At 68.0% G+C, this 57671-nt stretch carries 51 protein-coding genes and 1 tRNA gene (2 of these 52 cut by a window edge); 28 read left to right on the top strand and 24 right to left on the bottom strand.

What is annotated here, in order from left to right; translation table 11 throughout:
- The 3 genes from K9U15_RS13335 to K9U15_RS13325 form a co-directional block, all read right to left on the bottom strand.
- Positions 1-332 carry the 5' portion of a molybdopterin-dependent oxidoreductase gene (locus tag K9U15_RS13335; RefSeq protein ID WP_227154139.1) on the bottom strand. The gene continues 2239 nt to the left of window position 1, outside the view, so only the first 332 of its 2571 coding nucleotides appear in the window; it begins with the start codon at positions 330-332; its stop codon lies off the left edge, out of view.
- A 91-nt stretch (positions 333-423) separates the two neighbouring features.
- Positions 424-1032: a 4Fe-4S dicluster domain-containing protein gene (locus K9U15_RS13330; protein ID WP_154270469.1), complete on the bottom strand. Its 609-nt coding sequence runs from the start codon at positions 1030-1032 to the stop codon at positions 424-426.
- 327 nt (positions 1033-1359) lie between these two features.
- On the bottom strand, positions 1360-2136 hold the full coding sequence (locus K9U15_RS13325) for a teichoic acid transporter (RefSeq protein WP_096228492.1): 777 nt from the start codon (positions 2134-2136) through the stop codon (positions 1360-1362).
- 275 nt (positions 2137-2411) lie between these two features.
- Between K9U15_RS13325 and K9U15_RS13320 the strand changes: the two genes are divergently transcribed.
- Positions 2412-3515: a TerC family protein gene (locus K9U15_RS13320; RefSeq protein WP_087192145.1), complete on the top strand. Its 1104-nt coding sequence runs from the start codon at positions 2412-2414 to the stop codon at positions 3513-3515.
- An 88-nt stretch (positions 3516-3603) separates the two neighbouring features.
- On the opposite strand, the gene K9U15_RS13315 is transcribed toward K9U15_RS13320, so the two are convergent.
- Complete coding sequence (locus tag K9U15_RS13315; RefSeq protein ID WP_123674522.1) at positions 3604-4515, bottom strand: diacylglycerol kinase family protein; 912 nt, start codon at positions 4513-4515, stop codon at positions 3604-3606.
- A 73-nt stretch (positions 4516-4588) separates the two neighbouring features.
- Here K9U15_RS13315 and rnd point away from each other — a divergent pair, with 73 nt between their 5' ends.
- The 6 genes from rnd to K9U15_RS13285 all read left to right on the top strand — a co-directional run bounded on the left by rnd (position 4589) and on the right by K9U15_RS13285 (position 10374).
- Entirely contained in the window at positions 4589-5746 is a 1158-nt protein-coding gene (gene rnd / locus K9U15_RS13310) for a ribonuclease D (RefSeq protein WP_301156345.1), read from the top strand.
- Positions 5747-5987: 241 nt separating this feature from the next.
- The gene (locus tag K9U15_RS13305) at positions 5988-6662 is read left to right on the top strand and encodes a zinc metallopeptidase (RefSeq protein WP_154248575.1); all 675 of its coding nucleotides are present in this window, start codon (positions 5988-5990) and stop codon (positions 6660-6662) included.
- Between the two features lie 11 nt (positions 6663-6673).
- Positions 6674-8260, top strand: a complete 1587-nt coding sequence (gene xseA, locus K9U15_RS13300; RefSeq protein ID WP_096228494.1) for an exodeoxyribonuclease VII large subunit — start codon at positions 6674-6676, stop codon at positions 8258-8260.
- A complete protein-coding gene (gene xseB / locus K9U15_RS13295; RefSeq protein WP_015538814.1) occupies positions 8247-8501 on the top strand; it encodes an exodeoxyribonuclease VII small subunit in 255 nt (84 codons plus the stop codon). The genes xseA and xseB overlap by 14 nt, the downstream gene beginning before the upstream one ends.
- 50 nt (positions 8502-8551) lie before the next feature.
- Entirely contained in the window at positions 8552-8905 is a 354-nt protein-coding gene (locus tag K9U15_RS13290) for a histidine triad nucleotide-binding protein (RefSeq protein ID WP_096228495.1), read from the top strand.
- Positions 8906-9132: 227 nt separating this feature from the next.
- Complete coding sequence (locus K9U15_RS13285) at positions 9133-10374, top strand: acetate/propionate family kinase (RefSeq protein WP_096228496.1); 1242 nt, start codon at positions 9133-9135, stop codon at positions 10372-10374.
- Positions 10375-10528: 154 nt separating this feature from the next.
- Here the strand turns inward: K9U15_RS13285 and pta are convergent, their stop codons facing one another.
- On the bottom strand, positions 10529-11527 hold the full coding sequence (gene pta, locus K9U15_RS13280; protein ID WP_301156343.1) for a phosphate acetyltransferase: 999 nt from the start codon (positions 11525-11527) through the stop codon (positions 10529-10531).
- Positions 11528-11715: 188 nt separating this feature from the next.
- Between pta and glf the strand changes: the two genes are divergently transcribed.
- Positions 11716-12930 carry a UDP-galactopyranose mutase gene (gene glf, locus K9U15_RS13275; protein WP_123673560.1) on the top strand — a complete coding sequence of 405 codons (1215 nt, stop codon included), beginning with the start codon at positions 11716-11718 and terminating at the stop codon, positions 12928-12930.
- 4 nt (positions 12931-12934) lie between these two features.
- Positions 12935-13957, top strand: a complete 1023-nt coding sequence (locus K9U15_RS13270) for a glycosyltransferase family 2 protein (protein ID WP_301156342.1) — start codon at positions 12935-12937, stop codon at positions 13955-13957.
- Between the two features lie 140 nt (positions 13958-14097).
- Here the strand turns inward: K9U15_RS13270 and K9U15_RS13265 are convergent, their stop codons facing one another.
- Positions 14098-14436: a hypothetical protein gene (locus tag K9U15_RS13265; protein WP_206613328.1), complete on the bottom strand. Its 339-nt coding sequence runs from the start codon at positions 14434-14436 to the stop codon at positions 14098-14100.
- Positions 14437-14570: 134 nt separating this feature from the next.
- Positions 14571-16292, bottom strand: a complete 1722-nt coding sequence (locus K9U15_RS13260; protein ID WP_123673556.1) for an OPT/YSL family transporter — start codon at positions 16290-16292, stop codon at positions 14571-14573.
- A gap of 175 nt (positions 16293-16467) precedes the next feature.
- On the opposite strand from K9U15_RS13260, the gene K9U15_RS13255 reads away from it, so the two are divergent.
- From K9U15_RS13255 to K9U15_RS13245, 3 genes are read left to right on the top strand one after another with little or no spacing between them, the layout of a single operon-like run.
- Complete coding sequence (locus tag K9U15_RS13255; protein ID WP_301156340.1) at positions 16468-17322, top strand: type III pantothenate kinase; 855 nt, start codon at positions 16468-16470, stop codon at positions 17320-17322.
- An 8-nt stretch (positions 17323-17330) separates the two neighbouring features.
- On the top strand, positions 17331-18272 hold the full coding sequence (murB, locus tag K9U15_RS13250; protein ID WP_123673553.1) for a UDP-N-acetylmuramate dehydrogenase: 942 nt from the start codon (positions 17331-17333) through the stop codon (positions 18270-18272).
- Complete coding sequence (locus tag K9U15_RS13245; RefSeq protein ID WP_096228502.1) at positions 18269-19327, top strand: nucleoid-associated protein; 1059 nt, start codon at positions 18269-18271, stop codon at positions 19325-19327. Before murB ends, K9U15_RS13245 begins: the two co-directional genes overlap by 4 nt.
- A gap of 57 nt (positions 19328-19384) precedes the next feature.
- Here the strand turns inward: K9U15_RS13245 and K9U15_RS13240 are convergent, their stop codons facing one another.
- From K9U15_RS13240 to K9U15_RS13200, 9 genes are all read right to left on the bottom strand, one after another.
- Positions 19385-21043 (bottom strand): hypothetical protein, encoded by a 1659-nt coding sequence (locus K9U15_RS13240; protein WP_123673551.1) that lies wholly within the window; start codon positions 21041-21043, stop codon positions 19385-19387.
- A gap of 126 nt (positions 21044-21169) precedes the next feature.
- A complete protein-coding gene (locus tag K9U15_RS13235; protein WP_301156336.1) occupies positions 21170-24037 on the bottom strand; it encodes an ABC transporter permease in 2868 nt (955 codons plus the stop codon).
- 1 nt (position 24038) lies between these two features.
- Complete coding sequence (locus K9U15_RS13230; protein ID WP_301156335.1) at positions 24039-24719, bottom strand: ABC transporter ATP-binding protein; 681 nt, start codon at positions 24717-24719, stop codon at positions 24039-24041.
- 131 nt (positions 24720-24850) lie between these two features.
- Positions 24851-25855 (bottom strand): sensor histidine kinase KdpD, encoded by a 1005-nt coding sequence (locus tag K9U15_RS13225; protein WP_096228506.1) that lies wholly within the window; start codon positions 25853-25855, stop codon positions 24851-24853.
- A complete protein-coding gene (locus K9U15_RS13220; protein WP_096228507.1) occupies positions 25852-26544 on the bottom strand; it encodes a response regulator transcription factor in 693 nt (230 codons plus the stop codon). The genes K9U15_RS13225 and K9U15_RS13220 overlap by 4 nt, the downstream gene beginning before the upstream one ends.
- A 196-nt stretch (positions 26545-26740) precedes the next feature.
- The gene (locus K9U15_RS13215; protein WP_301156334.1) at positions 26741-27211 is read right to left on the bottom strand and encodes a hypothetical protein; all 471 of its coding nucleotides are present in this window, start codon (positions 27209-27211) and stop codon (positions 26741-26743) included.
- A gap of 57 nt (positions 27212-27268) precedes the next feature.
- Positions 27269-29194, bottom strand: a complete 1926-nt coding sequence (locus K9U15_RS13210; RefSeq protein WP_096228700.1) for a heavy metal translocating P-type ATPase — start codon at positions 29192-29194, stop codon at positions 27269-27271.
- A 118-nt stretch (positions 29195-29312) separates the two neighbouring features.
- Positions 29313-29531, bottom strand: a complete 219-nt coding sequence (locus K9U15_RS13205; protein WP_087189829.1) for a cation transporter — start codon at positions 29529-29531, stop codon at positions 29313-29315.
- 47 nt (positions 29532-29578) lie between these two features.
- A complete protein-coding gene (locus K9U15_RS13200) occupies positions 29579-29977 on the bottom strand; it encodes a metalloregulator ArsR/SmtB family transcription factor (protein WP_172623292.1) in 399 nt (132 codons plus the stop codon).
- A 694-nt stretch (positions 29978-30671) separates the two neighbouring features.
- On the opposite strand from K9U15_RS13200, the gene K9U15_RS13195 reads away from it, so the two are divergent.
- Positions 30672-31454, top strand: a complete 783-nt coding sequence (locus K9U15_RS13195; RefSeq protein ID WP_301156333.1) for an ATP-binding protein — start codon at positions 30672-30674, stop codon at positions 31452-31454.
- Positions 31455-31513: 59 nt separating this feature from the next.
- On the opposite strand, the gene K9U15_RS13190 is transcribed toward K9U15_RS13195, so the two are convergent.
- The gene (locus K9U15_RS13190; protein WP_301156331.1) at positions 31514-32074 is read right to left on the bottom strand and encodes a DUF308 domain-containing protein; all 561 of its coding nucleotides are present in this window, start codon (positions 32072-32074) and stop codon (positions 31514-31516) included.
- 206 nt (positions 32075-32280) lie between these two features.
- On the opposite strand from K9U15_RS13190, the gene K9U15_RS13185 reads away from it, so the two are divergent.
- Both K9U15_RS13185 and K9U15_RS13180 read left to right on the top strand, forming a co-directional pair.
- Positions 32281-32661 carry a metal-sensing transcriptional repressor gene (locus K9U15_RS13185; protein WP_301156330.1) on the top strand — a complete coding sequence of 127 codons (381 nt, stop codon included), beginning with the start codon at positions 32281-32283 and terminating at the stop codon, positions 32659-32661.
- A gap of 113 nt (positions 32662-32774) precedes the next feature.
- Positions 32775-35381 (top strand): heavy metal translocating P-type ATPase, encoded by a 2607-nt coding sequence (locus tag K9U15_RS13180; protein ID WP_301156328.1) that lies wholly within the window; start codon positions 32775-32777, stop codon positions 35379-35381.
- Between the two features lie 6 nt (positions 35382-35387).
- Here the strand turns inward: K9U15_RS13180 and K9U15_RS13175 are convergent, their stop codons facing one another.
- Positions 35388-36515, bottom strand: coding sequence for a histidinol-phosphate transaminase (locus K9U15_RS13175; RefSeq protein ID WP_087189824.1), 1128 nt, complete (start codon positions 36513-36515; stop codon positions 35388-35390).
- A 294-nt stretch (positions 36516-36809) separates the two neighbouring features.
- Here K9U15_RS13175 and dinB point away from each other — a divergent pair, with 294 nt between their 5' ends.
- A complete protein-coding gene (gene dinB / locus K9U15_RS13170) occupies positions 36810-38078 on the top strand; it encodes a DNA polymerase IV (RefSeq protein WP_231897425.1) in 1269 nt (422 codons plus the stop codon).
- Between the two features lie 71 nt (positions 38079-38149).
- Here the strand turns inward: dinB and K9U15_RS13165 are convergent, their stop codons facing one another.
- The gene (locus K9U15_RS13165) at positions 38150-39022 is read right to left on the bottom strand and encodes a DegV family protein (RefSeq protein WP_096228512.1); all 873 of its coding nucleotides are present in this window, start codon (positions 39020-39022) and stop codon (positions 38150-38152) included.
- Positions 39023-39278: 256 nt separating this feature from the next.
- Between K9U15_RS13165 and ileS the strand changes: the two genes are divergently transcribed.
- Genes ileS through K9U15_RS13150 form a run of 3 tightly spaced genes read left to right on the top strand, consistent with a single transcriptional unit; the run spans position 39279 to position 43785 of the window.
- Positions 39279-42140: an isoleucine--tRNA ligase gene (gene ileS / locus K9U15_RS13160; protein ID WP_301156326.1), complete on the top strand. Its 2862-nt coding sequence runs from the start codon at positions 39279-39281 to the stop codon at positions 42138-42140.
- On the top strand, positions 42137-42754 hold the full coding sequence (gene lspA, locus K9U15_RS13155) for a signal peptidase II (RefSeq protein WP_172623293.1): 618 nt from the start codon (positions 42137-42139) through the stop codon (positions 42752-42754). The genes ileS and lspA overlap by 4 nt, the downstream gene beginning before the upstream one ends.
- Positions 42751-43785: an RluA family pseudouridine synthase gene (locus K9U15_RS13150; RefSeq protein WP_096228514.1), complete on the top strand. Its 1035-nt coding sequence runs from the start codon at positions 42751-42753 to the stop codon at positions 43783-43785. The genes lspA and K9U15_RS13150 overlap by 4 nt, the downstream gene beginning before the upstream one ends.
- A 100-nt stretch (positions 43786-43885) precedes the next feature.
- Here the strand turns inward: K9U15_RS13150 and K9U15_RS13145 are convergent, their stop codons facing one another.
- Entirely contained in the window at positions 43886-44689 is an 804-nt protein-coding gene (locus tag K9U15_RS13145) for a putative ABC transporter permease (protein WP_096228515.1), read from the bottom strand.
- A 110-nt stretch (positions 44690-44799) separates the two neighbouring features.
- Here K9U15_RS13145 and hemH point away from each other — a divergent pair, with 110 nt between their 5' ends.
- A complete protein-coding gene (gene hemH / locus K9U15_RS13140; protein WP_224767871.1) occupies positions 44800-45816 on the top strand; it encodes a ferrochelatase in 1017 nt (338 codons plus the stop codon).
- Complete coding sequence (coaBC, locus tag K9U15_RS13135) at positions 45813-47039, top strand: bifunctional phosphopantothenoylcysteine decarboxylase/phosphopantothenate--cysteine ligase CoaBC (protein ID WP_301156325.1); 1227 nt, start codon at positions 45813-45815, stop codon at positions 47037-47039. The genes hemH and coaBC overlap by 4 nt, the downstream gene beginning before the upstream one ends.
- A 126-nt stretch (positions 47040-47165) precedes the next feature.
- On the opposite strand, the gene K9U15_RS13130 is transcribed toward coaBC, so the two are convergent.
- Positions 47166-47369, bottom strand: a complete 204-nt coding sequence (locus K9U15_RS13130) for a cold-shock protein (protein WP_015538799.1) — start codon at positions 47367-47369, stop codon at positions 47166-47168.
- A 317-nt stretch (positions 47370-47686) separates the two neighbouring features.
- Between K9U15_RS13130 and K9U15_RS13125 the strand changes: the two genes are divergently transcribed.
- Positions 47687-47763, top strand: a tRNA-Pro gene (locus tag K9U15_RS13125).
- Positions 47764-47873: 110 nt separating this feature from the next.
- Here K9U15_RS13125 and K9U15_RS13120 read toward each other — a convergent pair.
- Entirely contained in the window at positions 47874-48773 is a 900-nt protein-coding gene (locus tag K9U15_RS13120) for a DMT family transporter (RefSeq protein ID WP_123673529.1), read from the bottom strand.
- Positions 48774-48948: 175 nt separating this feature from the next.
- On the opposite strand from K9U15_RS13120, the gene K9U15_RS13115 reads away from it, so the two are divergent.
- A complete protein-coding gene (locus K9U15_RS13115; protein WP_227115554.1) occupies positions 48949-49815 on the top strand; it encodes a LysR family transcriptional regulator in 867 nt (288 codons plus the stop codon).
- Between the two features lie 126 nt (positions 49816-49941).
- Complete coding sequence (locus K9U15_RS13110; RefSeq protein WP_015538797.1) at positions 49942-50193, top strand: GlsB/YeaQ/YmgE family stress response membrane protein; 252 nt, start codon at positions 49942-49944, stop codon at positions 50191-50193.
- Between the two features lie 56 nt (positions 50194-50249).
- Here the strand turns inward: K9U15_RS13110 and K9U15_RS13105 are convergent, their stop codons facing one another.
- Both K9U15_RS13105 and K9U15_RS13100 read right to left on the bottom strand, forming a co-directional pair.
- Positions 50250-51347, bottom strand: coding sequence for a DUF4179 domain-containing protein (locus K9U15_RS13105; protein ID WP_227115555.1), 1098 nt, complete (start codon positions 51345-51347; stop codon positions 50250-50252).
- Positions 51331-51831 (bottom strand): RNA polymerase sigma factor, encoded by a 501-nt coding sequence (locus K9U15_RS13100; RefSeq protein ID WP_301156324.1) that lies wholly within the window; start codon positions 51829-51831, stop codon positions 51331-51333. Before K9U15_RS13100 ends, K9U15_RS13105 begins: the two co-directional genes overlap by 17 nt.
- A 407-nt stretch (positions 51832-52238) precedes the next feature.
- Between K9U15_RS13100 and K9U15_RS13095 the strand changes: the two genes are divergently transcribed.
- The 4 genes from K9U15_RS13095 to K9U15_RS13080 all read left to right on the top strand — a co-directional run.
- The gene (locus K9U15_RS13095) at positions 52239-53840 is read left to right on the top strand and encodes an MATE family efflux transporter (protein WP_227115557.1); all 1602 of its coding nucleotides are present in this window, start codon (positions 52239-52241) and stop codon (positions 53838-53840) included.
- A 158-nt stretch (positions 53841-53998) separates the two neighbouring features.
- On the top strand, positions 53999-55078 hold the full coding sequence (locus tag K9U15_RS13090) for an NAD(P)-dependent alcohol dehydrogenase (RefSeq protein ID WP_227115558.1): 1080 nt from the start codon (positions 53999-54001) through the stop codon (positions 55076-55078).
- Positions 55079-55443: 365 nt separating this feature from the next.
- Positions 55444-57363, top strand: a complete 1920-nt coding sequence (locus K9U15_RS13085; protein WP_301156322.1) for an NADH-quinone oxidoreductase subunit L — start codon at positions 55444-55446, stop codon at positions 57361-57363.
- 18 nt (positions 57364-57381) lie between these two features.
- Positions 57382-57671, top strand: the 5' portion of a protein-coding gene (locus tag K9U15_RS13080) for an NADH-quinone oxidoreductase subunit H (protein ID WP_096228520.1). 580 nt of this gene lie beyond the right edge of the window; only the first 290 of its 870 coding nucleotides appear in the window; the start codon lies at positions 57382-57384; its stop codon lies beyond the right edge, outside the window.

The raw sequence follows: 57671 nt of genomic DNA, 5'->3' as shown, positions 1-57671 counted from the left end.
CGGATGAGCGGCTTGGTCAGACGGTCGTCACCGTAGAGGATCTTGCCCAGGTAGTAGCCCTTCACGCAGTTGAGTCCCTTGTTGGAAAGGTTCTCCGGGTCGCCCGTCACGCTCACGAGCTTGCCGTCCTTCACCTCGCAGATCACGCCGCATCCGCAGCCGCAGAACCGGCACACGGCCGTGTGCTTCTGCCCCTCGCCGCCCGACGCGGCGCCCGTGGAGCCCGAACCGCCGCCCGCGCAGCCGGTCATCGACGCTAAGCTGCCCGCCGCTGCGGCGCTCGCCAGCGCGACGGCCGTCGCCTTGACGAATGCTCGTCTTGAGATGTCCATGACACCCCTCCTTCTCTCCCTTTTAGCTCTTAGCTTTTAGCTCTTCGCTCTTCTATCCCACCGTTCCTCGAACGGATTGGCAGTGCTTGGGTCAGGCGCCGGCACGGGGATGCTCGGCGTCGGTCCTGATGCGGATGGCGACGTCCGGCTCGTCCACCACGCAGCGCTCGACGCACAGGCCGCAGCCCACGCACTGCTCCTCGTCGATGACGGGAGCAAACACGGAATGGATGGCATCGCCCTCGCGCAGGCGGTAGTCGATCGAGATAGCCTGGTCGATGAGCGGGCAGGTGCGGTAGCACACCTCGCAGCGCATGCCCTGGAACGCGATGCACAGATCCTCGTCGATCACGGCCGTGCCCATGCGCACGTCGGAGCGCTCCTCGATGCCGCGCAGCGCGTTCGTGGGGCAGGCCTCGACGCAGGGAAAGTCCTCGCACAGGCGGCAGGCCTGGGCGCGCGCGTCGACCATGGGGGTCCCGGCGGCGAGTCCCTGGTTGCCGGGTGCAGGGAAGAGGGCGACGTACGGGCAGGTCTCCATGCACTTGCCGCATTTGATGCAGCGGGCCGAGAAATCGGCCTCGCCCTGCGCCCCGGGGGGTCGCAACAGGCTCTTTGCGGGGCCCTGCACGGCATAGGCGACGCCCTGGAAGGCCACGGCAGCGGCTGACAGGCCGGCTATGACGCTTGATAGTCTCATTCGCTCCCTCTTTCCTCACCTCGTATGATGCGCCGAAGGCGAGGTCCTGCCAATCGGGGTAGCCCCGAGGATGCACCGGGGAAGCCCCTCAAGGGGGCAAGGGTTTTCTTCTATTTTTTGCGGTGGATAATTAAAGAGGAGACAGGGGAGACAGGGGGACGGGGATAACGTCATCATTTTTGGCAAACAAAAATGATGACGTTATCCCCGTCCTGTGTCACGCTGCGTCATGTCCTGTGTCATCAGGGAGGTACCGCCCTTGGCTGCGCCGCAGAACGAGGCATCGTTCCCGTCCCCCTGTCTCACCTGCCTCCTGCGGCGGGGCGTCTAGGCGTACAGGCGGATGCCCACGTACACGGCGGTGTCCGGCAGTCCCTTGATGTCGTAGACGCTCGAGAGCTTGATGGCGGACACGCGCCAGTGGTACGTGGCGTCGCCTGCGGCGACCGTGCCCTCCTGGAACGTGTTGCCCGACTCGTCGACGGCCATCTCGCCGGCCGTGGCCGGATCGAAGCCCTCGGAGGCGATGGCCGTCTGCACGGCGGCCTCCACGCTGCCGGACGAGAAGTCGGCGTACTTCACGCGCATGTTCACGGAACCGCCCGCCTCGGACGTGAACTGCCATGATCCGTTGAGCAGCAGGGTGGCGTCGGCCGCGGACAGGCTGGATACGTTGCTGTACATGAGAAGGGCCTGGGCCTCGCTCACGTCGTCGGGCAGCTTGATGAGGTCCAGGTTGCCGCTTTCGTCGCCGGAGAGCGCGCCCTTGTCGGCGATGGACCAGCCGGATTCCGCGAACGCGGTCTTGACGCCCTCGGCATCGAGGCCGACGAGCGAGGCGAGGTTCGGCAGGCTGGCCATGGAGGCGGGGCGTGCGAGGTTCTGCTCGACCGTCGCCCGCGTGCGCTCGGCCGAGTGCGTCACGTTGTCGATGACGTTGAACAGGAAGACCCCGCCGATGACGGCTGCGGCCAAGACGAACGCGGCCATGGCGAGCATCTGGGGCCGGGGCGCCTCCAGCGGGCGGGTGAGCGAGCTGCCGTCCAGGTAGCGGACGGGGCCGTCGCCCGCGTCGTAGCCGTTCTTTCGCGCGTTGAAAAACATGAGCGTACTCCTGAGGGGTTTGTGTGCTTTGGGCATTATAGCATTGTTCCCACACCGCTCCGTGATAGGATACGTCTCGCCCGTGGGGGAGTAGTTGGCTCGCGCTCTGGAAGCGCGAGCGGCACGTTCAACATCATGGCCGAAAAGCCTGGCGTGTCTTGAATAACGAGACTCATGGCGCAGCTTGCATGCATGCAGCCGCGCCATGAGTCTTTTTTGTGGACTCTGCCCGCCTGCGGTACGGACGAGGAACCCGACAAAGGAGCTAGCAACCCGTGGATCTGTCAATCTTCGCATCGCCCGAGGCATGGATCAGCCTGGTCAGCCTCATCTTCCTGGAAATCGTGCTCGGCGTGGACAACCTGGTGTTCATCTCGATCACCACGAACCGCCTGCCCGAGGACAAGCAGCACATCGGCCGCAAGCTCGGCCTGGCGGGCGCGCTCGTCATGCGCATCGTCTTCCTGTGCTTCGCGTCGTTCCTCGTGCATATGACCACGCCGCTGTTCACCATCGACCTCGGGCCCTACGCGCACGGGTTCTCGGTGCGCGACCTCGTGCTGCTCGTCGGCGGCGCCTACCTTATCTACAAGGGCATCGCCGAGCTGCGCGACACGCTCAAGCTCACCGAGCTCAAGGCCGAGCACTGCGAGGAGCACAAGGCGCTCCACCGCATCGCGCTGCCGCAGGCGGTGGGCACCATCATGGTCATGGACCTCGTGTTCTCCATCGACTCGGTCATCACGGCCGTGGGTATGGCCGACCACCTCATCATCATGATCATCGCCGTCATGCTGGCCGTGTTCCTCATGATGATCTTCATCGACCCCATCTCCAACTTCATCAACGGGCACCCCGAGATGAAGATGCTCGCGCTCACGTTCATCGTGGCCATCGGCTGCCTGCTGGTCATCGACAGCGCGGGCTTCCACACCGGCATCGAGCTCATGCACATGCCGCTCGAGAAGCTGATCGTGTACTTCGCCATGGTGTTCTGCATCGTGCTCGAGGTCATCCAGATGCGCTATAACGCGAACGTCCTCGCGTGGCGCAAGGAGCGCTGGCAGAACGAGACGGCCGCGCAGATCGACAGCGTGCGCGCCGAGATGATGGAGCAGATGAAGCGCGATGCCGACGGCGATGCCGCCGCAGGGGCTTCGGCCGAGGGCGCGAAGGCGGCCGCCGCCGAGCGCATCCGGCCCGTCATCATCGGCAACAACGTGTACGTGATGATGCCGATGGCCGGAGAGGACGCCGCATCGTTCAAGGAGCTCATGGCCTCCTCGAGCACCGCGAGCGCCGCCTTCGACGCCCCGCTGGAGATAGGCGCCCAGGTGGAGGACGTCGAGCCGACGTACGAGGAGCCCGCGGAGAAGTAGGCGTGCCCCTCTTCTCCAGCCGGCCGTGAGGCAGGGGGCGGGGATGGCGTCTGGCGTGGCAGGGGGACGGGCGTCCCCCTGCCACGCCCTATTTCTCGGCGAAGAGGCTCCAGCCTTCCTCGCTCACGAAGAAGCGGGCGGCGCGGCGCATGATGTGGGCGGTGAACGGCGTGGTGAGGTTGGTGGCCTCGCCGTCGTACTGCACCTCCATGGGCGGGTCGGCCTCCACGCGCACCTCGCGGGCGCGGTGGATCTCGAGCGAGCCCGTGCGTTCGGGGAAGTCGCCGCCGCGGTCGAGCAGGCCGGCGAGGAGCGCGGGGATGAGCTCGAAGGCGTTCTGGGCCTTCAGCACCACCACGTCGAACACGCCGTCGCGCGGCTCGTTCTCATGCGTGACCGTGATGTCGAACTGGATCTTCGAGAAGTTCACCAAAAGGATGCCCAGGCCCTCGCTCTCAACGTGCTCGCCGTCGAGGTCCAGCTTGAACTTGGAGGTCTGCGGCAAGGGGTTCGCCAAGGCGGCCGAGAAGTAGGCCATGGGGCCCAGCAGGCGCTTCGCCGGCGCGGCGCCGTGCATGATGGCCGCGTCGTAGCCGGCCCCCGCCATGATGCCGAAGCCGAAGCGTTGCCCGTCCACCTCGATCTCGCCCAGGTCGAAGTCGAGCGTGCGCTCCTCGCGCACGAGCTTCGCGAGCGCGTGGGGCTCCATGGGCGAGGCCAGGTTCGCGGCCAGCAGGTTCGCCGTGCCCGCGGGAAACGGCAGGATGGGGACGCCCGTGTTCGCCAGACGGTAGCTCACGGTGGCCACCGTGCCGTCGCCGCCGCTCGCCACCACGGCGTCGAACTCCTCCGCGTCGCCCAGGAGGTCGCGCACGTCGGTGGTGCCGTCGGTCGAGCGCACGCACACCTCGTCGCCGTCGCGGGCGAACGAGCGGATGAAGTCGTAGACGGACCCTTCTCCGAAACCCGAGGCAAGGTTGTTGATGACGAGCAGTTTCACACAATCCCTTTCTGTTTGCTATGATGGCATAGTACAACATGGAGCGCGGATGACAAGGCAGGGAATCTCGTACATGTATATTGCTACCCAGGAAAACCTCGCGGCATTCGTGGAGCGGGCGCGCTCGTCGAGCGTGCTCGCCATCGACACGGAGTTCTTGCGCGAGAAGACGTACTACGCCAAGCTGTGCCTTTTGCAGATGGCCACCGATGACGAGGTGCTGATCGTCGACCCCTTCGAGATGGACGACCTTTCCGTGATGGCGCCGCTTTTGGAGGACGAGCGCATCGTGAAGCTCTTCCACGCGGCGGGGCAGGACCTGGAGATCATCCTGCGCGAGGTGGGCGTGCTCCCGCGCCCCGTATTCGACACGCAGATCGCGGCGGCGCTGCTGGGCCACACGCAGCAGATCGGCTACGCGGCGCTCGTGCATGCCGAATGCGGCGTGTCGCTCAAGAAGATCGACTCGTTCACCGACTGGTCGCGCCGGCCGCTGTCTGCCTCGCAGCGCGACTACGCGGCCGACGACGTGGTGTACCTCCCGCGGCTGTATGCGGGCATGCGGGCGGCGCTGGAGGAGAAGGGGCGGCTGCACTGGCTCGACCACGACTTCGAGGAGCTGTCCGACCCGGCGCGCTACGAGGCGAACGAGCGCGAGCGCTTCCGGCGGCTCAAGCGCGTGTCCCAGCTGTCGCGCCGGCAGCTCTCGGCCGCGCGCGAGGTGGCGGCCTGGCGCGAGCTGGAGGCGCAGCGCCGCGACGTGCCGCGGAAGTGGGTGGTCACCGACGAGCAGATCGTGGAGGCGTGCAAGCGCGAGGCGCGCACGATCGACGAGCTGTTCATGGTGCGGGGGCTGTCCGACCGCCTGTCCACGAAGGACGCGCGCGCGGTGGTGTCGCTCATCTCCTCGGCGCTCTCGGCGCCGCCGGACACGTGGCCCGAGCTCGACCGCTGCGGCAAGAGCGAGCCGAACGTGGATGCGGAGCTCGACCTCATGAGCGCGCTCGTGCGTTTGCGCGCCAAGGAGAACGGCATCGCGTTTCCCACGCTGGCCAGCCACGACGACCTCGCGCGCGTCGCGCGCGGATACCGCGAGGGCGTGGACCTGCTGCGCGGCTGGCGGCGCGCCATCGTGGGGGAGGAGCTGCTGGAGCTTCTGGACGGCCGGCTGGCGCTCAGCCTGGACGGCGGGCTCAAGGTGGAGCGACGGGAGGGCCCCGGCGCCGCGTGAGGCCGGCCGGGCCCGTGGCCCGGAAAGGCGGCGGGCGCCGGCACGGGCCGCACCTGATGACGGGCCCGTGGCCGCAGGGTTGCGGGAAGATCACGGCTCGGTAACGCGCCTTTGGTGATTCCACGCTGTTTGCCGCGTGTTTTCGGCCCGATTTCATGCTCTTGTATAATACAGGTGTACGGTACAGAGCGGCCGCCGTGCGGCCGCGGAAGCAACCCCTTCGAAGGAGTGGTTACGTCCTATGTTTTTCGGATTGAGCAACGGATACCTGCTGCTGATCGTGGTCACGCTCGCCATCGGCGGGCTCGCCACGTGGTACGTGAACTCGCAGCTTAAGAAGTACACGAGGGTGCCCATCTCCAACGGGCTCACCGGCGCCGAGGCCGCGCGGCGCATGCTCGCCTACTACGGCGTGACGAACGTGGCGGTGCACCGTGGCGGGCCGGGCCAGGACTTCTTCGACCCGCGCACGAACTCGGTGACGCTCTCGCCCGACGCGTTCGACGGGCGCTCCATCACGGCCACGGCAACCGCATGCCACGAGGTGGGGCATGCCTGCCAGTACGCCGAGAACTACGCGCCCATGAAGATCCGCGGGGCCATCGTGCCCGTGGTGAACCTGGCCTCGAACGCGTGGATCTTCCTGCTCATGCTGGGCATCATACTGGTGAGCAATCAGCTCACGACGCTCGCCATCGTCATGTACGCCGTGGTGGTGCTGTTCCAGCTGGTCACGCTTCCGGTGGAGTTCAACGCCTCGCGCCGCGCCATGACCTATATGGACACCATCGCGCTGCCGCAGTCCGAGCAGGGCGGTGCGTTCAGCGTGCTGCGCGCCTGCGCGCTCACCTACGTGGCGGCGGCCCTCACGTCCATCCTGCAGCTGCTGTGGCTGCTGGGCCAGCGCCGGGAATAGCGGAGGCGTACATGGGGGATCGAGGAGAAGGGACGCGCGCGGCCCTGGCCGACGCGCTCGAGCGGGCGCGCGCCGCGACGGCCGGCTCCTCCGCGGCCGACTCGTGCGCTGCCGCGCCTGTGGGCGGCCCTGCGCGCGGAGGGCACGAGGCGGGCGCCGGGGGCGCGTCTGCGGCGCTCTCCGTCTCCGCGGCCATGGCCCTTGCGAAGGGCGCGCTCGAGGGCGTGGTCGTGCGCCTGGTGGGCGAGGTGTCCGAGACGAGCAGCAAGCGCGGCTACAAGGCCGTGTACTTCACGGTGAAGGATGCCGACGCCGCGCTGCCCTGCATGATGTGGATGGGCCGCTACAAGGCCTCGGGCGTGGATCTGGCCGTGGGGCAGCTGGTCGAGCTGACCGGCAGGTTCACGCTGTACGCGGCCAAGGGCCGCATGAACTTCGACGTGTTCTCGATCGAGCTTGCCGGCGAGGGGCGCCTGCGCGCCCAGGTGGCGGCGCTCGCGCGCAAGCTGGAGGCCGAGGGGCTCATGGACCCGGCGCGCAAGCTGCCCATCCCGCAGTTCCCGCTGACCATCGGCATCGTCACCTCGCCGCGCGGCGACGCCGTGCACGACATGCTGCGCACGCTGCGCAACCGCTTCCCCGTGGCGCGCGTGTTCGTGGCGGGCGTGCAGGTGGAGGGCGCCCAGGCCGCCGCCAGCATCGTGGAGGGCATGCGCTGCATGTACCGCGCCGGCGTGGAGGTCATGCTGGTCGGGCGCGGCGGCGGGTCCTACGAGGACATGATGCCCTTCAACGACGAGGCCCTGGCGCGCGCCATCGCGGCGTGCCCCATCCCCGTGGTCACCGGCATCGGGCACGAGCCGGACACGTTTATCGCCGACATGGTGGCCGACCGGCGCGCCTCCACGCCCACCTACGCGGCCATGGCCGTCACGCCCACGCGCGAGAGCCTGGCGGAGCTGTTCTGCGCGCATGCCCGCTCGCTGTCCATGAGCGCCGGGCGCGCCGTGGAGCGGGCGGCCGCCGAGGTGCGCCGCTGCGCCGAGCGCCCCGTGCTCCGGGACCCGAACCTGCTGCTCGCCGCCCCGATGCAGGGCGTCGACCTGGCCTCGGAGCGGCTGTTCCGAGCCATCCCCGCCAACCTGGAGCGCGACCGCGCCACGCTCGACCGCCAGCGCGAGCGGCTGGCGCGCCTCCTGCCCGAGGGCGTGGCGCGCGAGCGGGCCGCGCTCGAGCGGTACCGTGAGCGTCTGCTGCCGGCCCTGCCCGCCAACCTGGAGCGCGATCGGGTGCAGGTCGGGCACGCGCGGCAGCGGCTCGCGTCGCTGGGGCCCGGGCTCGTGCCCCGGTTCGGCCAGCAGGCGGCGCTCGCGGCCGCGCGCTTGGAGGACCTGTCGCCCCTGTCCGTCCTCGGGCGCGGCTACGCCATCGCGCGCACCCAAGAAGGCGCCGTGGCGAAGCGCGTCGAGGACGCGCCGCCTGGCTCGGCGCTCGAGGTGACGGTGTCGGACGGCGTGCTGGCGTGCCGCGTGGAGTCGGCTCGGCGCGAGGACATCGAGATGATACTATGGGAGGATGAGGACAATGGAGACCGGTGATCGCAAGCCCGTCGAGGAGCTGACGTTCCGCGAGGCCATGGGCGAGCTCGACGGCATCGTGCGGGTTCTGGAGAGCAACTCGCTGGAGCTCGAGGACAGCCTGGTCAGCTACGAGCGCGGCGTGTCTTTGCTGCGCGCGCTGCAGGGCCGCCTGAACGAGGCGCAGCAGAAGGTCGAGGTGCTGATGGGCGAGCTCGAGGGCGAGGTGGACGACGCCACGCGCGACGCCACGCTGTCGTAGGCTGACGCCGCCCCGACGGGGCGGCGCACGGAAAGGAAGGAGAGGGCGCCATGCGCAAGGAAGACTGCCTGTTCTGCAAGATAGTGGCGGGGGAGATCCCGTCGACGAAGGTGTACGAGGACGAGCGGGTGCTCGCGTTCGAGGACGTGAGCCCGCAGATGCCGGTGCACACGCTCATCGTGCCGAAGGACCACTACGACAACATCGGCGACGGCGTGCCGGACGAGGAGCTGGGCTACCTGTTCAACATGGTGCGCAAGGTGGCCGACATCAAGGGCATCGCCGAGAGCGGCTACCGCGTGATCGTGAACACGAACGACGACGCGCAGCAGTCGGTGCACCACCTGCACGTGCACGTGCTGGGCGGCGCTCCCATGAACTCGGGCGACCCTTCGCGGAAGTAGCTCTGCGGCAACGGGGCGTGACAGGGGGACGGGGATATTGTCACATTCACGTTCGTCATGCCTGGTCGTGATGCGTCACGGAATGTGACAATATCCCCGTCCCCCTGTCACGCTTTTTCGGTGAGCGGCGCGCCGTTTGCCGAATGAACGGGCCGTATCCATTCAACGACCGCAGTGCTTCCCTAAACTAATTGTTTCAGGAATTGAGCCCAAAAGGAGGCAGGTCGTTGAACGTTCTCGTTATCAATGCAGGATCATCTTCCTTGAAGTACCAGCTGGTGAACGTGGAGCAGCACGAGCTGCTCGCGAAGGGCATCTGCGAGCGCGTGGGCTCGGCGGAGGCCTTCCACAAGCACGGCCTCGACAAGAACGAGGAGGTCATCGACGCCAAGATGTCCGACCACGACGACGCCATGGCGCTCGTCCTGGAATCGCTCACGTCGGGCCCGGCGAAGGCCATCGACTCGCTCGACGAGATCGACGCCGTGGGGCACCGCATCGTGCAGGGCGGCAAGTACTTCGACCGCTCGGTGCTCATCGACCAGGACGTCATCGACAAGATAGACGAGCTGGCCGAGCTCGCGCCGCTGCACAACGGCGCCGCCCTCATGGGCATCCACGCCTGCCAGAAGCACATGCCGGACGTGCCCATGGTGGCCGTGTTCGACACGTCGTTCTTCCAGACGCTGCCCCCGAAGGCCTACATGTACCCGCTGCCCTACGAGCTGTACGAGAAGTACGCCATCCGCAAGTACGGCGCGCACGGCACGAGCCACCGCTACATCTCCGAGCGCGCCGCCGCCGTGCTCGACGAGCCGATAGAGGACCTCAAGCTCATCACGTGCCACCTGGGCAACGGCTGCTCCATCAGCGCCATCGACCACGGCGTGGCCGTGGACACGTCCATGGGCCTCACGCCGCTCGACGGCCTCATGATGGGCACGCGCTGCGGCGCCATCGACCCGGCCATCGTGCCCTTCGTCATGGAGCACGAGAACCTGACCGGCGCCGAGATGAACGACCTCATGAACAAGAAGTCGGGCCTGCTGGGCATCTCGGGCATCTCGAACGACCTGCGCAGCGTGCGTGACGCCTCCGAGAAGGGCGACGAGCGCGCCATGCTCGCCTACGACATGTACTCGAACTCCGTGAAGAAGTACATCGGCCAGTACATCGCCGTCATGGGCGGCGTGGACGCCATCGTGCTCACGGCCGGCGTGGGCGAGAACTGCGAGAAGATGCGCCGCATGATCTTCACCGGCCTGCAGCCGCTCGGCATCATCCTCGACGAGGAGAAGAACCGCCAGCGCGGCTTCGAGCGCGAGATATCGGCCGACTCCTCGCAGGTGAAGATCATCATCATCCCCACGAACGAGGAGTACATGATCGCGCGCGACACCTACGACATCGTCCACGAGCAGATGCGCGTGGAAGGCACCGTGTTCGACGAGGAGCCGGTGCTGGCGTAGGGCGCTTTCTCCTGCGAGCCCAGAACCTGGAGCGGCCCCGCGCAACGCGCGGGGCCGCCTTGGTATGCCGTGCATGGCCGTCCGGGGGAGCAGGAAATCCCCTGCGCTCGGCCGCCCCCTTGCGCATAGGCGGGGGCGGCCTGCAGGCGCTTCGCTATTCGGCGGCTTTCGCCTGGGCCTGCACGCAGGTGATGGCGATGACGCCCACGATGTCATCGGCGGAGCAGCCGCGCGACAGGTCGTTCACCGGCGCGGCGATGCCCTGGGTGACGGGGCCGTACGCCTCGGCGCGGGCGAGGCGCTGCACGAGCTTGTAGCCGATGTTGCCGGCGTCCAGGTCGGGGAACACGAGCACGTTCGCACGGCCGGCCACGGGGGAGCCGGGCGCCTTCGACGCGCCCACGGAGCCGATGATGGCCGCGTCGAGCTGCAGCTCGCCGTCCAGCGCCAGATGGGGCGCCAGCTCCCGCGCGATCTCGGTCGCCTCCACCACCTTGGCGGCATCGGCGTTCTTGGCCGAACCATGGGTCGAATGCGACAGCAACGCCACGCGGGCCTCCTCGCCCATGAGGGTCTCCCACGACTTCGCGGAGTTCACGGCGATGTGCGCCAGCCTCTCGCTGTCGGGCTGCACCTCCAGGCCGCAGTCGGAGAAAAGGAACGTGCCGTGCGCGCCCAAGTCGCAGTCGGGCACGCACATGACGAAGAACGAGCTGACCAGCTTCACGCCGGGCGCGGTCTTGAGTATCTGCAGGCTCGGGCGCAGCACGTCGCCGGTGGCGTGGCAGGCGCCGGCCACCATGCCGTCGGCCAGCCCCTGCTTCACCATCATCACGCCGAAGTACAGCACGTCGTCCATGAGGGCCTCGGCCTGCTCGGGCGTCAGGCCCTTGTGGCGCCGCAGCTCGTAGAGGGCTGCGGCGAACTCGGCGCGCTCCTCGGCCGTGCGCACGTCCACGATGCGCGCGCCGTCCAGCGCGTAGGGGCTCGCCTCGATGGCCGCGGCATCGCCCAAGATGACGAGGTTCGCCACCCCTTCGGCCAAGATGCGCTCGGCCGCCTGCAGCGTGCGCTCGTCGTCGCCCTCGGGAAGCACGATCGTCTGCAGGTCGCCCTTGGCGCGGGCCAGCATGGAATCAAGAAATGCACTCATCGGCACTATCCTTTCGCGTATACTATCGGAGCTCGCACGACGGAAGGCATGCGAAAAAAAACGATGGTTGTATGATAGCGTGCCCGCGGGCTGCGTTTTTCGGTAAACTGGCTTCTCGGTGCAATATGCGCATACTTCGGGCCGGGAGAGGCCCTACCGCTGGTATAGAGACTAAAGGAAGGTGCCCCATGGGTGTGCAGTACTGCGATTTCAAGGACGTCGACATCGACGAGGTGGACGCCCTCGTCGTGGGAAGCGGGTTCGCGGGCGGCGTCATGGCACGCGAGCTGGCCGAGCGCGGCGGCAAGCGCGTGCTCGTGGTGGAGAAGCGCCCGCATATCGGCGGCAACATGTACGACGAGGCCGACGAGGCCGGCATCCTCGTGCACCGCTACGGGCCGCACATCTTCCACACCAACGACGAGCGCGCCTTCGACTACGTGCGCCGCTTCACCGAGTGGCGCGACTACCAGCACGAGGTCCTGGCCGACTGGTACGGCACCTACCTGCCCGTGCCGTTCAACAAGAACTCCATGGAGATCGCCTTCGGCGAGGAGAAGGCGGCGCGCCTCACGGAGAAGCTCGTCGACACGTTCGGCGACGAGCGCAAGGTAACCATCACCGAGCTGCGCGCCCAGGACGACCCGGAGCTCTCCGAGATCGCCGACTTCGTCTACAAGAACGTGTTCCTCTACTACACGCAGAAGCAGTGGGGCCTCACGCCCGAGGAGGTGGATCCCTCCGTCACGGCGCGCGTGCCCGTGTTCGTGTCGCGCGACAACCGCTACTTCCAGGACGCGTTCCAGGGCATGCCCCTCCACGGCTACACCCCGCTGTTCGAGCGCATGCTCGACCACGAGAACATCCAGGTGTGCCTGGGCGTGGAGGCCGAAAGCGTGTTCGACCTTGAGTTCGAGAGCGACGACGAGGACGCGCCCCTGTCCGCCATCAACGTCAAGGACCGCCCGTTCACGGGGCCCATCGTCTACACCGGGCCGCTGGACGAGCTCTTCCTGTCGCGCTTCGGCCGCCTGCCGTACCGCAGCCTGGACTTCGTGTACGAGACGCACGACGCCGAGCACGTGCTGCCCTGCGGCACGGTGAACTTCACCGTGACCGAGGACTACACGCGCATCACGGAGTTCAAGTACCTCACGGGCCAGGAGGCCGGAAAGACCACCATCATGAAGGAGTACAGCCACTCCTACGACGACCCCAAGACGCAGACGCCGTACTACGCCATCATCAACGACGAGAACGCCGCGCACTACGAGCGCTACCGCGCGCTGACGAAGTCGCTGCCGAACTTCCACCCGCTGGGCCGTTTGGCCGAGTACCGCTACTACAACATGGACGTCATCATCGGACGCGCGCTTGCGCTGGCAGACGAGCTGGTGGGGTAGCGCCGTGAAGACCATCTCCTTCGCCGTGCCGTGCTACAACTCGGCCGATTACATGGACGCGTGCATCGAGTCCATCCTGAAGTGCGGCGACGACATAGAGATCATCGTCGTGGACGACGGATCGACGAAGGACGACACCGCGGCCAAGGCCGATGCGTGGGCGGAGCGGCACCCCGGCATCATCAAGGCCGTGCACCAGGAGAACGGCGGGCACGGACAGGCCGTGAACACGGGCCTGGCCAACGCCACGGGGCGCTACTTCAAGGTGGTGGATTCCGACGACTGGCTCGACGAGGCCGCCATGCGCGAGATCATGGCCTACCTGCGCCGCCAGAACGAGCTCGAGGACGCCACGGACCTCGTGATCGGCAACTACGTGTATGAGAAGGTGTCCGAGGGCTCGCGCACCGTCATGCACTACCGCAACGTGTTCCCCGAGGGACGCGAGTTCGGCTGGGACGAGGTGGGGCACTTCGGCCAGAGCCAGTACCTGCTCATGCACTCGGTGGTCTACCGCACCGAGCTTCTGCGCGACATGGGCCTGGAGCTGCCGAAGCACACGTTCTACGTGGACAACATCTTCGTGTACGTGCCGCTGCCGCACGTGCGCACCATCTACTACCGCGACGTGGACATGTACCGCTACTACATAGGCCGCGAGGACCAGAGCGTGAACGAGAGCGTCATGAAGGGCCGCATCGACCAGCAGCTGCGCGTCACGCGCCTCATGATCGACGCCGTGCAGCTGCCCGACGCCGTTCCCGAGAAGCGCCTGGAGCGCTACATGGAGAACTACCTGTCCATGATGATGTGCATCTGCTCCATCTTCCTGCGCATGATAGGCACCGACGAGGCCGAGGACAAGCGCGAGGGCATCTGGGACTACCTCAAGGAGAAGAACCCCGAGGTCTACCGGCGCATCCGCCGCAGCGTGCTGAACATGGGCACGAACCTGCCCACCGAGCTGGGCCGCAAGATCGGCATCACCGGCTACCGCATGGCCCAGAAGATATTCAAGTTCAACTAGGTTCCGGCGGCCCGACGGCTGCCGGAACGAGCCAGCAGCGAGAAGCCCCCTCGTGCCGAATCTGCACGAGGGGGCTTCTCGCTGTCTTGCCACGCCAACCTCCGCACCCGTTTCGCTTCGTGCCCGATCCGCGCGCGGCGCTACTTCCTGCGCACGAACTCGTAGAAGGCGAAGATGATGGACACCACGGTGAGCACGCACACGATGAGCTCCGCCATGTTGTTCGCGTAGTCGGTCTGGTCGGGGTAGAGCGCGCCGATGACGAGGAAGCCGGTGCACCAGACGAGCCCGAGGGCGAGGACGGTGCCCGTGGCGAACCGCATGAGGGTGGAGCCCTTCCTCCACAGATGCTGATAGGCGGCCACCTCCTTTTCGGAATAGCTCCGCTTGCGGTGCAGGCGGTACTTCACTCCGCCGGCGACGACGCCGAACACCGTGCCGGCGGACAGCGCCGCGCACAGGGTGACGATGAGTTCCATGGGAAACCTCCGAAGGTTGGGCGGGGCGGGCGGTTGCGAGGTCGGCCGATGCGCGTCCCGCGCCGCGCCCGTCCTGGCCATGGTACCACGAAGCCGCCCTTCCCGGGCCGGGGCCCGGGCGGGAGAGGCGCCCTTTACGCCCCCAATCCGGCCACGACGGCGGCCAGGGCTATGACCACGCCCACGACCGACTCGCCACCCAGAAGGCCGCTCGCCACCACGAGACCCGTCTCTTCCTGCGCCTTGCGCTTCGCTGCTGCCTCGTCGGGCGGCAGCAGCGCGCGTCGTCGCATGCACACGGCATCGTAGGCCATCTTCGCCATGGCGCCGAGGAACGCGGTGAGTGACATGTAGAACGGCAGGTAGATGCCCAGGCCCAGCATCATGGCCGGCGCGCCCAGCAGGTAGAGCGCGAAGCCGACGGCCAAGCCGACAAGGAACGCCGGCACGGAGGGGATGCCCGCCACCATGGTGGCCACGACGGACGCTTGCGCCGCCACGAACGTGCCCTGCAGGCCGAACGCGTCGGGCCCGTAGGCGGCCAGGAGCACGGCCATGACGGCCACGGCCACCACGGCGCCCAGCACGCCTCCCACGGCCTGCCCGATCCACTGTGCCCGCGGGTCCGTGCCCAGCACGTGGCCCGCCTTGAAGTCGTTCATGACGTCGCCTGCCAGGCCGCACGCCACGGCCACCACGCCGGCCACGAAGAAGAGCTGCACCTGCGCCACGTCGGCGAACGCGGCCACGACCAAGAGCACGATGAGGCCGAAGATCTCCATGGGGTCGATGCCGGTCTGGCCCACGCTCTGGGCGCTCATGGCGCAGGTCACGAACGCGAGCAGCACCACGACGACGCTCGGCAGCGCGCCCAGCCCCAGCGCGAAGCACAAAAGCAACGCCACGGCGGCCACGGCCAGCGCCGCGAGCCCTGCGGTAAGGCGCCGCTGGCGGCGGGTGGCCGGGCTTCCAGGCGCCTCACCGGCGACGGGGGCCGGAGATCCGGCATTCCCGAGGTTCACGGCCACCGAGCCGCGCGTGTCCTTGAGCAGCGAGACGGCCTTCGGCAAGATGTTCTTCGCGATGACGCCCACGCCGCAGCCCATCATGACGCCCATTCCCAGGCTCGACACGATGCCCTGCGCCCCGGCCGTGTCCCAGAGCCCCGCGGCCGTGCCGCCCACGACTATGCCGAAGTTGCCGATGAGCGCCCCGGCGAACCACACGGCCACCGCGCCGGTGCCTACGAGGAAGCCCACGGCAAGGAGCATGGGGGAGAGGTACACCCCGAACGCCACGCCCGGCAGGGCCACGTTGCCGAACAGCAGGGCGGGGATGGCGCCCAGCCCGTCCCGCAACGCCGTGAACAGGCCCGCAAGCCCCATGGCGCCGAACAGCTTCTTGCCGGTGGAGCCGCCGGAGTCGCCCGCGACGAGCGTCTGCGCGGCCGCCTGGCCGATGGGGTACTCAAGCTCCGCGTCCTCGATGAAGTGCCGGCGCAGCAGGGCCGTGCACACGAGGCCCAGCACTACGCCTGCCAGCGCCACGGCCAGCATCTGCCACCAGTCGATCTCCGCGGCGTGCCCGAGCATCCAGGCGCCGGGGATGGTGAACGCCAGCCCGCCCGCCACCATGGCGCCGGCCGACATGACCGTGTGCGTGACGTTCGCCTCGTTCAGGTTCGTGCGCCCGAGGGCCTTCAGGAAGAACAGGGAGATGATGGCTGCGAAGATGATGGGCCAGGGAAGCGCCCCCATCTTGAGGGCCGTGTAGGCCGATGCCGCGGTGATGATCGCGCAGCCGACGCACCCGATGGCGACGCCGCGCAGGGTCAACTGCCCCTTCAAGGCTTGCATGTTCCGCTCCTTCTCGTATATCCGCTTCCCCTCTCTTCGGGAAGTCGGGTTACTGATGAGACGGGTACAGTATAATCGGAGCGAGCGACGGAGAGCATCGTCAATTTCGCAGTATCGGGTAAAAGGGCGCAGCGCGGCCCGACGGGCGTGCAGGCGCGGAAGGCGAGGCGACATCATGGGAACGGATGCGCGGGAGGCGGCCGGCGGCGAGCGGGCCGACGGCCTGCTGGCGGTCGACGTGGGGAACACCGTCACGCGGCTGGGGCTGTTCGACGGCGGGAAGCTCGTGGCGACATGGGAGGCCACCACGCCGGAGCGGTGCACGTCCGACGAGGCGCGCCTCGTGGTGACGGGTTTCCACGACGCGCTTGCGCGCCGCAAGGGCGCCGGGGAGGGGGATGCGGCCGCTGCGGCTGACGCGGTCCGGCCGGCCGGCTCCATTCTCTCGTGCGTCGTTCCCGACCTCGTGGACGTGTGGGCGCGCGCCCTGCACGCGGAGTGCGGCCGCCGGACGCTCGTGGTGGGCCCCGGCCTGAAGACGGGCATCAGGATGCGCTACCGCGACCCCGCCGAGGTGGGTCCCGACCGCGTAGCCGACCTGGCGGCCGCACTGGCCGACTACGGCGGGCCTCTCGTGGTGGTGGACCTGGGCACGACGACGAACTTCGAGGTGCTGGACGCCGAGGGCACGTTCGTGGGCGGCATCATCGCGCCGGGGCTGGCGCTGGGCGCGAAGGCGCTCGCGCAGGCTGCCGCGCGCCTGCAGCGTGTGGAGCTGAAGGCGCCGGCGTCCGTCATCGGCACGTCCACGCGCGAGGCCATGCAGGCCGGCGTGGTCATGGGCGAGGTCGCGCGCATCGACGGGCTGGTGGACCTGGTGCTGAGCGAGCTCGGCTGCGAGGCGCCGGTGGTGGTGACGGGCGCGGACGCGACCGCCATGGCAGCGCTGCTGCGCCACGAGGCGCGGGCCGACGACACGCTCACGCTGCGCGGCCTGCGGCGCCTCTACGAGCTGAACCGGAGGAGGTGAGCGCGGTGGTGGACGAAGCGCTCCTGGAGCAGTTGCGCGGCATCGTGGGCGTGGAGGGCGTGCATTGCGGCGCGCCCTTGGCGGAGATGACGACGTTTCGCATCGGCGGCCCCGCCGAGTGCTGCGTGGAGCCGCGCACCGAGGACGAGGCGTGCGCCGTGGCGGCGGCCTGCCGCCGGGCGGGCGCGCGCTTCCGGGTGCTGGGGCTGGGCAGCGACGTGCTGGCGGCCGACGAGGGCGTGCGCGGCGTGGTGATGCGGTTGGCGGAGAACCTCTCGGCGCTGCAGGTGGACGGCGAGACGGTGCGCGCGCAGGCGGGATGCTCGAACGCCGATGTCGCCCGCGCCGCGTGCGCGGCAGGGCTCGCGGGCTACGAGTTCGCCAGCGGCATCCCGGGCACGGTGGGGGGAGCCGCCATCATGAACGCGGGCGCCTACGGCGGCGAGTTCAAGGACGTGTGCGCTTCGGTGCGCTGCCTGGCCCCCGACGGCAGCGTGGAGGAAGTGGACGCCGAGCGGGCGGAATGGTCGTATCGCCACTCCATGATGGATGGCGCGGGCTACGTGGTGCTGGCCGCCACGCTGGTCCTTCGCCGGGACGACCCGGCTGCCGTCCAGGTGCGCATGGACGACCTCGCGCGCCGCCGTGCCGAGAAACAGCCGCTCGAACTGCCCAGCGCCGGCAGCACGTTCAAGCGCCCCGAGGGATGCTTCGTGGGGCAGCTCGTGCAGGAGGCGGACCTGCGCGGCTACCGCGTGGGCGGCGCGCAGGTGTCCGAGAAGCACACGGGCTTTGTGGTGAACGCGGGCGGCGCGACGGCTGCCGACGTGCGGCGGCTCATCGCCCACGTGCAGGCGCGCGTGCGCGAGAGCGCGGGCGTGGAGCTCGTGCCCGAGGTGCGCCTGTGGGGGTTCGAGGAAGAGAAAGAGGAAGAGGTAAGCCGTTCATGAAGATAAACCATGCCATCCTGCACGTCTTCGACTTCGTGTCGTGCGTTAACGTGTATGCCCAGGAGGAGCTGGACCTGGCCAGCAAGAACGCCAAGCGCTACGTGACGAGCCACGCGAAGAAGGCGCTCGGCAACATGGACGCCAAGCGCGGCGAGTTCGCCGAGGACAGCCTCTTCGCCGAGGAGCTGCGAGCCTACTTCCGCGGGCAGCGCGACTTCGTGGGGCTGTCCGTCCAGGTAGCCGAGTTCATCGCCGGCGAGCTGGGGCGCATGGAGAAGTCCGAGTCGGCCGACCTCCTGGTGCTCGACTTCGAGGACGATCCCGACACCATGGTGCGCGCGATGGACGACGAGGAGGCTGCTGCCGCCTACGAGGCGCGCGGCAAGCGCTACTTCGCGTTCATGCTGCTGGAGAGCCGGCAAGCCTACATGCACGAGGTGGGCTACGGCGAGAGCGGCGCGCAGCGCGTGGACGTGGCGCGCCACCATGCCATCCTGCCGAACCCCTCGCAGAAGGTGGCGTCGTTCGCGGTGGTCGAGTCCAAGACGCTCGGCGTGTCGTTCTGCGACAAGGAACGCGAGATCGCGGGCGAGCGGCGCTGGCTCATCCCCGACGGCCTTCTGCAATGCTCTATGGAGGCTTCGAGCAAGGAGGTGTTCGACACGGTGGCGCGCCTGGTGGAGGAGGTGGCCGAGGAGTACGGCGCCAACTCGACCGTGGCGCTCTCGAAGGCGAAGGCCTACGTGGCGGAGAACGCTGCCGAATCCGACGAGCTGGCCCCGTGGGATCTCGGCGAAGAGGTGTTCGAAGACGAGCCCCTGCAGCGCCGTTTCGAGGAGGCGCTTGCCGAGGAGGCCCTTCCCGAGCGCGTGGTGGTGGAGAAGAACGTGGCCAAGCGCGTGGCGAGGAGCCATAAGATACGCACCGACACGGGCATCGACATCACCTTCCCCGCGGAGCTCGGCGAGAACCCCGAGTTCATCGAGTTCGTGAGCGGCCCGAACGGCCTCATCAGCATCGAGCTCAAGAACATCGGCAGCATAGAGAACCGCTGAGGGGACGCCCCGGTGAAGGTAGGCCGCCTGTCGCACGCCGTGGTGCGACAGGCGGCCTTACCGCACGGACCGCGTGGAGTGGTTCTCGAGGTGCCCGCCGCAATCACCCACCACCAGCTTTTCGCTGGCTTCGTCCCAGTCGAAGTAGATGCGGACGAAGTTCGGGTCCTTCTGGTTCCCGGTACTCGACTTGACGTGGGGTTCGATGAAGATGTCGCGCCCCTGGTAATCGTCTTTGCGCGATGCCATGGTCTTAGGGCTCTTGCGGGTCATGCGGCCCTCGCCGCGCGCCAGCGAGAAGGTAGAGCGGCTGTTGAACTCGCGCGCTATGTCCACGCTCTCGCTGCCGGCATAGAGCGGGTGCAGAATGGTGCACATGTCGTGGATAGCGGCCCACAAGACGGAGGGATCCGTGCGGCACTCGCCGCATGAGTCCCACCCGCGCTCCGTGAAGTCTATCCGGTCGGGGAACGCCGCAACGGCGAGTCGGGCGGTTTCCGTCGCCGTGGCCGGGGGGAGGCGCCTTGCGGCGCGGACGATCTCGGCAAGCCGCCCTTCGCCATCCGCCGCGGAGGCGCCGGCGAAGGCGGCCTCGTAGCTTTGGCAACGGGCCCGAAGGTTGTGAACTTCCTCCCTGAGCTGGTTGTTCTCTTCCTTGATCAGCTCGTTGTCCTGCTTGAGGGCTTCGGTTGCCTCCTCGGTGGACAGCATCTCCTCGAGGGCCTCGTCCTGGAAGCGGCGCTTGAGCTCGGCGATGCGTCGTTCGCGCGCGGATTCCCGGTTGAGGTGCTTGACGTCGTCGACACGCAGCATGCTCTGCCAGAAATGGACGTCTTGGGCGAGCGCGCGTCTCAGCATGTCGACCACGTAGTCCTCGCCGTGCTCGCGGATGGCGGAAGCGGCGACGAACCGATGGCGCGCGTGGTCAAGGGGCTCGTCTACGCGTGGCTGCGTTGCGTAGACACGGACCGCGCCACCGAAGCAGGCAAGGCGTAGGGGCTCGAGCAGGCTGTTCATTGCCTCTGCTGCTTGGAGGCCCATTGCGTAGCACACCAACGCGTTCGGTCCCAGCGCCCGGTGGAGTTCGTGCGGGTCGACGAGCGGTTGCCCGAGAGTGCCCGGGCTGGCGAACACGACGGGTATGCCGCGGTCGGTGTTCGCGATGATGCCGAGCATCTCCTGCGCGTTCTCCGACCCTACTTCGACGGGGCCGGACTTGACATTGATGCCCGACACGGTGCAGTCCAGCGCGTCGTCTTTCAGGAGGTAGTCGACGAGCTTCGGGATGCTGCGGCCCGGCACGGCCTGCAGAGGGCCGATGAAGCCCGCCCGGTCGCTATACGACAAAACGAGGGAGAAGGTGCCCTCCTCGAGGCTGCGTCCCTTGAACCCGACCTCGGTGAGCCACTGGCGGGGAGCGCTGCCGTCCTTGAGATCGACGTTCTCCGCAAACCGGCATGCCCATGTGTACACGCCCTCTTCGATATGGAGCGACGAGTACATCTCCACGTCCGCCCCCTCGGCCTTGGCACGAGTCCCGTTCTTGAGGGAGGTCCAGGTGGCGTTGTCGCAAGGGAAGCGGTACGACGATCTGCGCGCCTTGTCGGCGATCCATCCGCGGATCTTCAGGACGACGGACCAGAGGGCGTCTTGCCCCTTCGGCGCCAAGATATCGAACTCCGTCTTGTAGAACATGGTGCGGTTCAAGTCGAGCATGCGTTCCTCCTTGCGCAAAGCGCCTATGCCACCCCGTTCCGAGGCGCCGGCAACCATCTTAACATGTCGACCGGCGCGCTCGGAAAAGCGAGGTTCCGGGGCCCTTGCGCGGGGAAATGGCGATCCCTAGATCGCGTCGGCGCGCAGGGCCTCCACGATGCTGCCGGCGCGGGCGCGGGCGAGCGCGTAGGCCACGCTCAGGGCGAGCACCGCGAGCACCATGCCCACCGCGGCGCCCACGTAGGGCCATGGCAGCGAGAACGCGAGGCCCTCGAACGCCAAAGCCGTGGCCTGATGGAGCGCCCACGCCACGGCGGTCGCAGCCGCCAGGCCGATCGCCAGGCCGCGCGCCGCGTAGCTCGCGCACTCGCAGGCGAGCATCCGGGCGAACGCCCGGCCCCCCATACCGACCGACTTCAGCACCGCGAACTCGCGCGTGCGCAGGATGATGCTGTTCGCCAGCGTGTTGAACACGTTCGCCACCGCGATGAGCGCCATGATGACGGAGAAGCACATTACGAACAGCTGGATGGCCTGCGTCGTCAGGCGGTCCTGGCGCGCGCTCTCCTCGAGGTCGGACACGAAGAACGAGACGCCGTCGATCCCCTCGGCCAGCGCCTCCAGCTCCTCGGCGGCCTTCGCATGGTCGGCGGCCTTGAAGGAGAAGCTCGCGAACGAGTACGTGAAGGGGCTCGCGAAGCGGTCGTCCGCGGGAGCGGCAGCCGCGCTCTCGGGCAGGATGAGCGCGGGGAACTGGCTGCTCGCGCCCAGGGCGTTGAGCACGTCGGGCTCCCCATCGGCAAGCGCGCCCACCTCGATCCCGACGCCTGTCGCCACGTCGTCGAGGGGAAGGGCCTCGATGCGCTCGGGGTCCTCCGTGTCAAGGTAGCCCGCGACCAGCCCGCCGTCGGGCCCCTCCCGAAGGCCCAGCGTGGAGAACCCCTCGCGCCCTTCGATGGCGAACAGGTCGACATCGCCCGTGGCGGCGAAGGGCGCGGTCGAGACGTAGGTGCCGTCCATGAGCGTTTCCTGGAACGTGTTCAGGCCGATGGCGCGCGGGTTGCGAGGATCGCAGAACGCCGCCTCGTCCTGGCCCAGCTCCGCCACGAGCGAGCGCCATGAGGCGTCGTCGAGGTAGAACAGCGCCACCAAGCCGAGGTAGTCGCCCTGCGCGTTGAAGCTCGGGGCGCTGTACGCGCCGTTGCGCTCGGCGTCGATGCGCTCGCGCGCCTCCTTCGCCTCGGGCGAGATCATGCTTGCGGGCACGACGGCCTCGGCCTGCCCCTGGCGCGTGGAGCCCAGGAGCTCTACCCCTTCGACGCCGCGCGCCTGCTCGAGGAAGCGGTCGAGCTCCTGGGCGTAGGAGTGCAGGTCGACGGTCGATCCCCGGTCGTAGGTGTCCACGTGCGCCGACACCGTGACGTCCGCCTGGCCCGCCGCGCCGCCGCGCCCGACCCGGTCGGAGATGGGCGCCAGGGCGTCCGCCAGGCTGCCGGTGGCGACGATGAGAACGACGCTCACCGCGAGCGACGCCACCACGGTGCGTCCGCGCGACGCGGAGCGCGAGAGGTTGCGGTGCGCCACGAACCCCGGCAGGCCGAAGTGCCTCCCGTGCCAGCCGAGCTTGACGGACGTGCCCTCCCCGGCCGAGGCGCGCCGCGCGGCGCGCTTGGAAAGCCGCACGTCCTGCGTCTGCCGTATGGCGTCGACGGCCGACACGCGGCTGGCGCGCAGGGCCGGCGCCCACGCGCTCGCCACGAGCGTGGCCAGCGAGAGCGCGGCGGCGGCCGCCAGCACGAGCGGGTCGACGCGCACGGGCACGCCTTCGATCCCGCTCACGAAGGAGGCGAACGCCTCCTGAGACACCGCGAACGCCCCGGCCGTGCCGGCGACGCCCAGCACGAGCCCCAGCGGCACCCCCACGAGGCCCAGCACGAGCGCCTCGGCGAGCACCGTGCGCCGCAGCTGCCGCCTCGACGCGCCGAGCGAGGCCAGCAGGCCGAACTGGCGCGTGCGCTCGGCCACCGAGATGGCGAAGGCGTTGTAGATGAGCGACACCGACGCCGCCACGATCACCATGGCGAGCACGGCCGCGACCATCCAGAGCGTGCCCCAGATGGGCCGTCCGTCGGAGATGCCGAGGTACGTGAACAGGTTCCCGTGGTACAGGGTCGCGTCCGAATCGGGAAGGCCCGTCGTGTCCTGGAAGAACGCGTGCATCTCCTCGACGCTGCCGATGCCCCGCGTCACGACGTACGCGCCCATCGTCGCGTCGTCCTCGCCCTCGCCGATGCCCGCAGGAGAGCCGGCGGCGTTGATCGCGACCGAGGAGTACGTGGCCACCGCGTAGTTGTTCGCCAGGAAGGGCGGCTGGCGCTCGTAGAACCCGGTCACCACGAGCGTGCGCGTGCGCGGGTCGACCACGGCCTCCTCGCCGTCGTCGCCGAGCGTGCGAACGCCCAGGTCGGCCGTCACGGACGATCCCACCGCGATCGGGCCGTCGGAGCGCACGCCGCCGCTGCCGTCGGCTCCGAGCGTCTCGCTCTTGAGGTAGTCGGGCAGGATCACCTCGTCCGCCGTCTGCGGCATGCCGCCCTCCACGAGCTCGGGCATGACGGCGTAGGGCGCGCCCATCGGCTCGTCCGACCCCTTCGCCACGGTGGGCATGCTCTTCAGGGTGAGGAAGTCGCCCAGGCTGTTCGCGTCCTCCTCCGACAGCGCCGCCGTGCCGCCCTTCGTGAACGTGGCGAGGTCGCTCACCTTGTCGCTCTCCGCGAGCGCGCTGACGTCGGACGCCGTCAGCTCGGAGGAGAAGACGTGCCACGAGCCCTCGGTGTCCATCGTCCGCTGCAGGAGCGCCGCCTGCATGCTGCCCACGCTCGTGAGCACGGCGGCCAGGAGCGCGGTGGAGAGCGCTATGCCCGCCACGGTGACGGCGGTGCGCACGCGGTTCTTCGCGAGCGACCGCAGCGTGAAGCGCGTGAAGATGCCCATGCTAGCGCCGCCTCTCGTCCGAGGCCACGCGCCCGTCCTCGATGGCGACGACGCGGTCGGCCGCGCAGGCGATGTCCTCGTCATGGGTGATGACGACGAGCGTCTGGTCGAAGTGGCGGTTCGAGTCACGCAGGAGCGCCATGATCTCGCGGGAGTTGCGAGAGTCGAGGTTGCCGGTGGGCTCGTCGGCCAGCACCACGGCCGGCGCGTTCATGAGGGCGCGCCCGATGGCCACGCGCTGCTGCTGGCCGCCGGAGAGCTGGTTGGGCAGGAAGCCCTCGTGGCCGCGCAGCCCCAGGCCGTCCAGAAGCGTGCGCAGGCGCTCCTCGTTCACCTTGCGCCCGTCCATGAGCACGGGCAGCGTCATGTTCTCCACCACGTTGAGCACGGGGATGAGGTTGTAGAACTGGTAGACCAGCCCCACCTCGCGCCGGCGCAGCACGGCGAGCTCCTCGTCGGAGCGCGCGTACACGTCCGTGCCGGCCAGGCGCACGGTGCCCGACGTGGGGCGGTCGACGCCGCCCATGAGGTGCAGAAGCGTCGACTTACCGGAACCCGACGAGCCCACGATGGCCACGAACTCGCCTTGCCCGATGGAGAGCGACACGTTGTCGAGGGCCTTGAGCGCCGTCGCGCCCTGCCCGTACACCTTCGTCAGCCGCTCGGTGGTCAGGATGTCCATAGGTTTCGCCTTTCTCGCCCGGTTCTCTACGGACAGTGTCCCATCGCGGCCTTTCGGCGACGTGAACCCCGCATTACGAAATAGTCACTTTGGTTCTGGGCCTTACCTCGCGCATCCCTGGTCGCCCTCCCTCACACCACCATCTTGGGAAACGCGAAGTCGAAGCGCGCGCCGTCGGTTGCGCGGTCGTTGCCGGCGCGCAGCGTCCCGCCTTGGGCGACGGTGAGCGAGCGCGCGAGCGAGAGCCCGATGCCGAAGCCCTCCGATCCCGCGCCGCGGTAGAAGCGCTCGAACAGGTGCGGCAGGTCCTCTGCCGCGATGCCAGGGCCCGTGTCCGTGACGCGCAGGCGCAACGCCACGGCGTCCTCATGCGCGCTCACGTGCACGATGCCGCCGGCGGGCGTGTGCTCGAGGCAGTTCTTCAGCACGTTGCCGAGCGCCTCGGCCGACCAGGCGGCATCGCCCGCGAACGACGCGCCCGGCGCCACGTCCGCCTCGAAGGACACGCCGCGCAGGTCGAACGCGCCGGCGAGCGGGGCGAACGCGTCGCGCACGAGGCGCTCCACGTCCACGGGAGCGGCCTGCACGCGGATGGCCCCGGCGTCGGCCTTCGCCAGCTTGAGGAGCGTCGTCACGAGCCAGCCCACGCGCTCCACGAGCGCCTCCAGCTCGCGCAGGGCGCGGGCGCGCTCGTCGGGGCCCTCGGCGTCCTCGATGGCGGGCACCAGCAGGCCGATGGCGGTGAGCGGCGTCCTGATCTGGTGCGACACGTCGGCGAGTGCATCGGCGAGCGCGGCCTTCTCCTGCCCGAGGCGATCGGTGGCCCCCGCGAGCGCGGCCGTCATCTTCGCCAGCTCGTTCTTGAGAACGGCCACGTCGCCCTCGCGGTAGTCCGCGAAGTCGATGCTCCGGCCGCCGTGCAGCACCTCGTCCACCTCGGCGGCCAGCCGCGCGATCTCCCGGTAGCGCCGGGCCGATAACGCGGTGAAGAGTGTGCAGGCGAGGGCGAGGGACGCCAGCGCCGCAAGCCCCGCGCCCGGCCCGGCGAGCGTCCACGCGAGCGCGGCAACGACGCCGAGCACCGCGGCCAGAACGGCGAGCTCCACCGCGAGGGAGCGGTTGCGCAGAAGGCTCATCGCGCGCCGCCTTCCGCGACAGGGCCCGCCTTGTACCCGAGTCCGCGCACCGTGAGCACGAGTTTGGGGTTTGTCGGGTCGTCCTCTATCTTGTCGCGCAGGCGCTTCACGTACACGTTGAGGGTGTTGTCGCTCACATACTCGCCGGCGCTGTCCCAGATGGCGTTGCGCACGTGCTCGCGCGTGACCAGGCGCCCCTGGCTCTGCGCGAACAGGAGCAGCAGCCGGTACTCGAGAGCGGTCAGCTGCACCTCGGCGCCCGCCTTGCGCACGGCGGCCGCCGTCGGATCCACCTCAACGTCGCCCAGGCGCAGCGCGGCGGACGCGCCGGAGGTGCGGCGAAGCACGCTTTTCACGCGCGAGAGCAGCTCGCGGGCGCGGAAGGGCTTGGCGATGTAGTCGTCGGCACCCATGTCGAGGCCGGCCACCGTGCTGTACTCGTCATCGGAGGCCGTGAGGAAGATCACGGCCGGCGCGGGGTCGGCCGCCTTCGCCGCCGCGCACACGGCGAACCCGTTGCCCTGCGCGAGTGCGATGTCCACGAGGGCCAGGTCGAACCGCTCGCCTGCCAGCAGCGCCGCGGCGGCGTCCTGGCCGTCGGCGTGCTCGGTCTCGTAGCCCTCCCGGCGCAAGAGGTCGGTCAGGCTGGCCACGATGGCCGCGTCGTCTTCCACGATGAGTATGCGCATGCGCTCGGCTCCTTCTCCTGCGGGCGTTTCCGAACACGGTAGCAGAAAACGCGCCGCCGCGCAGCGAGGAGGGCTGCCGGGAGCGGCTTCTAGGCGCTTGGCATCTGACTTGGAGCGACACGGTATGGGCGGCTCCGGCGCGATGGGCGCGCATGGCGAGAAGGGGCGGGAAGGCGAGGGGGCGGTGGACTGCGCGTTACGGGAGCCGGTTGAGCGCCCGGTCGATCGGCGGTAGCGCGGTGTAGGCCGCGAGGACCCCGATGACCGCGCCGAGCGCGTCCACGAGCCAGAGCACCGGGACGGACTCGAAGTCGGCGGTCCCCAGGGCAACCTCTCCCACGATGGCGAGCAGCCCCGTGAGGGCGAACGCCATCGCACATGCCCGCTTGAGCTCCGCATGCTGCCAGAGCGCGTTCACCAGGAGGAAGGCGAGTAAAAAGGCGGCGAACATGCGGGGGATGGCGGGCCAGAACACCACGACCGCCGCGCCCCAGGCAACGGCGGCCGCCCATCGCCCGGCGACGACGAACGGCCGCAGCTTCGAGTGGTCGGAGGGCGCGGGGGCGTTACCTGATGTCTTGCGAGATTCCATGCCCGCCAGCGTACCGCGGACTTCTAGCGCCGACCCCTCTGCGCCCAACCGGTCGCGCTCCCGTTGACTGCCCATGAACGCGCCGTTGCCTCGGCAATCGGGATGGATCGAGTCGAGCGTCCCCCGTGCGCCCTACCTCTTCCTCACGTTCATGGCGCGCATGGCGTTGAGGACGGCGATCACGGCCACGCCCACGTCGGCGAACACGGCCAGCCACATGTTCGCGATGCCCACCGCCGCCAGGATCAGCACGAGGAACTTCACGCCGAGGGCGAACACGATGTTCTGCCACACGATGCCCATGGTCTTGCGGGCGATGCCGATCGCCCGCGCGATGTTGGACGGCTTGTCGTCCATGAGCACCACGTCGGCCGCCTCGATGGCCGCGTCCGAGCCCATCGCGCCCATGGCGATGCCGATGTCGGCGCGGGTGAGCACGGGCGCGTCGTTGATGCCGTCGCCCACGAACGCCAGCTTGCCCTTCCCGGTGGCGTGCGCGTGCGTCTCTTCGAGGAGCTTCTCCACTTCCGCCACCTTGTCCTGGGGCAGAAGCTGCGCGCGGAACTCGTCGATGCCCAGCTCCTTCGCCACGGCGGCGGCCACGTCGGCGCGGTCGCCCGTCAGCATGACGGTCTTCTTCACGCCGGCCGCGCGCAAGGCGGCGACGGCCTCGGCCGCGTCGGGCTTCACGACGTCGGCGATGACGATGTGGCCGATGTACTCCCCGTCGAGCGACACGTGCAGGATGGTGCCGGTCAGCTCGCAGTCGTGGCAGCCCACGCCGCACTCGCTCATGAGCTTGTCGTTGCCTACGAGCACCACGTGCTCGTCGATGCGCGCCCGCACGCCGTGGCCGCTCTGCTCCTGCACGTCGTCGATGCGCTGCTGGTCGATGGGTCCCGAGTAGGCCGCGCGCACCGACAGGGCGATCGGGTGGTTCGAGTACGCCTCGGCGTGCGCCGCGATGGACAGCAGCCGGTCGGGGTCGATGCCGGAGGCGGGGTGCACGGCAACCACGTTGAACGAGCCGTCGGTGAGCGTGCCGGTCTTGTCGAACACGACCGTCTCGGCATGGCTCAACGTCTCCAGGTAGTTGCTGCCCTTCACGAGGATGCCGAGGCGCGAGGCGCCGCCGATGCCGCCGAAGAACGACAAGGGCACGCTGATGACGAGCGCGCAGGGGCACGACACCACGAGGAAGATCAGCCCGCGCTGCACCCAGTCGGACCAGTTCTGGCCCAGCACGAGCGGCGGCACGACGGCCAGCAGCACCGCGATGCCGACGACCGCCGGGGTGTAGTAGCGCGCGAAGCGGGTGATGAAGTTCTCGGTCTTGGCCTTCTTCTCGGCCGCGTTCTCCACGAGCTCGAGGATGCGACTCACGGTGGACTCGCCGAAGGGCTTGGTCGCACGCACTGTGATGAGGCCGGTCATGTTGACGCAGCCCGAGATGATCTCGTCGCCTTCGCGCACCTCGCGCGGCACCGACTCGCCGGTGAGGGCCGCGGTGTCGAGCTGCGACGTGCCGCTTGTCACCACGCCGTCGAGCGGGACGCGCTCGCCGGCTTTGACGACGATCTCGTCGCCCACGGCCACCTCGTAGGGATCCACCTGCACGAGCCGCCCGTCGCGCTCCACGTTGGCGAAGTCGGGCGCGATGTCCATCATGTCGGCGATGGACTTGCGCGATTTGCCCACGGCGTAGCTTTGGAACAGCTCGCCCACCTGGTAGAACAGCATAACGGCCGCGCCTTCGGCCATGTGCGGGTCGCTGTCGGGGAACAGCACCAGCGCGAAAGCGCCGATGGTGGCCACGCTCATGAGGAAGTTCTCGTCGAACACCTGGCCGTGGCCGATGTTCTTCGCCGCGCGCAGCAGCACGTCGTAGCCGGCGATGAGGTAGGGGACGAGGAACAGCGCGAACTCCACCCACAGCGCCGTCGTCTCGCTGCCGAGCCACGTCGACAGCGGAAGCAGCTCCGCCACGACGTACACGACGACGAACAGCGCGATGGCGAGGACGATGCGGTTCCTCGTGCGTTTCTGTTTCTTGTTCATGATCTCCAACCTTGTTTTTCGTATGGTTCGGGAAAGGGCGCGCCGCAGCGTCGGACTGTTTCACGTGAAACATCCGTTCGCGTTCTTGCAGGGCGACGCTTCAATTGTCAGCGGGCGGTTAGCGCAGGATGACGCAATCCGGCTCGATCTTGCGGCACGCGCGCTCGGCCTCGTCGAGCACCGCTTCGAAGCGGTCGTCGTCGGCTTCCAACACGAGCTTCTGCGTCATGAAGCTGACCGTGGCGCTTTTCACGCCGTCGATGTTCGAGATGGCGTTCTCCATCTTGGCCGCGCAGTTCGCGCAGTCGAGGTCCTGGAGCTTGAATGCTTTGCGCATGGGGGGTTCCTTTCGGTAGGGGCGTTCGTCGGGTTGTTCGTCGTTCGCTATTCGCAGATGTGGGTCATGCCCTGGGCGAGCATGGTGTACACGTGGTCGTCGGACAGCGAGTAGATGACGTTCTTGCCGTCGCGCTGGAACTTGACGAGGCGGGCCTGCTTGAGCGTGCGCAGCTGGTGCGACACGGCGCTCTGCGTGGCGCCGACGAGCTCGGCGATGTCGGCCACGCACCGCTCCGTTCCCATGAGGGCGTAGAGGATCTTGATGCGCGTCGTGTCGCCGAACACCTTGAACAGGTCGGCCAGGTCGTAGAGCAGTTCCTCGTCGGGCAACGATTCGGGCGGCTGGTCGGGCGAGGGATGCTCCGCGCTGCCGCACGCGCACCGGTGGTCGTGCTCGGCCGCCGGTGCGACCGTTCCGTGCTCTTCGTTTCTCGTAGATACCATTTCAACCTCTTAACATATGATCAACTGTTCATAAGTATACGAACCAGAAGGGAGCTGTCAAGGGGTTGGGCAGACTTTCTCCCGGCCAGCGAAAAAACGAATCGTCCGGAAGACGGCGGAAGGGGTCGGGGGGAGATATGGAAGGGCGCTGGAAAAACGGCAGCCGAGGGGCGGGAGGCAAGGAGGTTGCGGAAAAGACGCGCAAAAAAAGGAAAAAAGAGGGGGCACCGCTCATGGCGGTGACTGTGGGTCGCCGGGATAGCGAACGAATGTTTCACGTGAAACATTTTAGGATGACGGGGCCCGACGGTGCGAGCGCAGGGGGACAGCCAGATCACTGGGGCGCCGTGTTATTGCAGAAACGCAGGGGAAGTACCTGCGGGGGAATAAGCGAGCGGGGGAATGAAAAAGAGAAAAGAGGAGATGCGGAAACCGAGAGAGTTCTGCGGAACTGCGGAACTGCCGAGCTGAGGGGCCGCGGCGCTGCGGGGCCGCTAAACCGCGGGAGGGGCTGCACAACCGTTTTTTCGTTCGCGAAAAAACGGTTGTGGTAGGGGGATGTTGTAAATACAACGGAAGAGGGGAGGATGGGATGGTAGGCTAGCCCCGGCGGGAACGGGTTCGGGTGCGGACGGCGGTTCGCGTGATGCAGATCGGGCGCTCGCGGCAGCGAGGGAGAACGGAGGAGGCGGAGATGATCCGTACGATCGTGGAGATAGACGAGGTTGCCTGCAACGGATGCGGGCTGTGCGTAGACGCATGCCATGAGGGGGCGATAGGGCTGGTGGGCGGCAAGGCGAGGCTCCTGCGCGACGATTACTGCGACGGGCTGGGCGACTGCCTGCCGGCATGCCCGGCCGGGGCCATCTCGTTCGTGCAGCGCGAGGCGGAACCCTACGACGAGCAGGCGGTGCTCGCGGCGAAGGGGGCCGCACCAGGAGCCTCTGCCGCGTCGCCGGAGCATGCGGTCGAGGCGCCCGAGCCTGTCGCAGCGACGCGGCACGCGGGCGGCTGCCCGGGATCGCTCTCGAGGTTCTTCGCGGCGGAGGATTCGTCTGCCGCGGCGGCGGGGGCCGACGCTTCCGCCGATGCCGACGCCCTCGGCGCTCCGCCGAAGTCAAGGTTGGCGCAGTGGCCGGTGGAGATCAAGCTCGTGCCCACGCAGGCGCCGTATTTCGCGGGCGCGCACGTGCTCGTGGCAGCCGACTGCACGGCGTTCGCCTATGCGGACTTCCATCGCCGTTTCATGGACGGCAAGACCACGGTCATCGGCTGTCCCAAGCTCGACGCGGTCGACTACACGGGCAAGCTGGCCGAGATATTCGCCTCCAACGACGTGGCCTCGGTCACGGTCGCGCGCATGGAGGTTCCCTGCTGCGGCGGGCTCGAGCAGGCGGCCCGGACGGCGCTCGCGCGCAGCGGAAAGGACGTGCCTTTCTCGGTGGCCACGATATCGACGCACGGCGAGCTGCTCTAGGAACCGCCGATCCGACCCATGCGGGTTAGGAGAAGGGCGGGGTCTCTGCCCGCCCTTCGCTACGCCTCGGCCTCGACTTTCAGCTTGCCGTGCTCGCGGTGCAGCTTGAAGGGGTAGAGGATGAGCTCGATGCCCAGCACGATGAGATGGTGCTCGATGTTGGCGAACGGGTTCAGTATGAGCAGCACCGACAGCACGAACTGCAGCACGCAGAACGCGAGCGCTACGGCGAAGGGACGCTTGTGCCTGATGTCGGAGAAGATGCCGTCGAACGTGCGCGCAGCTTTCTGCAGGCCCAAGAGGCCCCATACGATGCCGATAAAAACGGTGGAGTTCGCCCCATGCACGATGATGACCAGGCCGAGGACGCACAGCACGATGGCCGATCCCAGGCTCTCGCGGCCCGCGTCCGCGTCGCGCTCGCGTGCGACGGCCACGATGCTGCCGATGGCCGAGACCACCATCGGCACGCCCAGGTACCACGGCAGCGCCTCCTCGGCAAGGGCGGGGAACAGCAGGCAGCTCACGCCCGCCACCGGCACCAGCAGCATGGATATCACGGCAACCTGCACGCTTATCTTGCTGTTCCTCACGTCTTTCACGGACGAGACGGTGGTCATGGAATTCCTCCTCGATCGTTTTTCAGCAGGCAATTCTATCATTCATGCAGCTTCGCGCGGCCGGCTCATGGCAAATGAGACGTGAAATCATGCGCGATGTTGGCAAACCGTCGGGGGACAGGCTCTTGACAATACCCCTAAGGGGTATATACTGACCGCACGTGAGATACCCACAAGGGGTATTTGGCAAGCAGAGAGGACAAGCCATGGCGCAAGGCGGCCCGTTGGTGGACGGAAATACGGGGACGGCCGGCAAACCGAAGGCGGCGGAGAGCAGCTCACGCGACGGGACGGCCTGCCCATGCCGTCACAAGGACACGCCCCGCAGCGAGGAGCTGCAGGCCGACCTGCAAAAACGCCTCAACCGGGTGATCGGGCAGCTGGGCGGGGTGAAGGCCATGCTCGACGACAACCGCTACTGCGGCGACGTGCTCGTGCAGCTGGCCGCGGCCGAGAGCGCCGTGCGCAGCATTTCGAGCAGGCTTCTGCAGAACCACCTGGAGACGTGCGTGGTCGAGCAGATACAGCGCGGCAACGTGGAGGTAGTCGACGAGGTCATGCAGCTCATGAGGAAGTTCTCGCGCTGACCGCGCCGCGGCGCGGCCTGCGCCGGAGGGCCGGCGCGCATAGCGCGGTTCGGCGAGAGACGAAGGCAGACGGCGCGGCCTGCGAGGGCCGCGCGGAACAGGAGGCGGAAGCCTTGAAGCAGACATTCGACGTGACCGGCATGACGTGCGCGGCGTGCTCGGCGCGCGTGGAGAAGGCCGCGCGCGCCGTGGGCGGCGTATCCGATGTTGCCGTGAACCTGCTGAAAAACAGCATGGAGGTGGACTCCGACGGCGCGCCCGAGACGCTCTCGGCCGTGGTCGCGGCCGTGGAGAAAGCCGGCTACGGCGCCTTGCCGCGCCAGGCCAAGGGCGCGGGCCCTGCGGGCGGCGTCCAGGCGGGAGCCCCCTCGCCGATGGGCACGGCGGCTGCGGAGGCCAAGCAGGTAAGGCAGCGGCTCGTCGTGTCGTTCGCGTTCACCATCCCGCTGTTCTATATCTCCATGGGCCATATGTTCGGCTGGCCGCTGCCGGGGTTCCTGCTGGGCGAGCGGAACATCATGGCGTTCGGCCTCACTCAGCTTCTGCTGCTCGCGCCCGTGGTGTTCGTGAACTTCAAGTTCTTCCGCGTGGGCTTCAAGACGCTCTTCCGCGGCGCGCCCAACATGGACTCGCTCATCGCGCTCGGCTCCACGGCGGCCACGGTGTACGGCGTGTACGCGCTGTACCGCATTGCCTACGCGCTCGGCGCGGGCGATGTGCACGGGGCGCATGCGGCCGGCATGGACCTGTACTTCGAGAGCGCGGCCATGATCCTCACGCTCATCACGCTGGGCAAGTACTTCGAGGCGCGCGCGAAGGGCCGCACGACCGATGCCATCGCCACGCTCATGGACCTGGCGCCCAAGACGGCCGTGCGCGTCTCCGCCGACGGCACCCAGGAGCAGATCCTGGCCGACGACGTGCGCGAGGGCGACGTGCTGGCGGTGCGCGCGGGCGAGGGCGTGCCGGTGGACGGCGTGGTGGTGGACGGCGCGGCGTCGGTGGACGAATCGGCCATCACCGGCGAGTCGGTGCCAGTCGACAAGGCGCCCGGCGACCCGGTGACGGGAGCCACGGTGAGCCGCACGGGCTACTTCACCATGCGCGCCACGCGCGTGGGCGACGACACCACGCTCGCCGGCATCATCCGCCTCGTGGACGAGGCCACCAGCTCCAAGGCGCCCATCGAGAAGATAGCCGACCGCATCAGCGGCGTGTTCGTGCCCGTGGTCATCGTCATCGCGCTGGCCGCGTTCGCCGTATGGATGGTGCTGGGAGCGGGGTTGGAGACAGCCCTGTCGCACGCCATCTCGGTGCTCGTGATATCGTGTCCCTGCGCGCTGGGGCTCGCCACGCCCACGGCCATCATGGTGGGCACCGGCCGCGGCGCGAAGAGCGGCATCCTGGTGAAGTCAGCCGAGGCGCTGGAGGGCGCCCACGACGTGCGCACCGTCGTGCTCGACAAGACCGGCACCGTGACCGAGGGCGCCCCGAGCGTGACCGACGTGATAACCGCGCCCGGCGTGCCCGAGGGACGCCTGCTGGCGACGGCGCTGGCCGTGGAGCATCTGAGCGAGCACCCGCTCGCCCGCGCCGTGTGCGGCTTCGCGCAGGCACGCGGGACGGCGGCGGACGCCCGCATCGAGGGCTTCATGCAGGTGCCCGGCGAGGGCCTTTCCGCCACCGTGGACGGCGCGGCCGTGCTGGCCGGCAACCTGCGCATGATGGAGGCGCGCGGCGTGGACGCAGGCGAGATGGGCGCGCGGGCGCGGCGCTTGGCCGACGACGGCAAGACGCCGCTGTTCTTCGCTGCGGACGGCAGGCTGCTGGGCGTGATCGCCGTGGCCGACACGGTGAAGCCCACGAGCCGCGCCGCCGTGGCCGAGCTTTCGGCCATGGGCATCCGCACCGTGATGCTCACCGGCGACAACGAGCGCACGGCCGCCGCCATCCAGCGCGAGGTGGGCGCGGACGAGGTGATAGCCGGCGTGCTGCCCGAGGGCAAGGAGCGCGAGATCCGCCGCCTGGCCCAGGGCGGACGCGTAGCCATGGTGGGGGACGGCATCAACGACGCGCCCGCGCTCGCCCGCGCCGACATCGGCATCGCCATAGGCGCCGGCACCGACGTTGCCATCGAGAGCGCCGACGTCGTGCTCATGAGAAGCGACCTCATGGACGTGCCGGCGGCCATCCAGCTGTCGCGCGCCACCCTGCGCAACATCAAGCAGAACCTGTTCTGGGCGCTCGTCTACAACGCCGTGTGCATCCCGGTGGCGGCCGGTGCGCTGGCCTTCGCGGGCGTGAACCTGAACCCGATGATCGCCGCGGCTGCCATGTCGTTGAGCTCGGTGTGCGTGGTGTCGAACGCGCTGCGGTTGCGCGGGTGGCAGCCACGGTTCACGGCGGCCGCGCCGCCCGCCGCTCGACCGTCGACGCTCGCAGCGGGCGAGGAGAGCGGTGGTAAGGAAATCGAAGGGGGCGCCGCGGCGCCCGCGGGAAAGGAGATCGTCATGGAAAAGGTACTGCATGTCGAGGGCATGATGTGCCAGCACTGCGTCGCGCGCGTGAAGAAGGCCCTCGAGGCCGTGGACGGCGTAAAAGAGGCCGTCGTGGACCTCGACGCGAAGACCGCCGTCGCGAGGCTCGCGCGCGAGGTGGACGATGCGACCCTGAAGGCCGCCGTGGAGGAGCAGGACTACGAGGTAACGGGCGTGGAGTAACCTCTCCTAGCACCCCGTGATGATCTCGCGCAGGGCGGCGATGAGCTTCTCGTTGTCCTCGCGGGTGCGCACGGCCACGCAGAAGTACTTGCCGTTGGCGAGCCCCGGCGTGCCCTGCAGCTTGCGGATGAGGAAACCGGCCAGCTGCAGGCGCGCCGCCAGCTCCTCGGTGCTCGCCACGCCCAGGTTCAAATCGGGGCCGTGGTCGAAGGCGCACATGACGTAGTTCGCCTCGGCGGGGAAGATGTCGATGCCCGGCACCAGGCTCAGCATGCACTGCATCCACGGGATCTCGGAATCCAGGAACTCGCGCGTGCGTTCCAGGTGCTCGCGCTCGGCCAGCGCCAGCTCGCCCAGCACCTCGGCGAACATGGGCACCCCCGAGCTGTCGTAGAAGCGGGCGATCTGCGCGATGGTGTCGGGGTGCGCCACGCAGTAGCTGATGGGGATGCCCGGCATGGCGTACGGCTCGCAGAGCGAGCGCACCACCACGAGGTTGCGGTGCTCCTTCACCAGGCCCACCATGCTCTCGCCGCCGAGCGTGAGCTCGATGGAGCGCTCGTCCACCACGACCCAGGTGCATGCGTCCAGGTAGGCCAGCAACGTGGGCAGGGGCAGCAGACGGCTCGTGGGGTAGCCGGGGTTCGCCAGCACCGCGGCGTCGAACGACACGCCGTGGCGCGCGGCCGCGGCAGGGTCGGGCATGACGAAGCCGGCGGGGCTTGCGATCTCCACCACGCGATGTCCGGCGTTGCCTGCCGCCAGCGCGTACTCCACCGGGCCCGGCACGGCCACGCCCACGGTGCAGGGCTGGTAGGTCTGCGCGACGGCGCGCACCATGTCGCCGACGGTCGAGCCCACCAGGAACGACTCCACGGGCAGGCCGTGCTGGCGCGCCAGCACGCTGCGCAGCGTGTGCGCCTCGCGGTCGGGGGAGTAGTTCAACTCGCCGGCTGCGAGGGCAGCCTGCATGGCGCGGATGAACGAGGGGGGCGTGCCCAGCGGGTTGGCCGTTCCCGAGAAGTCTATCCAGTTCATCTCGGTGCGCAACTCGTAGGGAGGGGAGAGCAGCTGCTCGGGCAGGGCGGTCACCGCGGCTCGCACGCCGGGCGTCGCATCGCATCCGTTCGACATGTCGTCTCTCCTTCCCATCTCTTCCCGATACGGTCCGCTGCGGGCTTGAGGGGAATCTGGGGGACGTTTCAGCAGGTGGCAGATTCGAGCGCGGCCGTGTATGTCAAGTTCCCCGCCCGCGCGATCGGGCGCGGAGGTTGCGGGGGAATGATAATCCTAGCACATGTTCCCAACGGCCGCGTGCGGCATGGTAGACTAATTCGCGCAATGAAGGAAGAATTCCCGCAGACCGCCGCGCCCGCACCGGGCGACCGCCCCTCCCGCCCGCGGGCGGGGGAAGCCCCGGCGCGCCCGCTGCCGCTCGAGCCGTGGGAGGGGCCGGCCATCCTGCTGGTAGACCTGGACGCGTTCTTCGCCTCGGTCGAGCAGCTGGACCATCCCGCCTGGCGCGGCAAGCCCGTCATCGTGGGCGGCGACGCGGACAAGCACGGCGTGGTGTCCACCGCCTCCTACGAGGCGCGGCCCTACGGGGTGAGAAGCGCCATGCCCTCGTCGACGGCGCGCCGCCTGTGCCCCGACGCCGTCTGGACGCACGGACGCTTCGACCGCTACCGCGAGGTGTCCAACGCCATCATGGCCATCCTGCGCTCCGAGACGCCGCACGTGCAGCAGGTGAGCATCGACGAGGCGTTCCTGGACGTCACGCCTACCGCGGTGAACCGCGAGCACCCGGTGCGCGTGGCCCAGCGCATCCAGCGGCGCGTGGAGGAGCTGGGGGTGACGTGCTCCATCGGCGCGGGGACCTCCAAGACCATCGCGAAGATCGCCTCGGACATGGACAAGCCGCGCGGCCTCACCGTGGTCTACCCCGGCAGCGAGCGCGACTTTTTGGCGCCGTTGCCCGTGCGAGCGATGAGCGGCATCGGCGCGTCGGCCGAGGAGAAGCTGAGATCGCGCGGCATCCGCACGCTCGGGCAGCTTGCCGACGCCGACCTGCGCATGCTCGAGCGCGTGTTCGGCAAGCTGGGGCGCGTTATGCACGTGAGGGCGAACGGCGGCGACGACGCGCCGGTGGAGCAGGACGACGCCGTGAAGTCGGTTTCCAACGAGATGACGTTCGCGACGGACCTCACCCGCCGAGAGGACGTGGAGGCCGCCATCGCCACGATGGCCGCGAAGGTGGGGCGCCGCCTTCGCCGCAAGGGCCTGCGCGGCCGCACGCTCGCCCTGCGCGTGAAGTTCGACGACCTGAGCGTGCGCTCGGTGCAGCGCCAGCTGCCGCAGCCGAGCGACGACGAGCTGGCCTACACGCCGCTGCTCTACGCCATGGTCGACGAGGTGTGGCGCCCCGGCACGCCGCTGCGCCTCATCGGCGTGGGCATGAGCGGCTTCGCGGAGGAGGGCGCCGTGCAGGAGAGCCTCTTCGACGTGGCCGAGGCGGCGCCGTCCGCCGACGACGTGGAGCCCGTCGTGCGCGACGAGCGCAAGCGCCGCGGCCTCATCGAGGCCACCGACCTCGTGAAGGACCGCTTCGGCGAGGCCGCCGTCCGCTTCGGCCACGAGCTGCGCAACGAGGGGAACACCACCGGCTCGTCCAGCAAGAACCCGGCGGATTACAAGTAAGAGAAGCGTCGCAGGTTGATTCCGTCAAAGCGAAGCCGGCCTCCCGGCAGATTGAATCAGGTGGAGAGCGTCTAGCGCTTGTCGGCCAGGAAGAACAGGGCCATCGTGCCCGGGCCGGAATGGGCGCCGATGACGGGGTCGACGTAGTTGATGACCACTTCCTTCACGCCGAAGCGCTCCTTCACCTGGTCGGCCACGTACTCGGCCTCTTCCAGGCAGTCGCCGTGCGTGATGAACACCATCTGCTGGTCGATGGGCTGGACGGCGCTCTTCTCCATGTGGTCCACGAGCGCGTTCAGCGACTTCTTGCGGCCGCGCACCTTCTCGAGCGGGATGAGATGCCCTTCGTCGTCCACGTGCATGACCGGCTTGATGTTGAGCATGGTGCCCGCCCAGGCCGCCGTCTTCGACACGCGCCCGCCGCGGAACAGGAACATGAGGTCGTCCACGGTGAACCAGTGGGCCAGGTGCAGCTTGTTCTCCTCCACCCAGTCGCGCACCTCCCCGATGGAGGCGCCGGCGCGGGCGCGCTGCACGGCATGCCACACGAGCAGGCCCTCGCCGCCGGAAGCCGCCAGCGTGTCCACCGCGCACAGCGTGCGCTCCGGGAACTCCGCCGCCAGGTCGCGCATCAGGAGCTCGGTGGCCTCGAACGTCCCGGAAAGGCCGCTCGAGAAACCCAGGTACAGGATGTCGCGCCCTTGCTCCAGGAGGCCGCGCATGAGCGCCTCGGACTCGGCCAGGTTCGGCAGCGACGTGGTGATGACCTTGCCCTCGCGCATCATGGTGTAGAACTGCTTGAGGTCGGTGTGCTGGCCCTTGAGGTAGCTCTGGTACTCCTCGCCGTCCACCATGAAGGTGAGGGGCAGGACGTGCAGGCCGAAGTCGTCGATCATCTCCTCGACGAGGTTGCTGCTTGAATCGGTGACGATCTCAAAATCCATTTCGTTCCTCCGATGTGCGGGGCCGCCGCGAAAGGGCGCCGTGGTTACCTTCTAAAGTATACCTATTTCCCTGCAATTTCTTGTGTCGCATTTTTGAAATGTGGCCAAGGCGAGGGGAATATGCCCTTGGCGCGCGTGCAATCCGCGCGCAATCGCCTATACTATAGCGGTTTGTATCGAATGTTGAATCCGCGGGGCCCGGCGGCTCGGCCGCCGCCCCGCGCAGCGCATGCTTGAAGGAAAGGTACGGCACCCCGTGGCGAACAGTTACAAGGAAACGATGAACCTGCCCAAGACCGACTTCGCGATGCGGGCGAACCTGCCCGAGAACGAGCCGAAGCGCCTCGCGAAGTGGGAGGAAGAGCGCATCTACGAGCGCGTGCTGGAGAAGAACAAGGACGGCAAGCCCTTCATCCTGCACGACGGCCCCCCGTACGCCAACGGCCCCATCCACATCGGCCATGCCTTCAACAAGATCCTCAAGGACTTCGTGAACAAGTCCCATGCGCAGCGCGGCTTCTTCACGCCGTACGTGCCGGGCTGGGACTGCCACGGCCAGCCCATCGAGCACATGGTGGAGAAGACCCTCGGGCCCGAGAAGATGGCGAAGATCGACCAGCCCACGCTGCGCCGCCTGTGCCGCGAGTGGGCCGAGAAGTACGTCGACGTGCAGCGCGAGGGCTTCAAGCGCCTCGGCGTGAACGGCGACTGGGAGCACCCCTACCTCACGTTCACTCCGAACTACGAGGCGGGCAACGTCGAGGTGTTCAAGAAGATGTACCTGGACGGCTCGGTGTACCGCGGCCGCAAGCCCATCCACTGGTGCAAGCGCTGCCACACCGCGCTCGCCGAGGCCGAGATCGAGTACTCCGACGAGACGTCGCCGTCCATCTTCGTGAAGTTCAAGATGGACCTCATGCCCGGCATGTTCGAGGCCGCGGGTGCTGTGGGCGACGCCTTCGTGCTCATCTGGACCACCACGCCCTGGACGCTGCCGGCGAACACGGCCGTGTCGCTGGCCCCCGACGCCGACTACGTCATGGTGGTCGCCGACGGCTCCAACATGATCATGGCGCGCGAGCTGGTGGAGCAGGTGGCCGAGATCGCGGGCTGGGAGTCCTACGACCTCGTGCGCGGCGCCGACGGCGAGCCCGTCGCGCTCAAGGGCCGCGAGTTCACGGGACTGACCTACACGTGCCCCATCCGCCAGGACCTCAAGGGCACCGTCATCTACGGCGACCACGTCACGCTCGACTCGGGCACGGGCGCGGTGCACACCGCCCCCGGCCACGGCCAGGACGACTACCTGGTGGCGCTGGAGTTCGACGTGCCGCTGCTCATGCCGGTGGACGACAACGGCGTGCTCACCGACGAGGCGGGCCCCTTCGCGGGCCTCGACGTGGACGAGGCGAACCCGGCCATCATCGAGTGGCTGCGCGAGCGCGGCACGCTCGTGGCCCAGAAGGAGATCCTGCACAGTTACCCGCACTGCTGGCGCTGCCACGAGCCGGTCATCTTCCGCGCCACCGACCAGTGGTTCGTGTCCATGGACAAGAACTCGCTGCGCGAGGACGCCCTCGACGCCATCGACCACAAGGTGGAGTGGATCCCCGCGTGGGCGAAGAACCGCATCGGGTCCATGGTGGCCGACCGCCCCGACTGGTGCATCTCGCGCCAGCGCTCATGGGGCGTGCCCATCCCCGTGTTCAAGTGCGCCAAGTGCGGCAACACGGTGGCCACCGCCGAGACGTTCGACGCGGTGATCGACCTGTTCTACCGCGAGGGCGCCGACGCGTGGTTCACGCACGAGCCGTCCGACTACCTGCCGCGCGGCGTGAAGTGCGAGACCTGCGGCTGCTCCGAGCTCGTCCCCGAGAAGGACATCCTCGACGTGTGGTGGGAGAGCGGCGTGTCGCACACCTCCGTGCTGAAGCACCGCGAGGCCGAGGGCCTGCGCTTCCCGGCCGACATGTACCTCGAAGGCTCCGACCAGCATCGCGGCTGGTTCCAGTCGTCCCTGCTCACCAGCATGGGCGCCTACGGCGTGCCGCCGTACAAGTCCGTCATGCACTGCGGATTCACGATGGACGCCGAGGGCAAGAAGATGTCGAAGTCGGCCGGAAACGGCGTCGACCCGGCGGACGTCATGGCGAAGAGCGGCGCCGACGTGCTGCGCCTGTGGGTGGCCAGCGTCGATTACTCCCAGGACGTGAACATCGGCGACGAGATCCTCGAGCGCACGAGCGAGGCGTACCGCCGCATCCGCAACACGATGCGCTTCCTGCTGGGCAGCTTGAGCGACTTCGACGACTTGAAGCATACGGTCACCGACTGGAATGCGCTTGAACCCGTCGACCAGTGGGCCATGGTGCGCCTGTGGCACCTGCTCGTCGACGTGGAGCGCGCCTACGACGAATACAAGTTCCATGTGGTGTACCGCGCGGTGTACGACTACATCGTGGGCGACCTCTCGGCCGTGTACATGGACGCGACGAAGGACCGCGTGTACTCCGAGGCGCCCGACTCGCCGCGCCGCCGCGCCGCGCAGACCGTGCTCATGAACATCGTCGAGGTGCTCGTGCGCGTCCTCGCGCCGGTGCTGTCGTTCACCACTGACGAGGTGTGGGAGCACTATCCCGAGGCCATCCGCTCGCGCGAGGGACGTCCCGGAAACGTGCAGCTGGCCGGCTGGCCCGAGAAGTCCGACTTCGCGCCCTCGCTGCCGGACGATGCGGACGCCGAGCGCATCGCCGAGGACTTCGGCATCATCCTCGGGGTGCGCGAGATCGTGACGAAGGCGCTCGAGGACGCGCGCGGCCAGAAGGTCGTCAACAAGAGCCAGGAGGCCGATGTGACCGTGACGGCCCCGCGCTCGGTGCTCGACCACGTGGAGCGCTACGACGCCGCCGTGTTCGAGGAGCTGTTCATCGTGGCGTCCGTGTCGTTCGTCGAAGGCGAGGAACTCTCGGCCGAGGTGCGCAAGACGACCGCCGAGAAGTGCCCGCGCTGCTGGAACTACCGCGCGCTCGGCGGCAACCCGAGCCATCCGGATGTGTGCGAGCGCTGCGGCGACGTGCTCGACGCCATCGGCTACGAGGAAGCGGGGTCGGACGCTTGAGCGAGGAAAAGCGCGGGTTGGGCGTGAGCGCCGAGGGCGGGGACGCCGCCCTCGGGCGGGCTGCACGGCTGCGCGACACGCTCGTGTTCGGCGCGGTGGCCCTGGCGTGGCTCGCGCTCGACACGCTCACGAAAGGCTACTTCAACGGCTCCTTCGCCGTGGGCGAGGTGGCCGGCGGCCCCTTCCTCGGGCTCGTGCGCTTCCGCCTCGTGCACAACACGGGTGCGGCGTGGGGCATGTTCGGCGACTCGACGTTCTTGCTGGGCGTGGTGTCCATCGCGGTATGCCTCGTGCTCGTGGCGTACCTGTTCTTCCTGTCGCCCCGTCCGGGGATGCTGGAGGTCGTGGGCGTGGCGCTCGTGGTGGCGGGCGGGCTGGGCAACGCGTTCGACCGTTTCACGCTGGGCTACGTGGTGGACTTCATCGAGCCCGTGTTCATAGACTTCCCGGTGTTCAACGTGGCCGACATAGGCGTGACATGCGGGTTCGTGCTGTTCGTGGCAGGGATGATCCTGGCGTACCGCCGCGCCGACCGCGAGGCCGCGGCGCTGGCCGAGGGCTCCGTGGGGCCGCAGGCGCCCGGGGACGGCGGGGAAGGGCCGGGGGAGCGATGACGCGCTCGCTCTGCCACATCGTGGGCGCGGCCGATGCCGGCGCTCGCCTGGACGCGCTCATGGCCGAGCGCGGACTGTACCCCAGCCGCAGCGCCGCCGCGCGCGCCATCGAGGAGGGCGCCGTGTTCGTGAACGGCGCGAACGTGGCCAAGAAGCACGCCGTGGCGGCCGGCGACACCGTCGTGTACGAGGCGCCCGAGGAGGCCGCCCCCCGCGCGCTGGAGGGGGAGCCCATCGACCTGGACATCCGCTTCGAAGACGAGCACCTCCTGGTGCTGTCGAAACAGGTGGGCCTCGTGTGCCACCCCTCGGTCGACCACTACGACGGCACGCTGGTGAACGCGCTCGTCCACCACTGCGGGGCCGCCAACCTGTGCAACGTGCAGGGCGAGGACGACCGCCTGGGCATCGTGCACCGCCTCGACCGCGATACGAGCGGCCTCATGCTGGCCGCCAAGACCGACGAGGCGGGCTACGCGCTCATGGAGGACATCCGCGCCCGCGCCGTCGACCGGCGCTACCTGGCGCTCGTCCACGGCGTCATCCCGCACGACACCGGCATGGTGGACGCGCCCATCGCCCGCGCCGAGAAGGAGCGCACGCGCATGGCCGTGCGCGACGTGCCCTCGGCCCGCGACGCGGTGACGACGTTCCGCGTGCTGGAGCGCTTCGAGCACGGGCCGCGCGACGACGGCTACACGCTCATCGACTGCAAGCTGTTCACGGGCCGCACGCACCAGATCCGCGTGCATATGGAGTACGCGAAGCACCCGCTGGCAGGGGAGCCGGTCTACCGCTCCCGCGCCCCCAAGGATCCGACTGCCGACCTGGGGCTCGAGCGCCAGTTCCTGCATTCGTTCCAGCTGGCGTTCACCCATCCCGCCACGGGGGAGGAGCTCTCGTTCGCCGACAACCTGCCCGCCGACCTGCAAGCCGCCCTCGATTCCCTGGCCGACCGCAGCCGCGGCCGCACCGAGGCCGGCAGGGAGGTCTTCGAGCTGTTGAGGGACGCGCCGCACCCGAGGCTGTAAGACAAGGTGAGACAAGGGGACGGGGTTAATGTCTCATTCCGCAAAGCCTGAGGATCGCGTCAACCGCACGAGAATGAGACATTAACCCCGTCCCCTTGTCTCATTCCTTCCCGTACACGCTCATGTTCTGCATCCTGGACTGCAAGAAGCTGTCGGGGAAGTGCTCGTCGAGGAAACGCTGCTCCCAGGTGGTGGCGGGGACGCCCTGGGCGCGTTGCCCCTCCCGATCGAGGGCGAGCACCGTGACCGCGACGTCCGCGGCCAGGAAGGCCGCCATGAGCGCCGTCACGGCGCGCACGGCGGCGTTTCGCGCGTTCACGTGCGAGAACGCCTGCTTGACGGCAGGCAGCGCCACGCGCACCCACACAAGGCCCAAAAGGCCCCACATCATGCCGAACGCGAAGTTCGTGCGCCCGTTGATGGAGCCGAACGTGCCCGAGTAGTCCCAGGCCACAGCACCCCAGAAGAACTCCATGCCCCAACTGGTCACGTACTCCAGCACACTGCCCACCACCATGGCAACCAGGAATATGACCAGGTTGTGCGAATGGTAGAAGCGGTTGAGGAACAGCGTCAGCACCACGGCGCCCACGCCGTAGATGGGCGAGAAGGGGCCCCAGACCAAGCCCGCGCGGCTCTCGAGGCCGCCGTAGACGATGGCGTGGAACACGGTCTCCACGGCGAGTCCGATAACGCAGCCCGCCACGAACAGCCAGAACAGGTTGAACCAGTCGAGCCGCAGGTAGCCGGTGTTGTGGAACACCTGGGCTCGTACCTCCTGCTTGACCTCGCTCAGCAGGTCCGCACCCTCCGAGGCGCCCGCACGCGCGGGCGCAGCCCCCGAAGGGGCCGGAGCATCGCCCTCCGATTCGGGCGAACCCGGGTTTTTCGGTTCTTTCTCCATTCATCCGTTCCTCGAGGGGCCGATAGGGCTAAACTATAGCAGATTTCTCAAGTTGGACGGGCACCGTTTCGCCTCGGCGATGCGCGCAGGCCGGGAAGGGGATCGACATCGTGCAAGAAGGGGACCGCACCGGCATTCTCCTGGTGAACACCGGCACGCCGGACGAGCCGCGACCGCGCGCCGTGCGCAAGTACCTCGCGCGCTTCCTCATGGACCCGCGCATCGCCCCCATGAACCGCGTGGGCTGGTGGTTCGTCCTCCACCTGTTCATCCTGCCCAAGCGCGGGCGCGCCTCGGCGGAGAAGTACGCGAGGATCTGGACCGAGGAGGGGTCTCCTTTCACGGTCGCCCACATGAAGCTCGCCCGCGCCCTGGACGCGCAGCTGGCCGAGGAGGGCCACGACGCCGTCGTGCGCTGCGCCATGAGCTACAGCGCCCCGTTCGTGCGCGACGCCGTGCGCGAGCTGAAGGAGGCCGGCTGCACGCGCCTCGTCGTGCTGCCGCTGTACCCGCAGAGCGCGCACTCCACCACCGGCTCGGTATCGGACGGCGTGGGCCGCGCGCTGCGCAAGGAGCGGTGGGACGTGCCCTGCGACTTCGTGGACAACTACCACGACGACCCCACCTACGTGCGCGCCATCGCCGCCTCGGTCAGGCACGCCGGCTTCGATCCCGACTCTGACGACAAGGTGCTGTTCTCGTACCATTCCATCCCGCTCGTCGACATCGAGGCGGGCGACACCTACGAGCTGCAGTCGGGTGCCTCGAGCCTCCAGATAGCGGGCGAGCTGGGCATCGAGCGCAACCGGTGGACCATCGGCTACCAGTGCCGTTTCGACAAGGGGCGCGAATGGCTCTCGCCGTTCACGCGCGACGTCCTGGCGCGCTGGGCCGAGGCAGACGTGGGCCGCGTGTTCTTCGTGTGCCCGAACTTCGCCGTGGACTGCCTCGAGACGCTCTACGACATCGAGCACGAGCTGAAGCCGTTCTATTTCGAACAGATCAGGAAGGCGGGCCGCGAGCCGCGCGAAGGCGCTTTCACGTACGTGCCCTGCCTCGACCGCAGCCGCGCGCACGTGAGGGTGCTCGCCGACGTGCTTCGCCCCCATGTGGAAGGAGGCCGATGATGGCCAGGGAAGAAGGCGCCGCGGCTCCGGCGCCGCGGAAGACGGTGCTCGTGGGCGTGACGGGCTGCATCGCGGCCTACAAGTCCTGCGAGATCGTGCGCCTCCTGCAGAAGGCCGGCGTGAGGGCGAAGGTGGTCATGACCGAGCATGCCGCCGAGTTCGTGGGACCCACGACGTTCCGTGCGCTCACGCGCGAGCCGGTGGCCGTGGGCTTGTTCGACGACCCGTCAGACCCCATACACCACGTGTCGCTTGCGCAGGAGGCCGACTGCTTCGTCATCGCGCCCTGCACGGCGAACGTCATTGCCAAGATAGCGAACGGCTTGGCCGACGACCTGCTCACCACCACGGCGCTCGCCTGCACGGGCCCGCTCGTGGTCGCGCCCGCCATGAACGTGAACATGTACGAGAACCCGGCGACGCGCTACAACCTGGGCAAGCTTCACATCCGCGGCGCGCGCATCGTGGAGGCCGGCGACGGCTATCTGGCCTGCGGCGACGTGGGACGGGGCCGTCTGGCCGAGCCGGCCGACATCGTGGCCGCCGTGCTCGAGGAGCTGGATATGCGCCGCGACCTGGCCGGGCGCCGCGTCATGGTCACGGCTGGGCCCACCGTGGAGCCCATCGATCCGGTGCGCTACCTCACGAACCGCTCGTCGGGCAAGACCGGCTACGCCATCGCACGGGCGGCTGCGGCCCGCGGGGCCGACGTCACGCTCGTGTCCGGCCCGGTGGCGCTCCCGGAGCCCGAGGGCATGCGCACGGTGCACGTGGAGACGGCGCGCGAGATGCTGTCTGCGGCCCAAAGGGCGTTTGCGGCAGCCGATATCGCCGTGTTCTCGGCTGCCGTGGCCGACATGCGGCCGCGCGAGGCTGCGGCGCACAAGTTGAAGAAGGGCGCAGGAGATGCGAGGCTCGATACCCTCGAGCTCGTGGAGAACCCCGATATCCTGGCCACGCTCGGCGCCGCCAAGCGTCCCGGCCAGGTGGTGGTGGGCTTCGCCGCCGAGACGGACGACGTGGTGGCCAATGCCCAGCGGAAGCTCTCTTCCAAGCATGCCGATCTTGTCGTGGGAAACGTCGTGGGAGGGGGCCGCGCCTTCGGCACCGACGACAACGAGGTGTGGTTCGTCACCGCCGAGGAGACTTACGGCCTTCCCCTCATGTCCAAGGACCGGCTGGCCGACCGCATCCTCGACGTGGCCGCCTCGTTCCTGCCGTAAGCCGAGCCTGATCTTTCAGCTGGTCCTTCCTGTAAAAGCAAGAAAGCCCCTCGGCCCGAAAGGGCGGAGGGGCTTTCTCGAATCGGGGCCGGTAGGCGGCCTCGGGCAGTTCGGAAGTTCGGCGAACTAGATGGTGTGCACCATCGTAGCCTGGCTCTTGCCGTTGTTGCCGACCGCGACGGTGAACTCGACGTGGGCGTTCTCCTCGAGGGTCTTGAACCCGTCGGTCTGGATCTCGCTGAAGTGGACGAACAGGTCATCGCCGCCGTCCTGAGAGATGAAACCGTAGCCCTTGTCGGCGTTGAACCATTTGACTGTACCAGTAGACATGCAAACCTAGCTTTCTGCCCCGCAGGGCACTTAACGGGCAGCGCGGCCGAAACCGAACCGCTGCCAACAACGTGCGGCAACGTGCCGCGTCAACCAGTGTACGCGCATCCGCGGGCTTTTCGGTCGGGGTTGGTCGGAAAGTCCCTTGCACACGCTATCCACACGATCGGCCCGTCGGCGGGCGTTGCACCCAAGATCACCTGCAATTGAAAAAGATTCGGGGAAGATGATAAATTCCATCTTGAAATACCCGGCGAGTAACGGTAATATATTCAAGCTGTCTGACGGGGAAACGATACAAACCCCAAGACGCATAACGGGTTGTGGCGCAGTTTGGTAGCGCACTTGACTGGGGGTCAAGGGGTCGCAGGTTCAAATCCTGTCAACCCGACCAGAAACTCGAAAGCCGCCTTCGGGCGGCTTTTTCGTGCTTGCGGGGGTTTCGCGGCGCAGCGTGCGCGGGCTTCACGCCAGGCGCTTGGGGCGAAGCCGAAACGCCTGGCCCTACAGCGCCGCTTCCGCGCCGCGAGCGCGACGGACGTGGGGCAGGTGCAGCCTCGCGCCGCACTCGGCGTACACGGCGCCGCCTATGACGAGCACCACGCCTATCGCCTGAGCAGGGGAGAAGGCCTCGCCCAAGAGCAGCGCGGACAGCACGACGGCCGCGAGCGGCTCCAGGTAGCCGCACACCGACACCGTCTGCGCCGGCAGCTTGCCCATGGCGGAGAAGTACACGAAGCAGCCGAATCCGGTGTTCACCAGGCCCAGCACCAGGAGGGGCGCCCAGTCGGCCGGGCCTATCTGCAGCGAGGTCCCCCCGGTTGCGCCGACGAACAGCGCAACGGCCGCGAAGCTGGACACGAGCTGCACGGCAGAGCTCTCAAGCCCCTCCACGTGGCGCACCTTCTTCGCGAACACGACCATCGCTGCGTACATGACTGCCGACATCCCGCCGCAGAACAGCCCCCATCCCGATGCGCCCTCGCCGAGCGCGCGGCCGTTCACCAGCAGCACGCCGACCAGCACGAGGCCGAACCCGGCGAGCTTCGCACGGGTCAGCCGCTCGCCGAACAGCCACGGCGACAGGGCGGCCACGATGATGGGGCCGCAGTAGTACACGAGCGAGGCGGTGCCCACGCCCAGATGGCGATACGCCTCGAACAGGAAGAGCCAGCTGGCGCCCAGCGCGGCGCCGGATGCGGCAAGGCAGCCCAAGTCGCCGAGGTGCCGGTGGAACGTGACGCGGCGCTTCGCGGCAAGCAGCAGCACGACCAGCAGCAGGCTTCCCAGCAACGTGCGCAGCAGCACGACCGAGGAGCTGGGCAAGGCGATGCCGCTCGCCACGATGCCGTTGCTGCCGAACAGGAGCAGCGCCCCTACGTACTTCCCGTAATCCCGTGCCACCTTCGTCCTTCTTTCCTTGATACGCCGCCTACCCGCATAAGGTGCGAGAAACTGCCGGACGACAGTGTGTCACAGAACCAAAAAGCACAAAAGCGAATGTTTATCATAATAAGCATGATAAAATCGCATGCAAAAGGGAAACGATGGCCCACGGAGGCGGAAAGAGAGGACGGCGGTGGACGCGAGCATCCAGAAGTACCAGGCGTTCGTGAGGACGGTTGAGCTGGGAAGCTTCACCAAGGCGGCCGAGTCGCTGTCGTATTCCCAGTCGGGCGTGAGCCGCATGGTGGCCGACCTGGAGCGGGAGTGGAAAGTCGCCTTGCTCGAGCGCGGGCGGGCCGGCGTGCGCCTCACGTCCGAGGGCACGCGCCTCCTGCCCTGCATCCGACGCGTGTGCGAGGAGCATGCGCGCCTGCAGGCCCAGGTCGACGAGCTGAACGGGCTGCAGGCGGGCCTCATCCGCATCGGCACGTTCTCCAGCGTGGCCACCCATTGGCTGCCGAACGTCATCCGCGCGTTCCAAGAGGACTACCCGAACATCGACTACGAGCTTTTGCTGGGAGATTACAGCGAGATCGAGGAGTGGGTGCTCGAGGGGCGCGTGGACTGCGGCTTCCTGCGCCTGCCTGCGCACCGCGGCCTGGAGACGGTGTTCATCGAGCGCGACGAGCTGCTGGCCGTGCTCCCCGAGGGGCACCCGTTGGCCGAGCAGGAGCGCGTGCCGGCGGAGGAGCTGTGCGAGGAGCCGTTCCTGCTGCTGGAGAAGGGCGACAACACCGTGGTGTCCGAGGTGTTCGAGCGCGACGGCCTGTCACCGCGCACGCGGTTCACCACCTGGGACGACTACGCCATCATGGCCATGGTGGAATGCGGGCTGGGCGTGAGCATCCTGCCTGGGCTCATCCTGCGGCGCGCGCCGTACCGCATCGCGGCGCGGCCGTTGGAGGAGCCCGCCTACCGCACCATAGGACTCGCCCTGCGCAGCCGCGAGGCGGCCTCGCTCGCCACGCAACGCTTCCTGGAGTACCTGGACTGCCGCTGACGGCCGGCGGGCGGATCTTCGCGAAACAGCGTGGAAACGCCGTGCGCACGGGATGCTTCCAGTATCGGCTGCCCGGCCCGCGAACTCCTACACTGGACGGTGTCGGTCACAGAAAGGAGCATAACTATGAGCATTATCGTGTGGATCATCATCGGCGGCCTGGCCGGCTGGGTCGCGGGCATGATCATGAAGGAGCAGGGCAGCTTGGTGAAGAACATCATAGTGGGCATCGTGGGCGCGCTCATCGGCGGGTTCATCATGAGCTTCTTCGGGGCTGAGGGCTTCACCGGGTTCAACCTATGGTCGTTCGTGGTGGCGTTGCTCGGGTCGGTGGTGCTGCTGGCCATCATCAACTTCGTCACCAAGAAGAGCGCCTAGGCGAACCGGAGGAGGCCCCGCTGCTTTGGCTTGCGGCGCCTCCTCCGGCTTAGTGGCTACGGCAGCGCTATCTCCGTGCCGCCGATGGTGACGGAGGCCACGTCGTCGGTGTTCAAGAACTCTTCGAACACTATGTTCTTATGGCAGGCGGTCGTGCTGCCGTTCTCGCGGGTTCCCCCGCTGTGCTTCGAGGCATCGATTTCGAGAACCGTCCCGTCCTTCATGTTCACCGTGATGGACGGGTTGAGGAAGCGGTCGACCTCGCTGCCGTTGTGCTCGGACAGGCGCCCGGATCCTTGCTCGAGCCAGTCCATGGCGCCGTCGGCCGTGTACTCGAGCGTGAGCGCGATCGGCGAGATGCTGGCGCTGTCCAGCGTGGCGCCCATGCCGTTCAGCTCGAACGGCTGCCCGGCCGGCAGGTCGACGGAGGTGTCCTCGTAGTCCACGACGAACTTCATGTCCCAGGTGCCTTCGGCAACGGCCTCGCGCCCGCCGTCGCCGTACCGGTACAGGTTCTGGAAGCTCGCGCGCGCCGTATGCCCGATGATGCTGCCGCCGATCGAGGTGACGGACATCTGCTCCACGTACTGGATGGCGTTGTCGGAGGGGTCGGCATCGTAGAAGTGGCCGCTGCCGCCGCCCGTCGTCACCCCGTCGACGTGGACTCCGGCCGCCTCTCCGAACCCGAGGGGCAGCGCACCGTTGTCCAGGGCATCGATATCCCCGAACGGCGTGCCGTCGTCCTTGGCGATGCTGAACACGATGGTGTAGTTCGCCCGGTCGCCGATGATGGCCTCGGCCGTGACGGTGACGCCGTTCGACGTGGCGCTCGCGCCGAGGGGGCGCCCTATCTTGCCCACGACCTCGGTCTGGGCGGGTGGGCCGCCGAACAGGTCGTCCATGACGTTGCCCACGCCCATGAGCGCGCCGGAGGCGTACGCACCCCCTGCCAGGCCTACTGCCAGAACCACCGTGGCCGCCGCTGCCGCCGCGAAGCGCCAGCGGCGCTTGTCGCCGCGCGCTGCGTGCACATCCGGTTGCGGGCGCGCCGCCCGCGCCTGCTCCTGCGCCGCAGCCAGGCGCGCCGCCATGCGCTCCTTCGCGGCGGGCGAGAATCTCAGGTCGTCCATGGCCTCGTTATACTCCCTGTCCACAATAGGCTCCTTCCAACATAGTGCGGAGCTTGCCGCGGCCGCGGCTCAGATGAGCGCTGACGGCCGACTCGCTCCGTCCGGTGAGCTCCGAGATCTCCCGGATCGAGTACCCTTCGTAATAATGGAGGTAGATGGCCTCGCGGTACTTCGCCGGCAGCGCCATGACGGCGTCCACGACCCCGCTGTCAGGCTCGTCGGGGACTGCGGCATCAGGCGCCGCCTCCAGCCCAACCGTGTGCCTCCTGAACCCGCTGCGCAGCGCGTCCTTGCAGGCGTTCGCCGTCGTGCGGACGACCCAGGCCTTCTCGTGCTCGGGTCCCTCGAACCTCGTGCGGGCCCCCATGAGCTTGAGCAGCACCGTCTGGCAGACGTCCTCCGCGTCGTGCGTGGACTTCAGGTAGGTGTAGCTCAGCCGCAGTATGAGGTCCGCGTAGGCCTCGACCAGCCGCTCGGCCTCCACCTCGCTTGCTCTTCTTGTCTCCATCCGTGGCTTTTCCCTCTCTTGCCCGGCTGCCGCCGGGGATGTTCGAGCAACGTCGCTTCACCTTCAATACGATCCAGGGACGGCTTTCCTGACAGCATAGCGCGAATTCTCGGAAAAACCGGGGGAGCGCCCGTCGCGCTCCCGTCAACCGGCCGGCTGGCAAGCAGGGCCTCGCAAGCGCCCGCATTTGCCCGCACGGGCGGGCTTGCCGCCGCTTGCGGGCTCCCGTATACTGGCCTCTGTTCGGGATGACCCGAGCCGGCGCGGCGTCGAGCCCCGAGAGGGAAGTTCCGCCGCCTGTCCAGTCTGCCGGGACAACCCGGGAAATTCCGCGATCGAGAAAACCGCACCGTCCGCGAGGCGGGCAGGGCTCGAGGTCGCCTGCGTTCATGCAACGGGGTAGCACGATGGAGGAGAAGAAGGGAACGCCGCGAGGCGGGGGAGAGGGCGCCTCCCGCGTCGGCGGCGAAGCCGAGGATACGTCGCTGTCGGCCCAAATAGCCGCCCAGGAGCCGTTCGAGCGCCGCCCGGTGCTCGACACCGGCGACCTCGAGGTGGCCGTGCCCGTCGCGCGCACGGACCAGCAGCGCGCCGGCGACGCGAAGATCGACCGCATGGGCACCGCCAGCACGCTCAAGCTGCTGCTGGAATTCTCCATCCCGGCCGTGTTCGGCGTGCTCGTGCAGACGCTCTACAACGTCATCGACGCCGTGTACGTGGGCGCCGCGGTGGGGGAGAACGGCCTGGCGGCCACGACGGTGGCGAACCCCGCCATGACGTTCATGGTGGCCGTGGCCATGCTCGTGGGCGTGGGCGGCAACGCGCTCGCGGCCATCAAGCTGGGCGAGCGGAAGAAGCGCGTGGCCGAGCGCGTGCTGGGCAACAGCTTCGTGCTGCTCGTGGGCGCGGGCGTCGTCGCCTGGATCGTCGGCCTCGCGGCGCTCGACCCCATCCTGCGCGCCTCGGGCGCCGACGACGCGGTGCTGCCGCACGCGCGCGCCTTCATGACGGTCATCATCGCGGGCTGTCCCTTGCAGTTCGTGGCGTTCGGCATGAACAACTTCATCCGCACGGCGGGCCACCCCAACCGCGCGCTCGGCTCCATGCTCGTGGGCACGGGCGCGAACATCGTGCTCGGCTACCTGTTCATCATCGTGCTCGACGGCGGCATGACGGGCGCGGGGCTCGCCACCGTATGCTCGTGGGCGCTCTCGGCCGCCTTCGTCATGCAGTTCTTCCTGAAGAAGGGCTCGCCCATGCCGCTGCGCCGCGAGGCCCTCGGCATCAAGTGGCGCGTGGCGCTGCGCATCTGCGCGCTCGGCGTGGCCCCCTCGGTCATGGAGCTGGGCTTCGCGGTGTCGAACATGATCATGAACAACCTGCTGCTGTCCTACGGCGCCTCCGACCCCCTCGGCTCGGACGGCGCGCTCGCGGTCATGCGCGTGCTCTCGGCCGTGGGCATGTTCACCATCATGCCGTCCATGGGCATCGCCATGGGCGCGCAGCCCATCATCGGCTACAACTACGGCGCGCGGAAGTTCGGGCGCATGAAGCGCACGCTGGGGCAGGGCATCCTCCTGGGCATCGCCATCACCACGCCCCTGTGGCTCACCGTGCTCTTCCTGCCCGATATGTACGCGCACCTGTTCAGCCTGCCGGAGGCCTACCTGGACGCCACGGCGTGGGCGCTCATCGCCTACCTCGTGTTCATACCCATCCTTCCCGTGGCGCTCATCGGGTCGAACTACTTCGACGCCACCGGGCAGGCGCTCAAGGCGACGCTGCTCACGCTCACGCGCCAGATACTGTTCTTCATCCCGCTGCTCTTGGCGAGCCCCCACGTACTGCCGCTCGTGCTTCCCTGGACGCCGCTGCAGAGCCTGTTCTTCGCGCCCTCGATCTCGGACATCACCTCCACGCTGCTCGTGGTGGCCTTCCTGGCGGCGGAGTGGCGCCGCCTGCGCAAGCTGGAGGCGCGCGAGGCCCTTGAAGCGCCCGGCGCCTCCTAAGGGAGCCTCCGCCCGCCGCAGCTCCCTCGCCGCCCGCCGCCGCGCGCGTCCGCAGGGATGGGCGATACCGCCGGTTGGCGGTGCGGCCGCGTCTGCGCTCGACGCGGAGCCTAGCATGGTGCGCAAGGCTACCGAGGAGCACGAAGGAGGAGCGCACCATGAAGATCGAGGCCGCCGTTACCCACGGCATGGGCGAGGAATTCGAGATCGGGGAAGTCGAGCTGGCAGAACCCCGCTCCAACGAGGTTCTGGTGAGGGTGGTGGCGACGGGCGTCTGCCATACGGATGCCGTCGCCCGGGACAACGGCATCGTGCCCTATCCGATCGTCCTCGGGCACGAGGGGGCCGGCATCGTCGAGCGGGCGGGCGCGAACGTGAAGACGGTCGGGCCGGGAGACCACGTGGTGCTCTCGTACTCCTCGTGCGGCCATTGCGAGAACTGCCTGTCCGCCCATCCCTCCACGTGCGAGAAGATGAACGACCTGAATTTCGGCTCCGAGGGCATCGAGCGCCTGGAGCAGGACGGGAGGCCGGTGGCCACGTTCTTCGGGCAGTCCTCGTTCGCCACCTACGCCGTCGCCGACGAGCGCAACGTGGTGAAGGTCCCCGACGACGTGGAGTTGGAGCTGCTCGGCCCTCTGGGTTGCGGCATCCAGACGGGCAGCGGGACGGTGCTCGTCCGCCTCAAGCCCTCGTTCGGCTCCACGATCGCCGTGTACGGTTGCGGAGCGGTGGGGCTTAGCGCCGTCATGGCGGCGAAGATCGCGGGATGCAGGACCGTCATCGCGGTCGACGTGCACGAGAGCCGCCTCGAGCTGGCGCGCGAGCTGGGCGCCGACTACGCGCTCAACAGCAGCGAGGTGGACGTGGTGGAGGAAGTCAGGAAGGCTACGGGCTCGGGCACCCATTTCGCGGTCGAGACGACCGGCGTCCCCGCGGTCGTCCACCAGAGCCTGGCGGCGCTGCGCCCGCTGGGCACGGTGGCCATCGTGGGCATCACGCCCGAGATGACCGTCGATATGTTCGGCGAGGTCATGGCCGAGGGGAAAACGGTGACGGGCGTCATAGAGGGCGACACCGTGCCCCAGCTGTTCATCCCCGAGCTGGTAGAGTACTACCGCCAGGGCCGCTTCCCCTTCGACAAGCTGGTGGAGTTCTATGACTTCGAGAACATCAACCAGGCGTTCGAGGATTCCCGAACCGGCAAGACCATCAAACCGGTCGTCAAGATGAGGTAGGGTCCGGCCGAAAGCATGCCCGAAAGCGCGCCCCGCATGCCATGCGGGGCGTTTCTGCGTGCAGGGGAGGGCGGGCGCGCACATTGCGCCGCCCTACGGTATACGGCCTGTTGAAAAGCCGTTACCGCCGTTAAAAACCGCTCGCGACGGCAAACCTGCCACTGCCCGGCGATACGAATACCCAATGCATCCATAATACAACCGTGGCGCTCTCCTTTCGCCGGATAATACGCTCCGATGGGGAAGCGCTGGGGCCGGGGATGCCCAGGTTTGCTAAAGTTCGGTCATCGCTTGCACGGGGGTTCAGGTTTCCCTGCCGCATTCTGCAAGCTTTCCATCAACCGACACAAGTGAAGGGATACGACGTGGCTCTGCTCGGGTTCTTAATCCTTTTCCCGCTGGTCGTTGCCGCCGTGCTTTTGGTCGTGCGCAACAACCGGGCGAGAAGCGCGATTGTGGGCGCCTCGGCGCTCGTCATCGGCCTGGCCTCCATCTGGTTGGTGGCCACCTACCTGGGGGCTCCCTGGGTAACGTTCGACTTCGAATCGCCCCTCATCGACTACGCCAGCACGGCGGTGAGCGTGCTCGTGGCGGCTGCTATCCTGTACTACGGCATCCGCTACAAGAACGTGCTCGCCTGCGTGCTCGCCGTGATCCAGGTGGTGGGCTCGCTCGTGTTCGAGTTCGGCTTCGCCCACTCCATCGACGTGACCGAGGCGCTGTACCTCGACTCGCTGTCGCTGCTCATGGCGTTCATCATCGGCGTCATCGGCTCCGGCATCTGCGTGTACGCGCTCGGCTACATGGAGGACTTCCAGGCCCACGAGCCGGAGGGGGCCAAGGACCGCCGCCCCGTGTTCTTCGCGCTCATGTTCGTGTTCCTGTCCGCCATGTTCCTGATCGTGTTCTCGAACAACATGGTGTGGATGTTCACGGGCTGGGAGGTCACGACGGTCTGCTCGTTCCTCCTCATCGCCTACACGCGCACCGAGGAGGCCATCAAGAACGCCTTCCGCCAGATCATCATGAACCTGCTGGGCGGCCTCGGCTTCCTGGCGGCGCTCTACCTGAGCGCCATCCAGCTGGGCACGCTGTCGTTCCTCGAGTTCCTGCAGATCGGCGTCCAGAACCCGGCGCTCGTGGTGCTGCCGGTGTGCGCGCTGGCGTTCGCGGGCCTCACGAAGGCCGCGCAGATGCCGTTCCACACGTGGCTGCTCGGCGCCATGGTGGCGCCCACGCCCACCTCGGCGCTGCTCCACTCGTCCACCATGGTCAAGGCCGGCGTGTTCCTGCTGGTGAAGCTGGCGCCCGTGTTCCTGGTGTGCCCCGTGCCGTCGGTGATGGTCGTGCTCGTGGGCGGCATCACGTTCGCGCTGTGCTCGTTCATGGCCATCTCGCAGAGCAACGCCAAGCGCGTGCTCGCGTACTCCACGATCGCGAACCTCGGCCTCATCACGGCCTGCGCGGGCGTCGGAACCCCGGAGGCCGTCTGGGCCGCCGCGTTCCTCATCCTGTTCCATTCCATCGCGAAGTCGCTGCTGTTCCTGTGCGTCGGCACGGCCGAGCACCACATCGGCAGCCGCGATATCGAGGATATGGACCTTCTGTTCGATCGCATGCCGCGGCTTGCACGCTTCATGATGCTGGGTATCATGTGCATGTTCATCGCACCGTTCGGCATGCTGGTGGCGAAGTGGGCCACGCTCGTTTCGTTCGTTGACACGGGCCAGGTCGCCCTCATCCTGCTCCTGGCCTTCGGCTCGGCCGCCACGTTCATGTTCTGGGCCAAGTGGCTGGGCAAGCTCTCCGGCATCGCCGGCCGGCCCGAGAACGTGGAGGTGACCGTGCACAAGAGCGAGTGGACCGCCATCGTCATCATGGCCGTGCTCGTGGTCGTGGGCTGCGTGTGCCTGCCCATCATCTCGCAGCTTGTCGTCGAGCCCTACGTGTACAGCGTGTTCGGCGTGCTCGGCCAGGACATCGCCTCCACGAACCTGTGGATCGCCTCCATCGCCGCAGCGCTCATCGCCATCGTGCTGTTCGCGGGGCTCGGGCGCGGCAAGGCCAAGAAGGCCGAGGTGTACCTCGCCGGCGTGAGCGCCGACAACGAGGCGCGCGTCTACCGCAACTCGCTGTCGGGCGAGTCGGCCGCCACGTCCCGCAACATGTACCTGGACGGCATATTCGGGGAGAAGCGCATCAACCCCGTGGGCACGGTGGCCTGCGCCCTCGTCATCATCGTCGCGTTCGGTTTCTCGGCCATCACGCTGCCGGGCCTGTTCTAGGAAAGGGTGTGATCTGAAATGTCCCTGCTCTTCGCTCTCATCGGCACCCTCGCCTTCGCCATCGCGGCACCGGTGCTGGGCTGCCTCCTGGCCGGCCTCGACCGCAAGATCACGGCGCGCATGCAGGGCCGCGTGGGCCCGCCGCTGCTGCAGCCGTACTACGATGTGCGCAAGCTCATCGAGAAGGACAACGTCTCCGTCAACTCCAGCGAGGGAACCTACATCACGTGCGCGCTCGTGTTCACGCTGCTGGCTGGAGGCATCTTCTACTCGGGCGGCAACCTGCTCATGAGCGTGTTCGTCATCAC

The sequence above is a fragment of the Gordonibacter sp. RACS_AR68 genome, from assembly GCF_030418485.1.
In the GTDB taxonomy this organism is placed as follows: domain Bacteria; phylum Actinomycetota; class Coriobacteriia; order Coriobacteriales; family Eggerthellaceae; genus Gordonibacter; species Gordonibacter urolithinfaciens.
The sequence above is the reverse complement of the archived record's forward strand: the minus strand, read 5'-3'. Positions and strand labels throughout refer to the sequence as shown.

Excerpts from the sequence above, each read along its gene's own strand:
- K9U15_RS13090 (WP_227115558.1), top strand. The coding sequence starts at position 53,999 with ATGAAGATCGAGGCCGCCGTTACCCACGGCATGGGCGAGGAATTCGAG.
- K9U15_RS13195 (WP_301156333.1), top strand. The coding sequence starts at position 30,672 with ATGATCCGTACGATCGTGGAGATAGACGAGGTTGCCTGCAACGGATGC.
- K9U15_RS13225 (WP_096228506.1), bottom strand. The coding sequence starts at position 25,855 with ATGAGCCTTCTGCGCAACCGCTCCCTCGCGGTGGAGCTCGCCGTTCTG.
- K9U15_RS13290 (WP_096228495.1), top strand. The coding sequence starts at position 8,552 with ATGCGCAAGGAAGACTGCCTGTTCTGCAAGATAGTGGCGGGGGAGATC.
- K9U15_RS13255 (WP_301156340.1), top strand. The coding sequence starts at position 16,468 with ATGGGAACGGATGCGCGGGAGGCGGCCGGCGGCGAGCGGGCCGACGGC.
- K9U15_RS13215 (WP_301156334.1), bottom strand. The coding sequence starts at position 27,211 with ATGGGCAGTCAACGGGAGCGCGACCGGTTGGGCGCAGAGGGGTCGGCG.
- K9U15_RS13330 (WP_154270469.1), bottom strand. The coding sequence starts at position 1,032 with ATGAGACTATCAAGCGTCATAGCCGGCCTGTCAGCCGCTGCCGTGGCC.
- K9U15_RS13230 (WP_301156335.1), bottom strand. The coding sequence starts at position 24,719 with ATGGACATCCTGACCACCGAGCGGCTGACGAAGGTGTACGGGCAGGGC.
- K9U15_RS13205 (WP_087189829.1), bottom strand. The coding sequence starts at position 29,531 with ATGCGCAAAGCATTCAAGCTCCAGGACCTCGACTGCGCGAACTGCGCG.
- K9U15_RS13200 (WP_172623292.1), bottom strand. The coding sequence starts at position 29,977 with ATGGTATCTACGAGAAACGAAGAGCACGGAACGGTCGCACCGGCGGCC.
- glf (WP_123673560.1), top strand. The coding sequence starts at position 11,716 with ATGGGTGTGCAGTACTGCGATTTCAAGGACGTCGACATCGACGAGGTG.
- K9U15_RS13165 (WP_096228512.1), bottom strand. The coding sequence starts at position 39,022 with ATGGATTTTGAGATCGTCACCGATTCAAGCAGCAACCTCGTCGAGGAG.
- K9U15_RS13145 (WP_096228515.1), bottom strand. The coding sequence starts at position 44,689 with ATGGAGAAAGAACCGAAAAACCCGGGTTCGCCCGAATCGGAGGGCGAT.
- K9U15_RS13210 (WP_096228700.1), bottom strand. The coding sequence starts at position 29,194 with ATGAACAAGAAACAGAAACGCACGAGGAACCGCATCGTCCTCGCCATC.
- xseA (WP_096228494.1), top strand. The coding sequence starts at position 6,674 with ATGGGGGATCGAGGAGAAGGGACGCGCGCGGCCCTGGCCGACGCGCTC.
- K9U15_RS13235 (WP_301156336.1), bottom strand. The coding sequence starts at position 24,037 with ATGGGCATCTTCACGCGCTTCACGCTGCGGTCGCTCGCGAAGAACCGC.
- K9U15_RS13185 (WP_301156330.1), top strand. The coding sequence starts at position 32,281 with ATGGCGCAAGGCGGCCCGTTGGTGGACGGAAATACGGGGACGGCCGGC.
- K9U15_RS13325 (WP_096228492.1), bottom strand. The coding sequence starts at position 2,136 with ATGTTTTTCAACGCGCGAAAGAACGGCTACGACGCGGGCGACGGCCCC.
- K9U15_RS13240 (WP_123673551.1), bottom strand. The coding sequence starts at position 21,043 with ATGCTCGACTTGAACCGCACCATGTTCTACAAGACGGAGTTCGATATC.
- K9U15_RS13305 (WP_154248575.1), top strand. The coding sequence starts at position 5,988 with ATGTTTTTCGGATTGAGCAACGGATACCTGCTGCTGATCGTGGTCACG.
- K9U15_RS13175 (WP_087189824.1), bottom strand. The coding sequence starts at position 36,515 with ATGTCGAACGGATGCGATGCGACGCCCGGCGTGCGAGCCGCGGTGACC.
- K9U15_RS13130 (WP_015538799.1), bottom strand. The coding sequence starts at position 47,369 with ATGTCTACTGGTACAGTCAAATGGTTCAACGCCGACAAGGGCTACGGT.
- rnd (WP_301156345.1), top strand. The coding sequence starts at position 4,589 with ATGTATATTGCTACCCAGGAAAACCTCGCGGCATTCGTGGAGCGGGCG.
- K9U15_RS13265 (WP_206613328.1), bottom strand. The coding sequence starts at position 14,436 with ATGGAACTCATCGTCACCCTGTGCGCGGCGCTGTCCGCCGGCACGGTG.
- K9U15_RS13245 (WP_096228502.1), top strand. The coding sequence starts at position 18,269 with ATGAAGATAAACCATGCCATCCTGCACGTCTTCGACTTCGTGTCGTGC.
- K9U15_RS13095 (WP_227115557.1), top strand. The coding sequence starts at position 52,239 with ATGGAGGAGAAGAAGGGAACGCCGCGAGGCGGGGGAGAGGGCGCCTCC.
- K9U15_RS13150 (WP_096228514.1), top strand. The coding sequence starts at position 42,751 with ATGACGCGCTCGCTCTGCCACATCGTGGGCGCGGCCGATGCCGGCGCT.
- K9U15_RS13260 (WP_123673556.1), bottom strand. The coding sequence starts at position 16,292 with ATGCAAGCCTTGAAGGGGCAGTTGACCCTGCGCGGCGTCGCCATCGGG.
- K9U15_RS13190 (WP_301156331.1), bottom strand. The coding sequence starts at position 32,074 with ATGACCACCGTCTCGTCCGTGAAAGACGTGAGGAACAGCAAGATAAGC.
- pta (WP_301156343.1), bottom strand. The coding sequence starts at position 11,527 with ATGAGTGCATTTCTTGATTCCATGCTGGCCCGCGCCAAGGGCGACCTG.
- K9U15_RS13100 (WP_301156324.1), bottom strand. The coding sequence starts at position 51,831 with ATGGAGACAAGAAGAGCAAGCGAGGTGGAGGCCGAGCGGCTGGTCGAG.
- coaBC (WP_301156325.1), top strand. The coding sequence starts at position 45,813 with ATGATGGCCAGGGAAGAAGGCGCCGCGGCTCCGGCGCCGCGGAAGACG.
- K9U15_RS13220 (WP_096228507.1), bottom strand. The coding sequence starts at position 26,544 with ATGCGCATACTCATCGTGGAAGACGACGCGGCCATCGTGGCCAGCCTG.
- xseB (WP_015538814.1), top strand. The coding sequence starts at position 8,247 with ATGGAGACCGGTGATCGCAAGCCCGTCGAGGAGCTGACGTTCCGCGAG.
- K9U15_RS13110 (WP_015538797.1), top strand. The coding sequence starts at position 49,942 with ATGAGCATTATCGTGTGGATCATCATCGGCGGCCTGGCCGGCTGGGTC.